Origin of the sequence: Kitasatospora sp. NPDC088351, from assembly GCF_040685575.1 — a bacterium.
In the GTDB taxonomy this organism is placed as follows: Bacteria; Actinomycetota; Actinomycetes; order Streptomycetales; family Streptomycetaceae; genus Kitasatospora.
The window spans coordinates 1-47,203 of the sequence record NZ_JBFBIL010000059.1 but is presented as its reverse complement, the minus strand read 5'-3'; the positions used below and the strand labels follow the sequence as shown (position 1 = coordinate 47,203).

Here is a 47,203-nt window from a genome sequence, read left to right as displayed (position 1 = left end):
CTCCCTCAAACCCGAAAGATCATCGCGTCCAACAGCCACGGCCCTCGCAACTCCCACAGATCGCGGGTGTTGCGAGGACCGTTAGAACCCAAGACCGCTCGCCGGGGCCGTTTCGTGTGCGGGCCGCTTCGGGCGGGGGTCCGTCAGGCCTGCGCGCCGCGGCGGCGGACCAGGACGGTGGCGCCGCCGCCGACCAGCAGCAGTCCGGCGGCGGTGGCCAGCAGCGGCACCACGGGGGTGCCGGAGCCGGTGGAGGCCAGCAGGCCGGCGCCGCCGGTGGTCAGCGTGGCACCACCGGCCGTACCCGCGCCGCCCGTACCGGAGTCGGCACCGCCGGTCGTGCCACCCGCCGTGCCACCGGTCGTGCCACCGGCCGGCGGGGTGGTCGGCAGCTGGGCGTTCCGGTCGAAGGCCAGCGAGACCGAGACCGGGTCCAGCGCCTCGCCCGCCTGGTAGTTGGCGAACGCGGGCACGCCCTCGGCGGTCAGCGTGGCGGGCACCGCGGAGAGCGTCACCACGCCGTCGACCGGGGCGAGGTCGGCCTTCGAGAGGTCCAGCTTGGCGATCCTGGCGGCGGAGAGCGAGGTGCTCTTCCCGTCCATGGACTTGGCGTTGACGTCGGCGGTCAGGTACGCGCCGTCCCGGTCGATCGTCAGGCCCGGCTTGGAGATGGTGGTGTCCAGCTTGTAGCCGCCGTTCTCCGGGTGGCCGAGGAAACGGACCGAGCCGTTGAAGCCGGCCGCCACCGAGTGGGTCGCGGTGTCGTACGTGCCGGTGGCGCCGGCGAAGCGGTAGTCGGCCGCGCCGCCGCCGAACTCGACCTTGCCGTTGGCGACCGGGCTCTCCAGGTACTTGCGGAAGCTCGCCTTGACCGACCAGTCCAGGGTGCCGTTGACGATGGCGAGTTCGCCGTTGCCGCTCGGCGCGGTGGTGGCCGAGGGGGTGCCGGTGGCGGACGGCGTACCCGTCGGCGAGGGGGTACCGGTGCCCGTCGCGCTCGCCGACGGCGAGCCGGTCGGCGAAGGAGTACCGGTCGTGGTGGCGGAGGCGGTCGGCGACGGGGTGCCGGTCGCGGACGGCGAACCGGTCGGCGCCGGGGTACCCGTGGCGGACGGCGACCGGGTGGGGCTCGGCGACTGGGTCGCGGACGGCGTGGCGGACGGCGTGGCGGTCGGCGAGGGCGTGGCCGGGCTCTGCTTCAGCAGCAGCGACAACGGGTCGAGGTCCGCGCCGGCCTGGTAGAAGCCCGCGAACGCCCTGGCGCCCTCCTCGGTGAGCTTGGCCGCCGTAGGCACGCCGGTGGTGGTGTCCCGGCCGACGGTGAACGTCGCCAGCGGCACGTCGTCCCGTCGGGTGATCTCGGCGCCGACCGTCTCCTTGGACGCGGTGTCGGCGGTGAGCGTGCCGGCCGTCCCCGAGGTGCTGATCTTCAGGTCGCTCAGCGCCACGTCCAGCGCGCCGTGGTGGGCGCTGAACCGGACGCCACCGGTGAAGGCCGAGCTGAGGACGTGCGTGGACAGGTCGTACGTGGCGCTCGCCAGGCCGAAGTGGAAGCTGCCGTCGGCGTTGGTGGTGGCGCCCCCGGTCAGCTCCACACCACCCTGGCCGATCGGCCCGGTGACGTAGCTACGGAAGCTGGCCTTCACCCCCCAGTCCAGCCCGCCGGTGTCGTACGTGACGCTGCCGGGGCCGCCTGCGGCGAGGGCCAGCGCGGGGGCGCCGAAGGCGGTCAGGCCGAGGCCGGCGGTGGCGGCCGCGAGGGCGGCGAGGCGGGTGCGGTTGCGGCGGCCCGGCCGCTGGGCGGTGCTGCGGGACATGGTGGTGCTCCGTTCGGTGGGCGGGAGAAGGTGGTGCGGCGTCAGACCGGGGCGGGGCCGGGTCAGGACGCGTCGCCGGGGGCGGACCGGCGGCTCCGGCGCCGGGCGAGCACGCCGCCGGCCGCGGCGAGCGCCGCCACCAGCAGGCCGCCGGCCACCGCCACCACCGGGACACCGCCCGAGGAGGAGGCGGAGGAGGCGACCGGCGCGGCGGAGGGCGTCGCGGTGGCGGCCGGGGCGCTGCCGATGTCGGGCAGCGGGGGCAGGGCGGCGGCCGGGTCGAGGGCGACCGCGAAGCTCAGCGGGTCCATGTCGGTGCCCGCCGGGTAGAGGTTGCCGAACGCCTTGGCCCCCTCCTCGGTGAGCTTCAGCGGCAGCTCGACGGCCTTCAGCAGACCGCCCTCGGGCGTGAGGCCGGCCGCGTCGAAGACGGCCAGCCGGACGCCGGTGAGCTGCTGCGAGCCGCCGTCCGGCGTCCGGCCGGAGACGTCCGCGACCAGCTGGCCCTGGCCGCCGGCCACCGTCACCCCCGGGTTGGCGAGGGTGAGGTCCAGCCCGTAGCCGTCGCCGCTCCGCATCCCGGTGAAGCGGACGCTGCCGGAGAAGGCGGCGGTGAGCTCTCCGGTGGCGGCGTCGTAGCCACCCCTGGCCGGGGTCCAGCGGTAGAACGCGCCGCCGTCCGCCGCGCCGCCGCCGAGTTCCCAGCGGCCCTTGGCGATCGAACCCGTGACGTAGTCGCGGAAGGTCCGCCGTACGCCCCAGTCGAGCGCGCCGTTGGCGAACTCGGTGCGGGCGGGGGCCTGCGGGGCGGCGCTCGACGGCTGACCGGTCGTCGGCTGCGCGGTCGGCGGCTCGGCGGCCGGCGTGGTGGCCGGCGGCGTGGTGGCGGCCGGGGAGGGCGTGCCCCGCGCGGTGGTGGGCTGCGTCGCGGGCAGGTTGACCGAGAGCGTGACCGGGTCCAGCGCCGTCCCGGCGGTGTAGAAGCTGCCGAAGGCCTTGGCCCCGGCGTCGGTCAGCGTCGCGGGCACATTGCTGAGCGTCAGGGTCCCGGCCGCGCCGCGCAGATCGACGCCGGCCAGCGAGAGATCGGCCAGTTTCGCCTGACTGGCACTGCTGACCTGTCCGGTCTCCCTGGACTTGCTGCTGACGTCCGCGTAGAGCCCGGCCGCGCCGCCCTGGACGGCCCGGAAGGTGATCCGTCCGACGCTCAGGTCGAGCGCGTTGACGCCGTTCTCCTGGTGCCCGGTGAACCGGACACCGCCGGAGAACCCGGCGCTCAGCGCCCCGCTCGCCGGGTCGTACGTGCCGGTGGCGGAGTGGAACCGGAAGGTGCTGCCACCGACCGTGGCCGCGCCTCCGGTCAGCCCCCAACTCCCCTTGGCGATGGGCCCGGTGACGTACGTCAGGAAGGACTGTTTGATCCCCCAGTCCAGCCTCCCGCCGGAGACCTTCCCCTCGGCGGCGGCCGCCTGGAAGGGCAGCAGCGCCGCGGTGAGGAGGGCTGCCAGAGCGGCCACCAGGGAGGCGGCCAGGCGACGGAGCCGTCTGGGCAGAGGCACGGGGGATCACTCCTCGGCACGACAGGGGACACGACGGGGGAAGGGGCCGGCACGACGCCGACCCCCTTGCGAAACTGAGGTAAGGCTAACCTAATATATGAGTCAAGAGTCCCCCCGCCGCCCCTCGCACCCGGCCGCCGGTGGTGACAACTCCCAGTGAAGGGCCGCATGTTGAGCAGCACGATCCGAACCCGGGCCACCCGCGGGCCCGCCCTCCTGCTGCTCGCCCTCGGCCTGCTGCTCGCCCTGACCGCCTGCGGCGCGGCCACCGGCGCGACCGGAGCGGCCGGCTCGGCTGGCACCTCGCGCGCCCCGGACGCGGTCGAGCCACTGCCCGTCGAGCCCGCCCCGCAGCTGCCGGCCACCGCCGCCTCCGCCGACGGCCGATCGGTCACCGTCACCAGCGCCGACCGGATCATCCCGCTGAACGGCAGCCTCGCCGAGATCGTGTTCAGCCTCGGCCTCGGCCCCAGGGTGGTCGCCCGGGACGTCTCCACCACCTTCCAGCAGGCCTCCGCGCTGCCGGTGATCACCCAGGCCCACGACGTCTCCGCCGAGGGCGTGCTCTCGCTGCACCCCACCGTCGTCCTCGCCGACCGCTCCACCGGCCCGGCCGAGGCCATCGCGCAGATCCGGGCGGCCGGCGTCCCGCTGATCGTCCTGGACGACGCCAAGCGGCTCGCCGACGCCGGCCCCCGGATCGACACCGTCGCGGCCGCCCTCGGCGTCCCGGACGCGGGACGGCAGCTGAAGGAGCGCACCGAGCAGCGGATCACCGAGGCCAGGGCCGCGCTCCCCGGCGCCGACCGCCGTCCCAGGGTCGCCTTCCTCTACCTGCGCGGCAGCGCCTCCGTCTTCCTGCTGGGTGGCCCCGCCTCCGGCGCCACCTCGCTGATCGAGGCCGTCGGCGGCGAGGACGCGGGCCAGGCCGCCGGGCTCACCGGCGACTTCACCCCGCTCACCAGCGAGGCCCTGGTCAAGGCCGCGCCCGACGCGATCCTGGTGATGAGCAAGGGCCTGGACTCGGTCGGCGGCGTCGACGGCCTGCTCAAGCTGCCCGGTGTCGCCCAGACCCCGGCCGGGCTGGACCGCCGGATCGTCTCGATCGAGGACGGCCAGCTGCTCAGCTACGGCCCGCGCACCCCGCAGGTGTTGCGCGAGATCGCCGAGCAGCTCTACCCGACGGCCGCCAAGTGAGCACCGCCGTACGGGAGAAGCCCGTCCCGCTGCCCAGGGCCCGCAGCCGCACCGCCCTGATCACCACCGCGCTCGCCGTCGCCCTGGTGCTCTGCGCCCTGCTCGCGGCCGGCATCGGCGCCTACCGGATCCCGCTCGGCGACATCCTCGCCTCCTTCGCCCACCGGCTCGGCCTCGGCGGGCACGCGCTGGACCGCGTCCCCGAGTCGGTGCTCTGGAACGTCCGCCTCCCCCGGGTGGTGCTGGCCCTGCTGGTCGGCGGCTCGCTGGGCTGCGCGGGCGCGCTGATGCAGGGCGTGTTCGGCAATCCGCTCGCCGAGCCGGCCGTGATCGGCGTCTCCTCCGGCGGCGCGGTCGGCGCGGTGGCCTGCATCGTGCTCGGCCTGGACGCCCTCGGCAACTGGACGGTGACCGTCTTCGCCTTCGCCGGCGGCCTGGTCACGGTCTTCGCGGTGTACGCGATGTCCCGCTCCGGCGGCCGCACCGAGGTGGTCACGCTGATCCTCACCGGGGTCGCCGTCAACGCCTTCTGCGGCGCCCTGATCGGCATCTTCCTGTTCACCGCCGACTCCGCGGCGATCAGCCAGGTCACCTTCTGGCAGCTCGGCTCGCTCTCCCAGGCCACCTGGGGCAAGGTGCTCGCCGTCCTCCCGTTCGCCGCCGTCGGCCTCGCCGTGGCACCGCTCCACGCGCGGAAGCTGGACCTGCTGGCGCTCGGCGAACGCCCGGCCCGCCACCTCGGGGTGGACGTCGAGCGGATGCGGCTGGTGCTGATCACCGTCGTCGCGCTGCTGACCGCCGCCGCCGTCGCCGTCAGCGGCATCATCGGCTTCGTCGGGCTGGTCGTCCCGCACCTGCTGCGGATGGCGGCCGGCCCGGGCCACCGCTTCCTGCTGCCCGCCTCCGCCCTCGGCGGCGCCCTGGTGCTGGTCACGGGCGACCTCGCCGCCCGCACCCTCGCCGAGCCCGCCGAACTGCCGCTCGGCGTGCTCACCGCGCTGATCGGCAGCCCGTTCTTCTTCTGGCTGCTGCGCCGGACCAGGACCAAGCAGGGAGGCTGGGCATGAGACTGCGCACCGACCGGTCGGTACCCCGACGCCCGCTGCCCGGGGACGAACTGTTCACCGCCGACGCCGTCCGGCTGACCGTCGGCGGGCGCGAACTGCTGGCCGGCGCCTCGGTCCGGGTCGCGGCGGGCGAGGTGCTGGCGCTGCTCGGCCCGAACGGCGCCGGCAAGTCCACCCTGCTCTCCGTCCTCGCCGGGGACCTCCCGCCGACCGCGGGCGAGGTCCGGCTGCACGGCCGCCCGCTGGCCGGGTACGGCACCGCCGAACTCGCCCGGCACCGGGCGCTGCTGCCGCAGTCCGCCGCGCTGTCCTTCCCGTTCCCGGCCGGCGAGGTGGTCCGGATGGGCCGCGCCCCCTGGTCCGGTACGGCGGCCGCCGCCGAGGACGAACCGGTGATCGCCGAGGCGATGGCCGCCACCGAGTCCACCGCCTTCGCCGAGCGCCCGTTCACCGCGCTCTCCGGCGGCGAACGGGCCCGGGTGGCGCTCGCCCGGGTCCTGGCGCAGCGCGCCCCACTGCTGCTCCTGGACGAGCCGACCGCCGCCCTCGACCTGCGCCACCAGGAGCTGGTGCTGCGGGTGGCCCGGGCGCGGGCCGCCGCCGGGGACGGCGTGGTCGTGGTGCTGCACGACCTCTCACTGGCGGCGGCCTACGCGGACCGGGTGGTGCTGCTGACCGCCGGTGCCACGGTCGCGGACGGGCCGGTGGCCGAGGTGCTGCGCGCGCCGCTGCTCAGCGAGGTGTACGGCCACCCGGTCGAGGTGCTGCCGCACCCGCGCACCGGCGTCCCGCTGGTGCTGCCGGAGCGGGACCGCTGACCACCCGGTGCGGGGGCGCGGTCAGCCCTCGTCGTCCAGCCGGAAACCGACCTTCAGACCGACCTGGTAGTGCTTGATCCGGCCGTCCGCGAGGTGGCCCCGGATCTGCGTCACCTCGAACCAGTCGAGGTTGCGCAGCGTCCGGGACGCCCGCTCGACGCCCTTGCGGATCGCGTCGTCGACGCTCTCGGTCGAGGACCCGACGATCTCGGTCACCCGGTACACGTGCTCGCTCATCACGGACTCCCTCAGCTGTGTGACGGCCCCCGGTCCACCGTGCACCGAGGGGGGTCCGCCCGCACGCCGACCGCCGTCCGGAGGCGTCCAAGCCGACCGGACCCCGCCGCCCCCCGTCCTCTGCCCGCCCTCTCCCGGGCCTAGAACGCCGCCCTGATCAGGCCCACCGGCACCCCGCCGCCGAGCAGCGGGGCCGCGCCGATCCGGTCGAGGGTGTCGTCCGCCGTCGTCACACCGAGCCGGCGCAGCGCGGCCGCCAGGACCGGCCCGCGGGCCCGCTCCGCGCCGTCCTCGATCTTGAAGGCGAGTGCCCGGCCGTCCGGCAGCGCCACGACCTGCACGGCCTCGGCGCCCATCTTGGACAGCAGGCCCGGGACCGCCCGCATCAGCCAGGTGTCGGCCCGGCGGGTGCCCGCCACGTACTCGGGGTGCGCGCGCATCGCGTCGGCCACCCGGCGCTCCGGAGTGCCGGGCTCCGCCAGCAGGAGGCCGCGGTAGCCGCGGGCCAGGCCGGTCAGGCTGACGGCCAGCAGAGGCGCGCCGCAGCCGTCCACCCCGAGGTGCCCGGCCGGCTCACCGGTGGCCTCCTCCAGCGCCTCGCGGGCGAGCAGCTGGAGAGGGTGCGCCGGGTCGAGGTAGCTCCCGGTGGACCAGCCGTTGGCGACGCAGGCGGCCAGCCAGCCGGCGTGCTTGCCCGAGCAGTCCATCAGGATCGGTGCCCGCCCGGCGCCGGCCCGCAGGAGGAGTTCGGCCTCGGTCTCGTCCAGCGGCAGGTCCGCCGGGGTCCGCAGGGCGGTCTCGTCCAGCCCAGCGTCGGCCAGGATCCGCCGTACGCCGTCGAGGTGAAACGTTTCTGCGGAGTGGCTGGAAGCCGCCAGTGCCAGCAGCTCGCCCCCGATCACCAGGCCGGCCCGCAGGGTGGCCACCGCCTGGAACGGCTTGGCGGTCGAGCGCGGGAAGACCGGCGCATCGGGGTCGCCCAGCGCGAACTCGACCGAACCGTCGGCGGCGAGCAGCACCAGGGAGCCGCGGTGCCCCCCTTCGGTGAAGCCCGAGCGGATGACCTCGGCGAGAACGGGCAGGGCGGCGGACTGGGACATGGCGGATGCCTTCCGGGGGCGAGGGTGGGCCGGGGGCGAGCCGGGCACCGCTCCCGCCCAGGGCGCCTCACCCGGTCAGAGCGGGCCACCCAGGAGCAGGTCGTCGACCCGTGCTTCCCCATCACGGTACCTGCGGGTGATCTCCGCGCTGCAGCCGTCCGCCGTCCGCAGCAGCAGCTGCCGCCGCCCGGACACCTCGCGCTCGTGCGCGCGCAGCCGCTCCAGCGCCGCCAGCAGTTCCTCGGCCGGGTGCGCGGCCAGATCGGCCAGCTGGACATCGCCCATCAGGGTGTCCGCCTCCAGCTGGGACTGCTCGCCGCGCGGCGGCCCGAGGGTGACGTGCCTGGCGGAGCGGCGCACCGTGGACGGCGCGTCCGTGAGGATGGCCGGCAGCCGGTCCAGCAGGGCCCCGGCCGGCTCCTCGCCCGCCGCCGGTTCCCGGACCGGGCCGTCGTCCGGCCGCCGGTCGAGCTCGGCCCGCAGGATGTCCATCCGCCCGTGCAGCAGCCGCCGCAGATAGGACAGGTCGGCCTCCTGCTCCAGGGTCTCCCGGCGCAGGGTCCGCAACCGGTCCAGGCCCAGCCGCTCTAGATCGGGCGCCGCCGCCGGCTCCGGGCCCTCGGGCACCCGCCCGGACCGCTGCTGCGCCGCGCTGCTCGCGTCCATCAACCAACCACCTGCCGTCGTCCCGATCCCGCCCGCTCGCGGCACCCCGTCGCCTGCCGCCGGTCCGGTCCCGTCCCCCCGGCGGGCTGTTGCTCCCCGCCCGACGGACAGCACGCCCGGACACCCCCGAAGGTTCCCGCCCCCGGCCGGTGCCACCCCTCGGGGACGGCACCGCCGGAACGCCTGACCCAGCGGTCCGGCCTCCCGACCGAACCGGGCCCGGCGCGGCGGACCTTGACGCCCCGGACCCCTTGTACGGTCCACCAGCGTGCCACCCCGCCCGGCGCCGGTGCACCGCCTGTGCACCCGAACGGCCCCCTGGCGAACCGGGGTGGCTGATATGACCGGGGCTTTCCGCAGCAAGAGTGGCGCCCTTCGTAGCGCAGGCGCACACTGCCCGGCGTGCACATAGTGGAGTGCGCCCTCAAACGAACCACCCGCCTCCGGCACAATGGCCGCATGCGAGCAGTGGTGCAGCGAGTGACCGAGGCCAGGGTGACGGTGGCCGGCGAGAGTGTCGGCGCGATCGACGGACCCGGGCTCTGCGTCCTGGTCGGCGTCACCCATGACGACACCCCCGCCAAGGCGGCCCAGCTGGCCCGCAAGCTCTGGACCCTGCGGCTGCTGGAGGCCGACTCCGACGGGGTCGAGCAGTCCTGTTCCGACCTGGCCGCCCCGCTGCTGGTGATCAGCCAGTTCACCCTCTACGGGGACGCCCGCAAGGGCCGCCGCCCCACCTGGAACGCCGCCGCCCCCGGCCCGGTCGCCGAACCGCTGGTGGACGAGGTGGTCGCCCAGCTGCGCGCGCTCGGCGCCAAGGTCGAGACCGGCCGCTTCGGCGCCGACATGCGGGTGGCGCTGGTGAACGACGGCCCCTTCACCGTCCTCGTCGAGGTCTGAGCCCCGCTGCCCGGGTCCGAGCGCTACTGCGGGACGATCACGTCCTGCGTGCCCGGGACCGTCCCGGCCAGCAGGACGGCGTCCACCGGGACGTTCCGCTTGACGATGGCCAGCGCGATCGGCCCCAGCTCGTAGTGGCGCGCCGAGGACGTGACGAAGCCCAGCGCCCGCCCGTCCGGGTCCGAGGCGAGATGCACCGGCGTCCCGTGCGGGGGCAGCGTCTCCTCGGTGCCGTCCAGGTGCAGGAAGACCAGCCGGCGCGGCGGCCGGCCCAGGTTGTGCACCCGGGCGACCGTCTCCTGCCCCCGGTAGCAGCCCTTCTGCAGATGGACGGCGGTGGTCAGCCAGTCCACCTCGTGCGGGATGGTCCGGTGGTCGGTCTCGAAGCCGAGCCGCGGCCGGTGGCCCTCGATCCGCAGCGCCTCGTACGCCCAGATCCCGGCCGCCGGTCCGTACCCCTCGACCAGCGTCTCCAGCTCGGCGCGCGGCAGGAAGAGGTCCCGCCCGTACGGCAGTTCGCGCACCGCGGCGGCGCCCTCGGCGGAGGCGGTGGAACCGGCCGGCAGATGGACCACCGCGTAGTCGGCGGTCGCGTCGGCGACCTCCACCCGGTAGAAGAACTTCATGCTCTCCAGGTAGCCGACCAGCTCCCGCTGGGTGCCCGGCTCGACGTGCGCCCAGGTGGTGGTTCCGTCGTCGACCAGGTAGAGGGCGTGCTCGACGTGCCCGTTCGGGGAGAGCACCAGCGCCTCGGTGGCCTGCTGCGCGGGCAGCGCGCTGACGTGCTGGGTCAGCAGCAGGTGCAGCCAGGCCAGCCGGTCCGCGCCGGTGACGGTGACCACGCCCCGGTGCGAGAGGTCCACGAAGCCCGTGCCCCGGGCCAACTCGCGTTGCTCGCGGAAGATGTCGCCGTAGTGGGCGGCCACGCCCTCGTCGGTTCCCTCGGCGGGGACGGCACCGGGCAGCGCAAGCAGCGGGCTCTTCATACCGGCCAGCTTACGACTGGGCCCGCCGGTGCTCGGCGGCGCAGTCGGCGCAGCGGCCGAAGATGGCGAAGTGCTTGAGATCGGTGTCGAAGCCGTGCTGGGCGCGCAGGCTGTCGATCAGCGGCTGGGCGATCTCGGTCCCGGTCTCGGTGACCTTCTGGCAGTCCCGGCAGACCAGGTGCAGATGGTGGTGCCGGCCGGCCAGGTGGTAGGTGGGGGCGCCGTGGCCGAGGTGCGCGTGCGAGACCAGGCCCAGCTCCTCCAACAGCTCCAGGGTGCGGTAGACGGTGGAGATGTTGACACCGCTGGCGGTCTGCCGGACATGGCAGAGGATGTCGTCCGGGGTGGCGTGGTCGAGCACGTCGACCGCCTCCAGGACGAGCTGCCGCTGGGGCGTGAGGCGGTAGCCGCGCTCGCGCAGGTCGGCCTTCCAGTCGCCGGAGAGCTGCCAGTCGGTGGTTCCGGTGTCCGCCACGGTGCTGTCCCTGCCAAGGTCGGGGAGTCCTGATGCAAGTGTAGGGACCGGCCCGCGGCCGGTCCCTACCTCAAGCGCTGACGAGTCGTGCTCAGCGGAAGAACGCGATGCCGTCGTCCGGCAGGTCGTTGATGTCCTTGACCAGTTGGGCCGGGCTGAGCACCTTCTTCAGCTGCGCCGACATGTACGGGCGCAGCGGCACCTCGGGCGCGGCCTTCTCGCCGACCCAGAGCAGCTCCTCGTTGACGAAGCCGTACAGACGCTTGCCGCCGGAGTACGGCGCCGAGCCCTCGATCCGGGCCACCGCGTCGGTGGAGACGTCGATCTGGGGCTTGCCGTCGGCCAGCTCGCCGTACCAGATCTCCACGGTGCCGTCGTCACGGACGGAGGAGATCTCGATCCCGCGGGCACCGCCGGTGCCGTGCTGGTTGCTGGTGATGCGCCAGAACGCGTGCTCGTTCTCCAGGGGGCGGACCTTCTCGCCCTCGTTGTCCAGCACCCAGGTGCGGGAACGGAACTCCAGGAAGGGCCGGCCGTCGTGCCGGATGACGATCTCCTGGCCGAAGTTGCACTTCTCGGTGCCGGCGCCCTCTTCACCGGGCAGCGGCGCGTACACGCCCGCGCCCTCCCAGGTGCCGAGGAGGAAGGCGAGCGGGACGACGTCCTTGTGGAGGTCAGAGGGGATCTCGATCATGTTCCTGGTCGCTGTCGTCGGTGTGGGGCTGCTTCAACCGTACGGCAGTCGACTCAGCGCTGGCCCTGGTACAGCTTCATCACCGAGAAGATGGCGAACCAGGTGATCAGCACGGCCATGAGGGCCAGCAGACCGTCGAAGAAGATTTCCAGACCGGACACGGGGGGCTCCCAGGGCGGCGACAGTGTGGTGGATTTTGCTGCCGCTCACTCTATCCGCCGGTCGTCGACGGGTCTCGGTGAGCCCCACCCCGTCGGAATTTCGCCGACACCCTAGGGTGTCGGCATGTCGTCGAACACGAAGCCGGGCCAGAAGAAGCTCGTCATCAAGGTCACCGCCGGGGCGGACGCGCCGGAGCGCTGTTCGCAGGCCTTCACGGTGGCCGCGGTGGCCGTCGCCAGCGGGATCGAGGTCTCGCTCTGGCTCACCGGGGAGTCCTCCTGGTTCGCCCTGCCCGGGCGGGCGGCCGAGTTCGAGCTGCCGCACGCGGCGCCGCTGCCGGACCTGCTGGAGTCGGTCCTGGCGGCCGGCACGGTCACCCTGTGCACCCAGTGCGCGGTGCGGCGCGGGATCGAGCAGAAGGACACCGTCGAGGGTGTCCGGATCGCGGGCGCGCAGGTCTTCGTCAGCGAGATCATGGCCGACGGCGTGCAGGCGCTCGTCTACTGACGTTCCTCGTGGTCGGGGCGGTCCCGGTCGTGGCCGGGGTCGTCCCACTTCGGGTCGTCCCAGCGCGGGTCGTTCCACCAGTCGTCCTCCGGGTCCCGCTTGTTGGCGAAGACCGCGGCGGCCGGTGGGATGACCATCGCGAAGACGCACATACCGATCGCGGCCGGGACGGACCAGAACCGCACCAGGCCCCAGGCCAGGACGAACAGCCCGAGGCAGACGCCCATCATGGCGAAGTAGTAGCGATGCCGCCGGCGTGCCTGCACACTTCCACGGTACGGCCGAGGGCCCCTGCCGGAGCAGGGGCCCTCACCGTCTTTCCGCGGCCGGATCAGACCGCGATCGCGACCTCGACCGGGACGCCCTGGGCGGCGACCACCTGGCGGTCCACGGTCTGGCCCGGGACGAGCGCGCGCAGCGTCCACTTGCCCGGGCGGGCGAAGAACCGGAACTGGCCGGTCGCCGAGGTGGGCACCTCAGCCGTGAACTCGCCGCCCTCGTCGAGCAGCCGGACGTAGCCGTTGACCGGCTCGCCGTCGCGGGTCACGGAACCCTGGATGATCGTCTCGTTAGCCACGTCAACTCCTGCCAGGTCCGGGCCGCCGGCCTTCGCACCGCACATGTTGGGTCTTCCCTTCTGACTTACGCGTGGAGCCGGTGGCTCAGTTACCGAGCTCGATCGGCACGCCGACCAGGCTGCCGTACTCGGTCCAGGAGCCGTCGTAGTTCTTCACGTTCTCCTGGCCGAGCAGCTCGTGCAGCACGAACCAGGTGAGCGCGGAGCGCTCGCCGATCCGGCAGTAGGCGATGGTGTCGACCGCCAGGTCGACGCCCGCGGCCTCGTACAGCGCCTTGAGCTCGTCGTCGCTCTTGAAGGTGCCGTCGTCGTTGGCGTTCTTCGCCCACGGGATGTTGCTGGCGGTCGGCACGTGGCCGGGACGCTGCGACTGCTCCTGCGGGAGGTGGGCCGGGGCGAGCAGCTTGCCGGAGAACTCGTCGGGCGAGCGGACGTCGACCAGGTTGAGGTTGCCGATGGCCTCGATGACCTCGTCGCGGAAGGCGCGGATCGAGGAGTCGGCGGCCTGCGCCCGGTACTCGGTGGCGGCGCGCTCCGGCACCTCGGCGACCAGGTCGCGGGAGTCCAGCTCCCACTTCTTGCGGCCGCCGTCCAGCAGGCGGACGTCACCGTGGCCGTACAGCTTGAAGTACCAGTAGGCGTACGAGGCGAACCAGTTGTTGTTGCCGCCGTACAGGACGACGGTGTCGTCGTTGGCGATGCCCTTGGCGCTGAGCAGCGCCTCGAAGCCGGCCTGGTCGATGAAGTCGCGGCGGACCGGGTCCTGCAGGTCCTTCTGCCAGTCGATCCGGACGGCGTTGCGGATGTGGTTCTTCTCGTACGCGGAGGTGTCCTCGTCGACCTCGACGATCACGACCTTCGGGTCGTCCAGGTGGGCCTGGACCCAGTCGGCGTCGACCAGGACGTCGCTGCGGCTCATGGTGATGTTCTCCATCCGGGGGCGGTTGGCGGAAGGTGCTGTTATCAGGATGCTGCGGGCTGCCCGGTGGCGGCGGTCCGAATTTCCGTCCGAATACTGGGACGGGGAGAGGTGTCCGGTACGGCCGGGCGCTGGTCTGCGGAGTGCAGGGGCGACGATCGGCCACACATACCGGGCCAGGTCACCGGGGGAATCGGCGGCGGGCGGCAACTGCCCTGCCAGGACGCCGAGTTAGCGCATTCGACACAGACAGGCGGCCACGCGGCACAGGTCTACCGCCCGCCGCTTCGTGAGGTCCGTCTGTCGCTTCATGCGGACGATGCTAGGGACATCGGACACCTGCTGTCATCAGCGTATCGAATGGTGAGACCAGATGCTTCGAATGTTGAGATTTGAGGATTTCACGGCCGGTGGGAACCGGCCACCGGCCGTGCCGGGCCCCTCACCGGGCGGGAACGACGCCGCTCCGCGGCCGACGATGGACAGCGCGTCTCGCGGAGCGGAACGGTGCGGAGACCGCGGGAGGGCCGGAGGAGGGGCCGGCGGCGGGAGGGGTCAGCCGATGACCTTGACGCCCTTGCCGTCGAAGGTCAGCCGGACGCCCTCCTCCTGCGGCGACACGCCGGCCAGGTGCAGCCCGGCCGGCATCGCGTCGAGGGTGAAACTCACCGGCTCGATCTTCTGGTTGGTGAGACCGGCCACCGCTCCGGCCACACCACTGAGCTGGAAGCCGTCCACCGTCACCGTGTTGCCCTGGCTGTGCAAGGAGCCTTCGCCGATCGGGAGCGGGCCCAGCGAGGCCTTGATCTTGCCCGGCCCGCCGTAGGAGAGGTTCAGCCGGGTGCTGGAGCCCCCCGAGAGCCGGGCCGCGTTCGGCACCATCTGGGCCGCCGGCGGCAGCAGCTGGGCCAGGTCCGCATAAGTGATCAGGCCGCTGCCGGTGCCGTTGTCCACCGTCGCGCTGGAGAGACTGCTGCTCACCGCGACGCCGGACAGCTCGGCCTTGAACGAGTGCAGCGCCACCTGGTGGCCGCCGTCCCCGACGGTCAGCCCCTCGGCGGAGACCCGGACGTCGTCCAGCTTCATCGACAGCACCTGGGTCAGGAAGGGGAAGCCCGCGATCGAGACGTCCGGGCGCTGGCTCATCCGGCCGCTCTTCACCATCTGGTCGGCGGCCTCGTCCTCGGCCACCCCGACCGCGATCCGGTCGGCGCCCACCAGCAGGCCGGAGAGCACCACCAGGCCGATCGTCGCCTTCAGCCAACCGCGCATCGCTCTCCCCCGTCGTGGCCTGTCGCCGTCGTCGTTCTCGTCGCCGCTGCTCGTCGTTCCGGTCCGGTGTCCGCCGGCCGCTCCGGTGCGACCGCCCTCGTACGACCGTACGACGTCCCGCCCCGGAGCATGGTTCCGGCGCGGGACGTCGTACGGCTGCCAGCGGATGTCAGCCGGCCAGCAGCCGGGTGGCGATCCAGATCAACGGCGAGGCCACCGCCAGCGGCAACGCCACACCCGCCGTCATGTGCACGAACCGGGACGGGAAGTCGTACCCCGCCACCCGGCGGCCGATCAGCGCGCCGAGGCCGGCCAGGGCGCCCAGCGCGAGCGGCGCGCCCACCACCAGGCCCAGCAGCACCGCCGCCAGCACACCGAGCACCGGGCCCAGCCGCTTCGGACCGGGCAGCGGCGCCGCCGCCAGCACGGTGGCCAGCGCGACCGCGCCGACCGCCGCCGGCACCCAGTCGGCCAGCAGCAGCGCGGTGCAGAGCACGGTCACCACGGTGGCCGAGCCGAGCACGGTGAGCGCGTAGAACCGCTCCTTCGGGTCCGAGGGCCGGAACGTCTGAAGGACCAGGACCAGCAGGAAGAACCCGCCGAGGGCGCCGACCACGGCCGCCGCGCCGCCGTCGGAGTCCGCCAGCAGCACCGCCGCGTCCGCGGTGAAGCCGGCCAGCGCGGCGAGGGCGATGCCCTGACGGGCCGGCCACATGCCGTTCAGCCGGAACCAGCCGGCCGCGGTCAGCGCCTGGAGCAGCGCGACCACCAGGGCCAGCGCCACCTGCCCGAGCGCCGCTCCGGCGGCCAGCAGCGCGGCCGCGCCGGCGGTGATCAGCGCGGGCTGCAGACCCGGGTCGATGATCGGCGAGCCGGTCCGGGCGCCGGGCGCGGCGGGTGCGGAAGCGGGGGCAGGGGCGGGAACGGACTGCGCCGGGACCCCGTGACGCGGCCCGGCGGCCGGCCGGCCGGCCGGGGGCTGACCCGCGAAGGCGCCCGGAGGTGCGGGGGCCTTCGGGAGCTTGAGCGTCATGGTCGGCGGGTCGAAGACCGGCGCCGGGGCCGGCGGGGGCACCGGGGCCTGCCCCGGCGTCGGCCCCGGGGCCGACGCGGTCACCGGCGGGATCAGCGCCGTCGGCGCGTCGTCCACCGGCGGGACCGGCGGCAGCAGGGTCGTCGCCGCGTCGCCGACGGGCGGCTGCGCGTACTGCGGCCGGCCGTACTGCGCTTGTCCGGGCTGTGGTTGTCCGGGCTGCGGCTGGCCGGGCTGCGGCTGGCCGTACTGCTGCCCGTACTCCTGCTGACCGTGCGGCTGCTGACCGTACTGCTCGTACGCCGGGTAACCGCCGTACGGAGCCTGCCCCCCGGGCGCGCCCGGTTGCGGGTAGCCAGGCGCGTGGCCCGTGCCGGGGGCGTACGGCTGCGCCTCACGCCCCTGCTGCGAGTACGGCTCCGGCGCGTACCCCTGCTGGGGGGCGTACGGGTGCTGCGCCTGCGGGTACGGCAGGCCGCCCGCTTGGGCGTCCTGCGGGCCGCCGGGCCGCCGCCGACGTCTGCCGCGGCCTTCGTTCGCGTCGCTCATGTCGGTCACGCCGCTCACCCTCCCGCGAACGGCGGGAGCACCTCGACCGTCCCGCCCTCGGTGAGGGCGACGGTCGCGTGGTCACGGCCACCGACGGGCGAGCCGTCGACCAGGTAGGAGCAGTGCCCGAGCAACTGGACGAGCTTCGGCCGGTCGGCGTGCCGCCGCCGGGCCGCCGTCAGCGCCTCCGCCAGGGTCGCCGCCTCGTACGGCTCCTCGGCCAGCCCGGCCTCGGACTTCGCCGCCGCCCAGTAGCGGATCGTCCCGCGCACCCGAGCGGCGCTCGCGGGCTCGGTGGTCGCGCCCATGGCAACCCCTTCTCGTCGTCCTCGCCCCGTCCCGGTACCCCGGTCCGGGTCCACACCGGGGCGGCCGCGCCACCACCCGAAAGAGGTACGCGCACGGTGCCGTCGATGCGCGTCCCATGATGGCGTGTCCGCCGCCGCGACCGGCAATCGCCCTGGCCCGGCGAGCGCCGACGGCCCGCTCGCACGGTGGCCGGGCACACCCGGAGCGCGCCCGGAACAGCCGGAGCGCCGCTTTCCGACCCTCCCGACGCGGGACCGGGTCGGCTATCCTCGATCCCTGAGGGATCCGGGCAGAGTCGCCCCCGGATCCTTTTGTGCTTTCAGGACGCCAGTACGGACGTTCGTGCGAATCGTCGGCCCACCCCCGGCGCGGAGCAGGAACCGCCCCGCCATTCGAGGCACAACGACGTGCCCGGGCCGGCCGGGGTGTCGGAAACCCGACGCCGGGCCGCCGCCCGACACGGGGACAGACCGGAAGGTTCGCGGGATGAGCAGGGCAGAAACGGTGCAGCAGGGGTTGCGGGACCTCTGTCGTACGCCCCGCTCCGCCGCGCACGCCGGCAAACCCTCCGGTCCCTGCCGGGCGCCCGCCCCCACCCCCTCCTCAGCACGAGCGCCATCCGGCTGTGGCGGCAGCCGTGACGCGACCGCGACGACCCGGAAAGGGGACTACCGGGTATGAGTTCTCTCCTCCTCCTCACCAATGCGCTGCAACCGTCCGCGGAGGTGCTGCCGGCCCTCGGCCTGCTGCTCCACAACGTCCGCGTGGCGCCAGCCGAGGGTTCCGCCCTGGTGACCACGCCCGGCGCCGACGTCATCCTGGTCGACGGCCGGCGCGACCTGCCGCAGATCCGCAGCCTCTGCCAGCTGCTGCGCTCGACCGGCATCGGCTGTCCGCTGATCCTGGTCGTCACCGAGGGCGGCCTGGCCGCCGTCACCGCCGAGTGGGGCATCGACGACGTCCTGCTGGACACCGCCGGCCCCGCCGAGGTCGAGGCCCGGCTGCGGCTCGCCCTGGGCCGGCTCAACGTGGCCACCGAGGACAGCCCGATGGAGATCCGCACCGGCGACCTCACGGTCGACGAGGCCACCTACTCCGCCAAGCTCAAGGGCCGGGCACTCGACCTCACCTTCAAGGAGTTCGAGCTGATCAAGTACCTCGCGCAGCACCCCGGCCGGGTCTTCACCCGGGCCCAGCTGCTGCAGGAGGTCTGGGGCTACGACTACTTCGGCGGCACCCGGACGGTCGACGTCCACGTCCGGCGGCTGCGCGCCAAGCTGGGCGTCGAGCACGAGCAGCTGATCGGCACCGTACGCAACGTCGGCTACCGCTTCGTCGTACCGGAGAAGCCCGACAAGGGCGAGCGCCCGGACCTCTCGCAGCGCTCCTCGGCGCCGCTGGAGGCCTGACCGGTCGGCCGGGCGAGGCTTCTCGCCCGGCTTGTCCGCATTCGCCCCGCCGCGTCCGCACCCCGCCCGCCGATAGCCCCAGGTGGCACTGCCCGGGCGGACACCACACGCGTAGACTCCCCTCCGTGGCCAAAGTGACGCGCGACGATGTAGCCCGACTGGCTGGTACCTCGACCGCGGTCGTCAGCTACGTCATCAACAACGGGCCGCGCCCGGTCGCGCCCGCGACCAAGGAGAAGGTCCTCGCCGCGATCGAGCAGCTCGGCTACCGGCCGAACAGCGTCGCCCAGGCGATGGCCTCCCGCCGTACCAACCTGATCGGCATGGTCGTCCCCGACGCCCGCCAGCCGTTCTTCGCCGAGATGGCGCACGCGGTGGAACGCGCCGCCTCCGAGCGCGGCAAGCTCGTGCTGATCGGCAACTCCGACTACGTGGACGACCGCGAGGTCCACTACGTCCGCGCCTTCCTCGGTATGCGGGTCTCCGGCCTGATCCTGGTCAGCCAGGGACCCTCGCAGCGGGCCGCCGAGGAGTTCGCCGCGATGGAGGGGGCGAAGGTGGTGCTGCTGCACCGCCGTCCCGAGGCGATCGACGATGTCGCGGTGGTCACCGACGACGTGGGCGGCGCCGAGGCCATCGTCCGCCACCTGCTGGAGGTGCACGGACACCCGTACGTGGCCTGCTTCGGCGGCCCGGTCGAATCCCCGGCCCCCGGTGACCCGGTCATCGACCACGTCGAGGGCTGGCAGCGTGCCATGGACGCCCACGGCCTGCCCACCGAGCCGCACCTGATCGACGCGCCCTTCCACCGCTACGGCGCCTATGACGTCGCGCTGGGGCTGCTGCGCTCGGCCGACCGCCCGCCCGCGATCTTCTGCTCCACCGACGACCAGGCGATCGGCGTGCTGCGGGCCGCCCGCGAACTCGGCCTGCGGGTGCCGGAGGACCTCGCGGTGGCCGGCTTCGACGACGTGCCCGAGGCCGCCCTCGCCGACCCGCCGCTGACCACCGTCGCCTCCGACCGCGACGCGATGGCCCGGGCCGCCGTGGACCTGGTGCTCGACGACTCGCTGATGGTGCCGGGCTCGGACACCGAACGGGTCCGGAAGTTCCCGTCCCGCCTGGTCATCCGCCGTTCCTGCGGCTGCGGCGGAACGGCCCCGGGCGCCACCGCCGAAGCGGAATAGCGCAATCCGGCCCGGCATCCGCCATCTACCGCCTGACCAGGCTTTATGAGAAGTCAACGGGCTTCTCGGGCCCTTCTGAGCCCGCTCTCATCCGATCCTCATCCAGCGGGCGGACGTTGGTCGACATGAGCGATCAGCAGCACGGCAGCGAGCAGTACGGACAGCGCGGGCAGGACGACCGGTACGACCCCTACGGCACGTACGACCCGGCCCGGCCCTCCCAGCCCCACGAGCCGTACGGCACGGACACCGCCCAAGGCGCCTACGCCGCCCACCCGGCTCCGCACGAGAACCGGATCATCCCGGGCACCGTCCTCGGGAGCACCGTCGCCGAGAGCACCGCCGGCCACGGCTACCGCGAGGACCACTCCCGCGGCGGCTTCGACAGCCCGCCGCCTCCCCCGCCCGCGGCGCCCCCCGTGCCGCCGGCCCCGCCCGCCGCCGGCGGACCGGGCACCCCCGGCGGCCACGGCGGCCGGGGCAGGCGCGGACTGCTGCGCGGCCGGGTCGCCCTGGTCACCGCCGTCGCGGCGGTCGCCGCCGTCCTCGGCGGGGTCACCGGCGGCGTCGTCGCCGCCGACGAGCACGGTTCCGGCACCCGCACCACCACCATCGCCAGCCCGGTCTCCGCCCGCTCGGACGGCAGCGCCGACGTCGCCGCCGTCGCGGCCGCCGTCGCACCGAGCGTCGTCCAGATCACCGTGCAGGGCGCGAGCGGCACCGCCACCGGCACCGGCGTGGTCCTCAACAAGGACGGCCAGATCCTCACCAACTACCACGTGATCTCCGGCGCGGTCGACGGCGGCCGGCTCACCGTCACCTTCAAGGACGGCTCCACCACCCAGGCCACCGTCACCGGCACCGACAAGGCCCTGGACGTCGCCGTGATCACCGCGAGCGGCGCCAGGAACCTCGCCCCCGCCGTCCTCGGCGACTCCTCCGCCGTCTCGGTCGGCGACCCGGTCGTCGCCATCGGCAACCCCGAGGGCCTCACCGGCACCGTCACCTCGGGCATCATCAGCGCCGAGAACCGCGAGGTCACCGTCCAGGTCGACGAGAGCAGCACCAGCGGCAACGGCGGCTTCGGCTTCCCCAACCTGCCCGGCCTGCGCGGCGGCACCCCGCAGAGCAGCGGCGACACCACCACCTACAAGGCCTTCCAGACCGACGCCGCGCTCAACCCCGGCAACTCCGGCGGGCCGCTGATCAACGCGAGCGGACAGGTCATCGGCATCAACTCGGCGATGTACTCGGCCAACGGCTCCAACTCCACCGCCGGTGGCAGCAGCGCCGGCAGCGTCGGCCTCGGCTTCGCCATCCCGATCAACGACATCAAGCAGGTACTCCCGAAGCTGCAGGCCGGCCAGAACATCTAGACGGACAATTGCAGTAATCCCGGCCCTCCGACCACGAGAAAGGGCAACCGCCCATGACCCCGTCCGCCGACGACCGCACCCCCGCCGAGTCCGGGCCCACCACCGCCCGGCTCCTCGTGGTCGACGACGAACCCGCCCTCCGGGACGCCCTGGAGAGCAGCCTCGCCTTCGAGGGCTACGAGGTCGCCACCGCCACCGACGGCTACGAGGCGCTGGAGTCCGTCGAACGCGAGAAGCCCGACCTCGTCCTGCTGGACATCATGATGCCCCGGATGGACGGCCTCACCGCCGTCCGCCGGATGCGCTCCCGCGGCGACAGCGTCCCGGTGCTGATGCTCACCGCCCGGGACGCCGTCGGCGACCGGGTCACCGGCCTCGACGTCGGCGCGGACGACTACCTCGCCAAGCCCTTCGAGCTCGACGAACTGCTCGCCCGGGTCCGCGCCCTGCTGCGGCGCAACGCCCTCGCCACCGAGGCCGCCGCCCGGGCCGCGGCCGTCGAGGAGGACAACGAGGTCATGGCCTTCGGGGACCTGCGCATGAACACCGCCACCCGGGAGGTGACCCGGGCCGGCAAGCCGGTCGAGCTGACCCGGACCGAGTTCATGCTGCTGGAGATGTTCCTCTCGCACCCCCGCCAGGTCCTCACCCGCGAACAGATCCTCAAGGCCGTCTGGGGCTTCGACTTCGAGCCCTCCTCCAACTCCCTGGACGTCTACGTGATGTACCTGCGCCGCAAGACCGAGCAGGGCGGCATGCCCCGCCTCATCCAGACCGTACGCGGCGTCGGCTACGCCCTGCGCCCGGCCGCCGGCACCGGCGCGTGAGCAGCACGGCCCCCCTCCCGCCCCCGCCGTCGGCGCCACCCCGGATCCCCCGCCGCCAGCGCCTCCTCCGCTGGTACCGCGCCCAGTCGCTGCGCAGCCGGCTGACCTTCCTGACGGCGGCGGCGGTGGCGGTCGCCATCGCCCTCTCGGCGCTGGCCTGCTGGTTCATCGTGGAGCAGAAGCTCTACGACCAGGTGCAGGAGAACCTGTCCCGCGCCAAAGTGCCACCCCTTGAGCTGGTCGACCCGATCCGGCGCACCTACAGTCTGGGATTCTGCAGCACCTCGGTCGCGAAGGCCGAGGCCGCGGCCGAAACCGCCGCCAAGGCGAAGGCCAGGGAGATTCGTCCCGATATGATCGGCGGCGGATCAGCGGGAGGGGCCGGTCAGTTCACCACCGAGCTCTACAGTCCGAACGGGCAGATCTGCATTCCGGATGTCTCGCCCCCGAAGGGCGTCGAGGTCAAGGCCTCCGACCTGCTTGCCATCTCCCAGGGCAAGTACACCTACCGTGACGGCCGCTACGTCGACGGCACTCCCGCCAGGGTTCGGCTGAACGGCGTCCACGACGACGCGGGCAACAGGTTCGTCCTCCTGACCGCGACTCCGACCGACGCGGTCGAGAAGTCCCTCAACCAACTCGCCCTCATCCTCGGCGGCGTGGCCCTCGGCGGCGTCATCCTCGCCGGAGCGGCCGGCCGCCTGGTCGCCCGCTCCGCGCTCAGGCCCGTGGACCACCTCACCGACGTCGTCGAGCACATCGCCCGCACCGAGGAGGTCGGAGCCACCATCCCGGTTCGCGGCAGCGACGAGATCGCCCGTCTCTCCACCTCGTTCAACTCCATGAGCACCGCCCTCGCCAACTCCCGCGACCGCCAGACCCGGCTGATCGCCGACGCCGGGCACGAGCTCCGCACCCCGCTCACCTCGCTCCGGACCAACGTCGATCTCCTCATCCGCAGTGACGACACCGGCCGTCCGCTCCCCGCCGCCACCAGGACCAAGCTGCTCGGCAACATGAAGGCACAGATGCAGGAGCTCACCGTCCTGATCGGCGACCTGCTCCAGCTCTCCCGCCCCGACTCCCCCAAACCGATCCGGAACCTCACCGTCGTCGCGCTGCACCAGATAGCTCAACGAGCGGTCGAGCGCGCCAAGTTGCGCGGGCCGGGACTGGTCTTCGAGACCGACACCGAGCCCTGGTTCGTCCACGGCGACGCCGCCGCCCTCGAACGCGCGGTGATCAACCTGCTGGACAACGCCGTCAAGTACAGCCCGCCCGGCGGCACCGTCGAAGTACGGCTCCACCAGGGCGTGCTGACCGTCCGCGACCACGGCCCCGGCATCCCGCCGGACGAGCTGCAGTACGTCTTCGACCGGTTCTGGCGCTCGCCCTCCTCCCGGCAGCTCCCCGGCTCCGGCCTCGGGCTGTCGATCGTCGCGCAGAGCGTCCGCGAGGCCGGTGGCGAGGTGTCGCTCGGCCCGGCCGGGGACGGTGGCCCGGGCGCGCTCGCGACCGTACGGCTGCCGGGCGGCCCGGCTCCCGAGTAACGCCCGCGGACGGCGAAAGGGCGGGCGGGGCGCCCCGACAGCGCCCCGCCCGCCCTTTCCGGCTCTCGGTCAGCCGATGCTGCCGCCCGGGCCGATGACCTTGATGCGGTCCTGTGCCGGGGCCTGCAGCGGCGCGGCGGCCGAGCTGTGGGCGCCGAGGTAGGCGGCGAAGACGTCCAGGTCCGAGGCGCCGACCAGCTTGTCGGTGCCGGCCGCGAAGGCCGGGAAGCCGTCGCCGCCGCCGGCCAGGAACTCATTGGCCGCGACCCGGTAGGAGGCGGCCGGGTCGATCGGCGCGCCGTTCAGCCGGACCGAGTCGACCAGCACCCGGTCCGCACCCTTCTTGCGCATGTCCAGGGTGTAGGCCAGGCCCCTGGACGGCTGCAGGATCTTCGGCGAGGCCTCGTTGCCGCCGCTCACCTGCTGCTGGAGCAGCTGGAGCAGCTGGGCGCCGGTCAGCGTCTTGACCTGCATCATGTTGGTGAACGGCTGGACGGTGAACGCCTCGCCGTAGGTCACCACCCCGTCGCCCTCGGCGCCGCTGGCCTTGTAGACCAGGTCGGAGCGGATGCCACCGGGGTTCATGAAGGCGATCTGCGCACCGCCCTTGTCGGCGGGGGCCAGACCCTCCTGCTGCGCGTCGGCGATCAGGTCGCCCAGCGGCTTCTCCGGGTCGCTGTTGCCGCGGCCGTTGATGTCCGAGGCGATGTAGCCGACCGGGCGGTCGGCGATCGGCGCGGCCAGCTTGGAGTAGCGCGAGATCAGCGCCGTCATGTCCGGGGCCTTCTCGACCGTGCGGCGCACGATGTGGTTCTCGGCCTTGACCGACGGACGGACGATGGTGCCCGTGGTCTTGTCGAGCTTCAGGTCGATCTCGGTGTAGAGCCGGCCGAAGGAGGCGGCACTGGTCACCGAACGCGGAACGCCCTGCGGGTCGGGGATGGTGCAGGCGTACGCGTTGTGGGTGTGGCCGGTGACGATGGCGCCGATCGCCGGGTCCAGGTTCTTGGCGATGTCGACGATCGGGCCGGAGATGCCCTGACCGGCGGTGCCGCAGTCGTAGTTGTAGGTGCTGCTGGCCGGCAGGCCGCCCTCGTGGATCAGCGCGACGACCGAGTTGACGCCCTGCTTCTTCAGCTCGGCGGCGTACTTGTTGATCGTGGCGACCTCGTTGCCGAACTTCAGGCCCTTGACGCCCTCGGCGGTCACGATGTTCGGCGTGCCCTCCAGGGTCGCGCCGATGAAGCCGATCTTCACGCCCTGCGACTTGGTCACCCAGTACGGGGCCAGGACCGGCTTGCCGGTCTTCTCGTCGGTGACGTTGGCGGCCAGGTAGTTGAAGTTGGCGCCCTTGAACTTGCGGCCCTTCTCGTAGCAGCCGTCGACCGGGTGGCAGCCGCCGTTCTGAAGGCGCAGCAGCTCCTTGGCGCCCTCGTCGAACTCGTGGTTGCCGACCGCGGTGACGTCCAGGCCGAGCTTGTCCATCGCCTCGATGGTCGGCTCGTCGTGGAAGAGCGCCGAGGTCAGCGGGCTGGCGCCGACGATGTCACCGGCGGCGACGGTGATCGAGTCGTCGGCGGGGATCCGGGCCTGGCGCAGCGCGGTGGCCAGGTACTCGATGCCACCGGCCGGGGTGCTGACCGGCCGGCCGGTCGCCGGGTCGATCTCCTGGATGGTGCCGGACGAACCGGCCGGGGGCTCCAGGTTGCCGTGGAAGTCGTTGATCGCCAGCACCTGGAGGTTGACGGTCTTCTGACGCTTGGCGTCCGCGGCCTGGGCGGCGGTCGGCACGACCACCGTGCCGAGCAGGCCGGCGGCGGCCGCGACGGCGAGCGCCGCGCGTCGGGATCTGACGGTGAGCATGAGGGTCCCCTGCACCTTGAGAGAGCGCCCAGCTGTGGACAGGTCCGGGTGGGCGAAGATGTCGTTGCGCGAATGCAGCCTAGAGTCAACGCGCGTAGCTGTCAGGACCCCGGACGTAACGACAGGGTTACCTACTGACGAATCGTCGCCGGACAATCGCCCCGGACGACCGGCTCACCCCGCCCGGACCGCCCGGCTCCCCGCCCTCTCCGGCACCCGCTCAGACGCCCGGCTCGGCCGCCAACTGGCGTTCGGCGCGGACCCGCTCGGCCACCGCGTCCTCGGTCATCGCCCGGTCGGTGTACACCAGCGGCCGTTCGGCCTCGGTGATGATGTGCTTGACCACCTGGACGTTGCCGTTGACATCCCAGACCGCGATACCCGGCGACAGGGTCGGGATGATCTCCACCGCCCAGCGCGGCAGACCCAGCACCCGGCCGGTGGCTCTCGCCTCCTCGGCCTTCTGCATGTAGATCGTCCGGGTGGAGGCCATCTTCAGGATCGCCGACGCCTCCTTGGCCGCCGCGCCGTCCACCACGTCCGAGAGGTGGTGGACCACCGCGACGAAGGAGAGGCCGAGCCGGCGCCCGAACTTCAGCAGCCGCTGGAACAGCTGGGCCACGAACGGGCTGTTGATGATGTGCCAGGCCTCCTCGACCAGGAAGATGCGCTTCTTCCGGTCCGGCCTGATCCAGGTGTGCTCCAGCCAGACCCCGACGATCGCCATCAGGATCGGCATCGCGATCGAGTTGCGGTCGATGTGCGACAGGTCGAAGACGATCAGCGGCGCGTCCAGGTCGATGCCGTCCGTGGTCGAGCCGTCGAACATACCGCGCAGGTCGCCGTCGACCAGCCGGTCCAGCACCAGCGCCACGTCCAGGCCCCAGGCCTGCACCTCGTTCACCGCCACGCCCAGCGACTCCACCGAGGAGAGCTCGGGGCTGCGCAGGGTGTCGATGATGTCGTTCAGCACCGGCTGACGGCCGGTCACCGTCGCCACCACATGGGCGTGCGCGGCCTTCAGCGCGAAGCCGGCCCGCTCGTCCAGACCGTGCCCCATCGCCACCTCGATGATGGTGCGCAGCAGCGACAGCTGGCCGGTCGTGGTGATCGCCGGGTCCAGCGGGTTGAGCTTCACCCCACCGTCCCGGGCCGCCATCGGGTCGAGCCGGATCGACTTTATGCCCAGCGCGTTGGCGATCAGGTTCCACTCGCCGACGCCGTCCTCGCCCTGCGCGTCCAGCACCACGACCTGCCGGTCCCGGAACCTCAGCTGGCGCAGCACATACGTCTTCTCCAGCGCCGACTTGCCGTTGCCGGACTCACCGAGCACCAGCCAGTGCGGGGCCGGCAGCTGCTGACCGTACAGCTGGAAGGGGTCGTACACATACCCCTTGCCGCTGTACACCTCACGACCGATGATCACGCCGGAGTCGCCCAGCCCCGGTGCGGCGGTCGGCAGGTAGACCGCCTGCGCCTGGCCGGTGGACGTACGCACCGGCAGACGGGTGGTCTCCACCTTGCCGAACATCAGGCTGGTGAACGCGTCGGTGAGGTTGCCGATCGCCATGGGCGGCCTCCTGGTGGATTGGTGCGCCGGTCAGCGGCGGATGCCGGTGGCGAACGGGAGGGTGTTGACGAAGGCCCGGTGGTGCTCGCGGTCGCACCACTCCAGCTTGAGGTAGCTCTTGCCGGCCGAGGCGCGGATGGTCCGCTTGTCGCGGGCCAGCGCCTCGGGGCTGCGCGAGGAGACCGTGATGTAACCGACCAGGTTGACCCCGGCCGCACCGGACGCCAGGTCGTCACCGCGCTGGTCCACCCGGCCGGTGTGGGCCAGGTCGCGCGGGTCGACCGTGCGGTTCATCTTGGCCGCGCGGCTGGCCTCCGCCTCGTCGTTGGTCTTCTCGGTGAGCATCCGCTCGATGGCCACGTCGGTGGGCTCCAGGTCCATCGTCACCGCCACCGTCCGGATCACGTCCGGGGTGTGGACCAGCAGCGGGGCCAGGAAGTTGACGCCGACCGGGGTCAGCGGCCACTCCTTGATCCAGGCGGTGGCGTGGCACCACGGGGCCCGGGTCGCCGACTCCCTGGTCTTCGCCTGCAGGTACTGCGGGTGCGTGGCGTCCAGCTCGGCCGGCCAGGCGTTGCGCTTCGACATCGCCTGGATGTGGTCGATCGGGTGGTCCGGGTCGTACATCGAGTGCAGCAGCGAGGAGAGCCGGGCCTGGCCGAGCGGCTGACGCACCCGGATGTCCGCCTCCGCGAGGCGCGCGCAGATGTCGGTCAGCTCGCGCGCCATCACCGCGGCCAGCCCCTCGTCGTCCCGGGCCCGCCGTCCGGTCGCGGTCCGGCCCATGGCGTGCGCCTCGGCCGCCAGGTCACGGGTGTAGTGCATGCAGGCCACCAGGTAGGCCCGGTGCTGCTCGGAGGAGGTCGAGACCATCGACTGCAACTGGTCGTACGAGTCCTGCAGCCACCGCGGCGCGTCGTGGTCCCCGCGCCGCTCCACGTCCTTGGCGTGTGCGTCCGGGTCGGCGGGCAGCGTCCGGGCGAGGATCTGCAGCCTGGTCACGAAGCCGTCCCCGTTGGCGACGTGCTTCAGCAGCGTGCCGAACCGGTCGACCAGGGCCTCCTGGTCCTCCGAGTCCCGCAGGCCGACACCCGGACCCTCGATCTCGATCGCCGCCGTCACCGTGCGCCGCTCCAGGTGCATCAGCACCCCGACCTCGTCCGGCCCGAACGGCGCGGCCAGCCAGCGCAGCCGGCCCACCCCGGGCGGCGGGCCGACCTCCACCTCGCGCCCGTCCAGCCGGGTGCCGGCGTCCATCGCGTCCGACTTCCACACCGCCCGGCCGCTGCGGACCGTCCGGCGGTAGGTGCGGTTGATCTCCACCCACTTGTAGAACGTCCGGCGGCGGTACGGCACGTAGACCGCGGCGATCGCCAGCAGCGGCAGCCCGATCAGACCCGCGATACGCAGCGGCAGCACGGGCATCATCAGGCCCCAGAGCATGCCGAGGAACGCCCCGAAGATGATCAGGATGATCTCGCCGGACTCCCGGTTCCGGCCGATCGGCGCGTTCGGGCGGGCCTTGCCGATCAGGTAGGTGCGGCGCTGGTGCACGTACGGCTGGGCGTACTGGGCGCCGTACTGGCCGAGTGGTTCGCTGCTCACTTACCCGTCACCCTCCCTTCGCTGGATTGCTGTCGCGGATCGCTGCCGAGGCCGGCGGCCCGCCCTGCGGCGGCGGGGCCGGGGTGCGGCCGGCGTGCGCGGCGATGCCCGGCGCGACCGAACCGCCGCCGGCCCCACCGCCGCCGCCCGCCCCCTGCGGGCCGCGGTCGCCGTGGGTGCTGATGCCCTGCTTCATCAGGTTCGCGGTGCCGTTGATCATCGCCGAGCCGGCCGAGACCGCGCTCGCCCGGGCCGAGCGCATGTTCATGATCTCGTCGCCGAAGCCCGGCACGAAACGGTAGACGGCGGTGCTCGCGAAGATCGACAGGAACAGGATCGCCAGACCCGACAGCACCCGCGCGAAGTCGTCGTTCGCCCCGGCACCGGTCGCCACCGCACCGGCCAGCCCGAGGATGATGACGATGATCGGCTTGGCCAGGTCCACCGCCACCATCACCCCCGCCCAGCGGCGCACGTGCTTCCACAGCTGCTTGTCCACCAGCCCGGCGTACACCGCGGTCCCCAGCAGCGCACCCACGTACAGCATCGCCGCCCGGATCAGCAGCTCGATCCAGAGCACCGCCGCGGCCAGCACGGCCACCAGCGACACGATGATCAGGATCAGCGGCCCACCGCCCATGTCACCCTTCTCCAGGGTGTCGGCGAACCCGCCCAGATACGTCCCGGTGTCCGACTTCGTCCCCACCGCGACGGCCTTGGTCAGCCCGTCCGTCGCGCTCACCACCGTGTACAGGATCAGCGGCGTGAACGCCGACGCCACCACGGTCAGCCAGAGGAAGCCGATCGCCTCCGAGATCGCCGTCGTCAGCGGCGCCCCGCGCACCGCCCGCTTCGTCACCGCCAGCAGCCAGAGCACCAACGTGATGATCGTCGAGGCGGCGAACACCACCGCGTACTGCTGCAGGAACGACGCATTGGTGAAGTCCACCTGCGTCGTCCCGTCGATCGCACTCGACAGCTTCCGCACCACCCACGCCGCCGCCTGCGCACACCCCTTCGCCAACGACCCGAGCGGATCGGCCACACTCCCGACGGTCCCGCTGCCGGGAAGGGAGCCGTTGCCACCAGGAGCGCAGTAGACATCGTTCCCCGGAAGCGGAACCCCAGGGCAGCTTGTGTTGGTCGCGCCGGGGCTCGGTGCGGCCGACGGCTCGGCGAACGCACGTGAGGCTGTCAGCACGACGGAGATGAGGCCTGCCGCCGTCCCTCCGGCCAATCGACCCGCACGTCGCCTTGCCCGAGCCGAACCACCGTCAGCGTGCATAGCGGAAGCCTCCGAACTGCTCGACAGCACCAGTGATTTCCTCAGAGGTCGCAGCCTGCTGGTCCGGCGGGACAGGTGCGGGGCCGGCTACCCGACTGAAGTCAGTGAGCTTCCAGTCCGTTCCGGTCCACCGCAGGTTGAGCGTCAGGGTGAACCATTCCTCCGAGACCGGCCGGATCGATCGCTCGCCGGCGAGGCCGAAGAGTCCCGTGCACCAGACCTCGACCTTGACACTCTCTTCGCTGTAGGCACTGCTCTTCGCACCGACCGGGATGGTCCGGCTGACGAACGTCTGCCCCTTGGGCGGTCGCCCTTGCGCATCGACTCCGAACCTGGCTGCGGTCTCGGGCGAGAACCCCTGGTCCAGGCGGGCCTGGAGGGCTGCGGCGGCGCCCGGGTCGGCGATGGTGGCGACGATGGTGTGCCGGCTCTCGGTGCGGAACATGTCGGCGGAGCCGATGGCCACCGCGTAGTTGACGGCGGCCGACTGCGCGCCCTGGTCGGTGTGCGGGAAGCCGCCGGCGATGCCGTTGGTGGTGGTGCTGACCGGCTGCTCGCCGCTGGGGCCGGGACCCGCGCCGGCGGTGGCGGTGGCGCCGTCGGCGGAGCGGCCGGCGGTACCGGAGGCGCCGGGGTCGGCCTTGCCCCGGTTGGCGATGGAGATCGCCACCACCAGCAGGGTGACGACCACCAGGACGGTCAGCAGCGTTCGCAACGGCCTCGGTTGACGAGCGCTCACCTGTGAGGAGGGCTGTTCGCCGACCGGCAGCCGCGTACGGGTGTGCGGCTGGTCGTCGGACAACGGCACGGCGGCCCTCCTGGTGCGGGGAGCCTGGGCGGCTCCGGGGGCCCCTCCGCCCGTGGACGGGCGGGAAGGGAGGTGAGGTGGGTGGACCCCCGGCGGGGGCTCCGGAAGGTCCTGACGGGACGGACGTCAGGCGGGGGCACCGCCTGACGTCCGATCGTCAGATGGCCATGCCGTACACAATGGTGAACAGAGTGCCAAGTGATCCAATGATGAACACGCCGGTCAGCCCGGCGATGATCAGCCCCTTGCCCTGCTCGGCGCCGAAGCTGTCACGCATGGCGGTGGCGCCGATCCGCTGCTTGGCCGCGCCCCAGACGGCGAGGCCGAGGCAGGCCAGGATGGCCACGGCCATGACGACCTCGACCATCACCCGGGCCTCCGACCCGAGGCTCGCGAACGGGCCCCAGTCCGGGGCGATCCCGCCGATGATGGTGTCGATATTCGGCTTCTTAGGAGGGTCTTCGGCCAGGTGGCCGATCGCGATACTGTCCACGCTGCTCAGGTTCATTTCCATCTCACCGCCCGATCAGGCAAATTCAAGGGCCCAGACCCCGTCCGCGCGAAGGGTCGGTACCTATTCTTGGCCAGATCTGACGTCGACTTGGCTGCTTCTCGCGGATTGGTCGTGAGGCATCGGACACGTGCGCGAGGATGTCCACCGTACGAAGGATAGCGCTCACTCTTTGTATCTCTGATGATTGCGGTGAGCAACGCCTTCCGGGACACTTCGACTGACGATTCGTCGGGATGGTGCTGATGGTACTCCGCAAGGCCGGGATGGCCGCCGCAGCAGCGGGAGTTGTCGCATTCGGCTTCGTCGGTCTGGTGACCGTCGGGACGTATGCGGCAAGTGGGACACCGCAACCGTCCGCCAATCGCGCCAACCTCTCGGCGGGAACCGTGCCGGCCGCCTACCAGGGGCTGATCCAGCAGTGGGGAACGCTCTGCCCGGAGATCTCCCCGCCGATGCTCGCGGCACAGCTGTACCAGGAAAGCGGTTTCGACCCGGGCGCCCGATCGCCCGCGAAGGCGTACGGAATGGCGCAGTTCCTGGAGAGCACCTGGGCGATCTACGGCACCGACGCGAACGGCGACGGCAAGAAGGACATCTGGGACCCCGCGGACGCGATCGCCTCGGCGGCGACGTACGACTGCGCGCTCGCCCGTGACGTGGCGAAGGTGCCGGGCGACCGGCAGGACAACATGCTGGCCGCCTACAACGCGGGCCCGTACGCGGTGGAGAAGTACGACGGCGTGCCGCCGTACCGGGAGACCCAGGGGTACGTGCGGAGCATCAAGGCGCTGGCCCGCAGCTTCACCGCGCCCACCGCGCCGGTGGAGGTGGTCCAGCAGTCGGCCGGCGCGATCTACTTCGCCCAGGGCAAGCTCGGCACGCCGTACCTGTGGGGCGGCGAGGGCCTGCCGTCGCAGAACGGGCGGTTCGACTGCTCCGGGCTCACCTGGGCCGCGTTCGCCAGTGTGGGCATCACGCTCCCCCGGGTCGCCAACGACCAGTGGTACGCCGGGCCGCACCCCTCGCGCGACCAACTGCGCCCGGGTGACCTGGTCTTCTGGGCGACGGATCTGAACGACCCGCGCAGCATCCACCACGTCGGCATCTACGTGGGCGGCGGGTACATGATCAACGCGCCGCACACCGGCGCGGTGATCCGCTACGACAAGATCGACACCAGGGAGTACATCGGCGCCACCCGGATCACCTCGGACGGCGCCGAGGCCCTGCCCGTGCGCAACGCGGACGGCACCATCACCGGCAAGGGCGGTCCGGGCGCGGCCACCCAGGATCCGGCCACACCTCCGAGCGGCACCAGCAGCCCACTGGCCAACCCGTCGGCCGGCCAGGCCGCTGCGGCCGCACCCGCGGGGCCGGCCGGCCCCGACCCCACAGGTCCCGGTCCGACAGGTCCGGGTCAACCCGCCGTAAAAAGCTGAACCCCCGGGCCGCACGGTGTGAGCGCACTGTGGACGCTGAGTCAATTTTCGATAACAGCGCGTTTCCGTGGAACGCCGCGCCCCGGTTATGACGTTGTGTCCGATGGTCCACCGTCAGCCCCCTGGGCCGGGCGGACCTCGGCCGGAACGAACAGGTGCAGCGGACCAGAAGGAGGTGCGGCGTGTCGACGCCGCTTGCCGACACGACCAACCCCGACCTCGGTCTGCTCTACGCCGTCAACGGCCTGGCCAAACGCTCTCCGGAGTGGCTGGACCACCTGGTCTCGTGGATCGGCGAGTACGGCATCCTGCTCGGCCTGGCCCTGCTGGGCCTGGTCGGCTGGCTGCAGGCCAGACGCCGTCCGGACGCCCCGGTGGCGGTCGCCGGGCTGCTCTGGGCACCGCTCTCGGTCGCCATCGCCGAGCTGGCCAACCTGCCGATCGCCGCCATCGTGAACCGCCCGCGCCCCTTCGTCGATCACACCGGCCTGGACGTGCTGGTGGACGGCAAGGCGGGCACGCACTCCTTCGTCAGCGACCACTCGACGATGTCGATGGGCATCGCGGTGGCGCTGTTCCTGGTGAACCGGCGACTGGGCTGGATCGCCGGCGGCCTCGCCCTGCTGCAGGGCTTCTGCCGGATGTTCATGGGCGTCCACTACCCCACCGACGTGATCGGCGGGTTCGCGCTCGCCACCGCGGTCGTCCTGCTGCTGGCGCCGATCGCGATGGCCGTGCTGGTCCCGCTCTGCCACGCGCTGAGCCGGACCGTCGTCGCCCCGCTGATCAGGGCACCCCGGAGCGGCCCGCGTCCGCGCGGCCGGCGGCGCAGCGGCGAGCGCGGCACCGTCCGGGCCGACGAGCAGCCGCCGGAGTCCGATCTGGCGGCCTAGCGGCCGCTACGGGGACTCCCCGCCGTGCTCGGTGAGGTGGTCGGCGGCCTCCCGCCGGCTGAGGTCGCGGGACCGGCGGGCCGGGGAGAACCAGCCACAGGCGCAGGTCGCGAAGGAGAAGGAACCGCGCTCGTCGATCTCGACGCGGTGCTCGGGCATCCGGGTGGTGCCGGGGGCCGCCGGCAGCTCACTGTGCACGTGGTTCACGGTAACGCCCCGGGGCCCCGGCGCGCGATGCCTCCGGCGCGCCGGGTTTCGCGTAACCCGGCGCGCCTCAACTCGTTTGCCCGGAAAGAGCTCTGCCCACCTGGTGGTGGTCGGCGGGGCAGTCGGGCCCAAGGGGGTTGTCGCGAGGATGAAGATGACCGACCAGCAGCGCAGCGGCCGGCAGCGGCGCCGTCCGCTGCCGCACCTGCGCGCGGCGGCCGGGGCCGCCGTGCTCGCCGCCGCCCTGACCGGGCTGGCCGGCTGCTCGGACGGCCCCGGCGGCTCGTCCGACCAGCGGTCGAGCACCCCCGACCAGCTCTCCGGCGACCCGGTGACGGCCGTCCGCAGCGCCGCCGACATCACCGGCCGGACGGGCTCCGCGCACACCGCCACCGAGCTGGTGACGGAGTCGGCCGAGAAGAAGGCCGTCTTCACCGGCACCGGCGGCTACGACTACGTGAAGCGGATCGGCCGGCTGGAGGTGGCGGTGCCGCCGGGCGCGGCGACCACCGGGAAGATCGTCGAGGTGGTCCTGCCCGGCACCGTCTATCTGCAGAACAGCGGGGCCAAGGTGCCCGAGGGCAAGTGGGTCAAGCTGGACGTGCGCCAGCTGCCCGACGGCAACCTCGTCAGCAGCGGTGCCACCGACCCGGCCTCCGCCGCGGGCGCGCTGCGCGGGGCGCAGAAGGCGGACCTGGTCGGTACCGAGACGGTCGGCGGGGTGGCGCTCAAGCACTACCGCGGCGTTCTCGACCTGTCGAAGGCGGCCGACGCGACCGGTGGCCGGGGCGGGGACGGCCTGCGGATGGCGGCCCAGACCTTCACCGTCCGGGACGTCCCGTACGACGCCTGGCTGGACGACCAGGGCCGGCTGCACAAGGTGGTCGAGGTGTTCACCTTCGCCGGGGTCGCGGGTTCCAAGGAGGCGAAGGACCAGGTGAAGGTGACCTCGACGACCTCCCTGACGGACTTCGGCAAGCCGGTGGAGGCGGCCGAGCCGCCCACCGCGGACATCTTCGCGACGAAGCCCACGGAGAGCCCGAAGTAGCGGCCGGGGGCGAGGAGGGCTCGGGGAGGGGCGCCGCCGGACCGGGTGGGTGTCCGGCGCCTGGCGCCCACCCGTTTCGGCGGCGCCGAGATGGCCCGTCCGTGCCATGTGGACGGGCTCCGAAGTGCCTAGGCTGGATGTCGGGTGGCTGCCGCCCGGGCTGGCGAGGCGCTGAAGGGGTGGTGCAGGTGGTGTCGTCCACGGGCGGCCGCAGCGGCGGCCACGACGACGCGGCCCTCGACGAGATCGAGCTGGCCGGCGAGCTGATGATCGCCGCGACGGCCAGCGCCGGCGAGCGGCTGCCGACCGAGCGGATCGACGAGGTGCTGCTCGACCGGCCCGACGGCGGTTCGGCCGCCGGGCCCCCGGCCGAGCGGGACGACTAGAGACGGCTGAAAACGGCCAGGGCCGACCGCAACGGGACGGCCGGAGCGACCGGCGCTCGGCCCGGTGTCAGCTGCGCAGCAGCCGGGCGATCGCGGCGGTGGCCTCCGCCACCTTGGCGTCCAGCTCCGCCCCGCCCTCCTCGGCGGCCGCGGCGACGCAGTGCCGCAGGTGCTCCTCCAGCAGCGAGAGCGCGAAGGACTGCAGCGCCTTGGTGCCGGCCGAGACCTGGGTGAGCACGTCGATGCAGTAGACGTCCTCGTCGACCATGCGCTGCAGACCGCGGATCTGGCCCTCGATCCGGCGCAGACGCTTGAGGTGGGCGTCCTTCTGCGCGCTGTACCCGTGCGGCCCGTGGTGACCGGCCGCCGCGGGGGCCGCGGCCTCGGCGGTGTGGTCGGCCGGCGGCTCGCTCCCGTGCGCGTGGTCCGGCTCGGTTCGCGCTTGCGTCGTGGTCATCGGCCCGCCTTCTCCTGAGTGCCTGGGTGGCTGCGTCGGCCTCCAGTGTCCAACACCCGGGCCGGTCACGGTGTTCCTCCGGCGGGCCCGACGGGCCCGGAGCGGCAGGCCGGACGGTTCCCCCGTACGGGCGGCGCCCCGGTTCTTCCGCGCGCACGACGGGGGCAATCCGGGCGAGGTTCCGTCAGACTGGGGGCTCACGTCCGCACATGGCTGTGCGGGCCGGTTCCACTGGTGCGGCAGCCAAACGGAAGGGGAGGTTCCGCCTCCCCCACCACCACCCCGTTTGCGCAATTGCGCCTGGTTGCACCTAGCATCGTTCAGTCCCTACCCCGCACATCGGAGATTTCCGTGCGTTTTAGCCTGACCCCGAAGGAGACGAGCTTCTACGACATGTTCGCCGCCGCAGCGGAGAACCTCGTCGTCGGATCAAAGCTTCTGCTGGAACTGCTGGGAGCAGACGTGTCGGCTCGTGCGGAGATCGTCGAGCGCATGCGCGCCGCCGAACACGCCGGGGACGACACCACCCATGCGGTCTTCCACCAGCTGAACTCGTCCTTCATCACGCCCTTCGACCGCGAGGACATCTACAGCCTCGCCTCGTCGCTGGACGACATCATGGACTTCATGGAGGAGGCCGTCGACCTGGTCGTGCTGTACGACATCCAGACCCTCCCCAAGGGCATCGAGCAGCAGATCGAGGTCCTGGCCCGCGCCGCCGAGCTCACCGCCGAGGCGATGCCGAACCTGCGCAGCATGTCCAACCTGACCGAGTACTGGATCGAGGTCAACCGGCTCGAGAACCAGGCCGACCAGATCCACCGCAAGCTGCTCGCCCACCTCTTCTCCGGTCAGTACGACGCCATCGAGGTGCTCAAGCTGAAGCAGGTCGTGGACGTCCTTGAGGAGGCGGCGGACGCGTTCGAGCACGTCGCCAACACGGTGGAGACCATCGCCGTCAAGGAGTCCTGACCCTCGTGGACACGGCAGCACTCATCGCCGTCATCGGCGTTGCGTTCTTCTTCACCTACACCAACGGCTTCCACGACTCGGCGAACGCCATCGCCACGTCGGTCTCCACCCGGGCGCTGACCCCGCGGGCCGCGCTCGCGATGGCCGCCGTCATGAACCTGGCCGGCGCCTTCCTCGGCAGCGGCGTGGCGCACACCGTCTCGCAGGGCATCATCGCGACCCCGGTCGGCAACCAGGGGATGGCGATCCTGTTCGCCGCCCTGGTCGGCGCGATCGCCTGGAACCTCGTCACCTGGTACTTCGGTCTCCCCTCCTCCTCCTCGCACGCGCTGTTCGGCGGCATGGTGGGCGCGGCGATGGCCGGCGGGACCGAGGTGATCTGGAACGGCGTCCTGGAGAAGATCGTCATCCCGATGATCGTCTCCCCGATCGTCGGCCTGATCGGCGGCTTCCTGGTGATGCTGGCGATCCTCTGGATCTTCCGGCGGGCCAACCCGCACAAGGCCAAGCGCAACTTCCGGGTCGCCCAGACCGCGTCGGCCGCCGCCATGGCCCTCGCGCACGGCCTCCAGGACGCCCAGAAGACCATGGGCATCGTGGTGATGGCCCTCACCATCTCGGGCCACCACGACTCCGACGGCATCCCGGTCTGGGTCAAGATCTCCTGCGCCACCATGCTCTCGCTGGGCACCTACGCGGGTGGCTGGCGGATCATGCGGACCCTCGGCCGCAAGATCATCGAGCTGGACCCGCCGCAGGGCTTCGCGGCCGAGGCCACCGCCGCGACCGTCATGTACGTCACCTCGTTCGTCTTCAAGGCGCCGATCTCCACCACGCACGTGATCACCTCGGCGATCATGGGCGCGGGGGCCACCAAGCGGATCCGCGCGGTGCGCTGGGGCGTGGCGAAGAACATCGTGCTCGGCTGGTTCATCACGATGCCGGCGGCCGCCGTCGTCGCGGCGCTGATGTACTGGTTCGTCCACCTGTTCTGGGGCTGACGCCCCGCAGAACCGACAGGGCCCGCCCCCACATCTCGGGGGCGGGCCCTGTCCCGTACTTCGCGGCGGCACCGCCATGCAGCACCGCGAAGCAGTCGCTGCTCCTAGCCGAAGCGGCCGGAGATGTAGTCCTCGGTCGCCTGGGCCGACGGGTTGGAGAAGATCCGCTGGGTGTCGTCCAGCTCGACCAGCTTGCCCGGCTGGCCGACGCCGGCCAGGTTGAAGAAGGCGGTGCGGTCGCTGACGCGGGCCGCCTGCTGCATGTTGTGGGTCACGATGACGATGGTGAACTCCGACTTCAGCTCGCCGATCAGGTCCTCGATGGCGAGGGTGGAGATCGGGTCGAGCGCGGAGCAGGGCTCGTCCATCAGCAGGACCTGCGGCTCGACCGCGATGGCGCGGGCGATGCAGAGGCGCTGCTGCTGGCCGCCGGAGAGGCCGGCGCCCGGCTTGTTCAGCCGGTCCTTGACCTCGTTCCACAGGTTGGCACCCTTGAGGGACTTCTCCACCACGCCGTCCAGGGTGGACTTCTTGCGCACACCCGCGAGCTTCAGCCCGGCGACCACGTTGTCGTAGATCGACATGGTCGGGAACGGGTTCGGGCGCTGGAAGACCATCCCGACCGAACGGCGGACGGCTACCGGGTCGACGCTGGCGCCGTACAGGTTCTCGTCGTCCAGGAGCACCTTGCCCTCGACGCGGGCGCCGGGGATCACCTCGTGCATCCGGTTGAGGGTGCGCAGGAAGGTCGACTTGCCGCAGCCGGAGGGGCCGATGAAGGCCGTCACCGAGCGGGGCTCGATGCTCATCGAGATGTCCTCGATGGCCTTGGTGGTGCCGTAGTAGGCGGACAGTCCGCTGACGTCGATGCGCTTGGCCATGATCGTTGCTTCTCTCGTCTGTCTTCGTACGTCAGTCGGTCGCTCAGTGTCCGCCCTTGGGCGAGCGCCAGCGTGCGATGCCCCGGGCGATGAGGTTGAGCCCCATCACGAAGGCGATCAGCACCAGCGCGGCGCCCCAGGCGCGGGCGTAGCCGAAGTCGTTGTTGACCATCGAGTACTGCTGCCAGATGTACATCGGCAGGGACTGCTGCGGTCCGTCGAACGGGTTGCTGTTGATGTAGTCGGCGCCGAAGACCAGCATCATCACCGGGGCGGTCTCGCCCGTGATGCGGGCGACCGAGAGCATCACGCCGGTGGTGATGCCGCCGATCGCGGTGGGGAGGACGATCCGCAGGATGGTCTTCCACTTCGGCACGCCGAGCGCGTACGAGGCCTCGCGCAGCTCGTTCGGGACGAGCTTGAGCATCTCCTCGGTGGAGCGGACCACGACCGGCATCATCAGGATCGCCAGCGCGAGGCTGCCCGAGAAGCCCGAGTAGTTGAAGCCGAGGGCGAGGTTCCAGAGCGAGAGGATGAACAGACCGGCGACGATCGACGGGATGCCCGTCATGACGTCGACGAAGAAGGTGACCACCTTGGCGAGCCTGCCGCGGCCGTACTCGACCAGGTAGACGGCGGTCAGCAGACCCACCGGGGCGGCCATCGCGGTGGCCAGGCCGACCTGCTCCAGCGTGCCGATCAGCGCGTGGTAGATACCACCGCCGGCGCCGGCGGAGCGGACGCCCTTCATCGAGTGGCTCAGGAAGTTGCCGTTCACCACGCCGACGCCCTGCTGGACCGTGTAGACGGTCAGGGCGACGAGCGGGACGACAGCCAGGATGAAGGCGACCCAGATCACCGAGGTGGCGAACCGGTCCTTGGCCTGGCGGCGGCCCTCGATCCGGGCCGAGAGCCCGTAGCTGATCAGCAGGAACAGCGTGGCCGAGATCAGGCCCCACTGCAGGTGGCTGGCCAGGCCGCCGAGCGCGCCGATCGCGCAGCCGAGCGCGATGGAGCCGCCGGCGACGGCGGCCGGGGTCCACTTGGGCAGCCGGTTGGCGGTCAGCGGCCGGCTGACCGGCCGGGTGTCCGCCGGGACGGACGTGGTCGCGGCACTCATGCGTTGGCCCCCGAGTACTCCTTGCGGCGGGCGACGATCAGCCGCGCGGCACCGTTCACCAGCAGGGTGATGACGAACAGGACAAGGCCGGAGGCCATCAGCGCGTCGCGGCCGGTATCGCCGGCCTCGTTGAACTTCAGCGCGATGTTCTGGGCGAAGGTGCCGCCGCCCGGGTCGAGCAGGTGCAGCGACAGCACGCTGTTGGACGAGAGCACGATCGCCACCGCGATGGTCTCGCCGAGCGCGCGGCCGAGGCCGAGCATCGAGGCCGAGATGATGCCGGGGCGGCCGAACGGCAGCACCGCGGTGCGGATCATCTCCCAGCGGGTCGCGCCGAGCGCGAGCGCCGCCTCCTCGTGCATCCGCGGCACCTGCCGGAAGACCTCGCGGCTGACCGCAGTGATGATCGGAAGAATCATGATGGCCAGCAGGATGCCGACGGTGAACAGGTTGCGCGGGGTGGTGCCGGCCCTGGACTGGTCGAAGATGTACGTCCAGCCGAGGTAGTCGTTCAGCCAGCTGGTCAGCCCGTCCAGGTGCGGCACCAGGAACAGCGTGCCCCAGAGGCCGTACACGATGCTGGGGACGGCGGCGAGCAGGTCCACCAGGTAGGCGAACGGCTGGGCGATCCGGCGCGGCGCGTAGTGCGAGATGAACAGCGCGATCCCGATGGCCACCGGAACGGCGATCGCCATGGCGATGACCGCGCTGACGATGGTGCCGAACGCGAGGACGGCGATGCCGAAGACGGGCTTCGGGGCGTCCGGCGTCCACTCGAAGGTGGTGAGGAAGTTGCCCTCGTTCTTGCTCAGGGCGATGCCCGAGCGCCAGGCCAGGAAGCCCGCGATGGCGGCCATGATGACCAGCAGCAGGATGCCCGACCCACGAGCGGCGTTCATGAAGATCTTGTCGCCGACCCGGCTGTCACGCTTGCGGCGTTCCCTGCCTCGTGGGGCGGCAGGGGAGGATGAAGTCATTGGTCTACTCCGGTCTGGTGGTGCTGCCCCGAGGGGGCGGCACCCTGGCGGCGGTGCCCCGGACGTGCTTCTTCGTCAGTGCTTCCCGGTGGGCGGCCCCGGCCCCCCTCGTTCACGGGGCCGCCCCACCGGGAGGTCCTACTGGATCAGGCCAGCGTCGGGATGACGGCGTTGACCTTGTCCGTCAGCTCCTTGGGGAGCGGCACGTAGCCCGTGTCGCCGATGGCCTTCTGGCCCGCGTCGCTGGCGGCGTAGGTCAGGAAGGCCTTGACGGTGTCGAGGGTGTCGGCCTTGTTGCCCTTGTCGCAGACGATCTCGTAGGTGACCAGGACCAGCGGGTACGAGCCCTCGTCCTTGGTCGCGTAGTCGAGGGTCAGCGCCAGGTCGCTGCCGGTTCCGGCGACCTTCGCCTTGGCGAAGGTGTTGGCGGCGTTGGCGGCGGTGGCCTCGACCGGCTTGGAGGCGCCGGTGGCGATGGAGGCGCTCTTCAGGTTGTTGGTCTGCGCGTAGGAGAGCTCGGCGTAGCTGATCGAGTTCTTGACCTGCTTCACCTGCGCCGAGACACCGGCGGACTCCTTGGCCGACTGGCCGCCCTTGCCCGCCCAGGCCTTGGCGGGCGGGTACGACCAGGCGCCACCGGAGGTCTTGGCGAAGTACTTGGTCAGGTTCTCCGTGGTGCCGGAGTCGTCCGCGCGGTGGAAGGCCTGGATGTCGGCGTCCGGCAGCTTGGCGCCCGGGTTCAGGGCGACGATCGCCGGGTCGTTCCACTTGGTGATCTGCGAGTCGAAGATCTTGGCGGCGGTCGGACCGTCCAGGACCAGGTTGTCGACGCCATCGATGTTGTAGACGAGCGAGATCAGGCCACCGACCAGCGGCAGGTCGATGCCCTGGCCACCGGTGCAGACCGCCTTGGTGGCGTCGACCTCGGCCGGCTTCAGGGCCGAGTCCGAACCGGCGAACTGGACCTTGCCCTGGGTGAACTGCTGGACACCCGTGCCCGAGCCGCCGCCGCCGTAGTTGATGGTGGTGCCGGAGCAGGCGGCGCCGAAGTTGGTCTTCCAGACGTCCATCGCGTTGCCCTGGGCGGTGGAGCCCGAGGCGAGCAGCGCACCCGGCTTGCCACAGTTGATCGCCGCAGCCGACGAGGCGCCGCTGGAGCCACCGGACGCCTTGGTGTCGTTGTTGTTGTCCGAGCCGCAGGCGGCGAGCGACAGCGAGCTGACGAGCGCCATGGCACCGATGGCGAGGGCCTTGGAGCGGCCGTTCCGCTGGAGCTTCACTGGGGTGTCCCTTTCTGTGGCATTGCCCGTCGCGCGGGCCGTCCGAGGACGGGGGAGCGCGGGTTTTGCTGTGGTCCGGGGCCCGTTCGGCCCTCCGGTAAACCCGAAGTTAGGCCGGGTAGGTGACACGACAGCCGGTCAGAAGTGAACGGGGAGTGAACCTCGAACGGATGACAGGAAACTACGTCAGGTAGTAACGGTTGCGTCACGGCAAGGGCGCGGAGAGATCACTTCCACCGTTCCTTCACCGCGCCCGGGTCGGCCGCCCGCACCGGCTTCTCCGTCAGGATCTCCAACAGCGCGTCGACCAGCAACCGGTCGCGCTCGTGGGTCAGCCGGGTACGTGCCTTGCCCGCCGGCAGCCACTCCAGCCGGTCCACCTCGCGGTTCGGGCGGAACGCCCCGGCGGACGGTACCGCCGCCCAGTACCGGACCTCCTTGGGCCGGCCCTGCGCCAGATAGTGCTGGGCCGGCAGCTCCGGCCCCAGCAGGCAGTCGAACCCGGTCTCCTCCCGCACCTCGCGCAGCGCCGCCTCGACCACCCCCTCACCGGGGTCGAGCTTCCCCTTCGGCAGGCTCCAGTCGTCGTACTTGGGCCGGTGGATCACCGCGATCCGCGGCCGCCCGAGCCGGCCGCTCTTCTTCGGCCGGCCCGGCAGCCACAGCACCGCGCCCGCCGCCAGGACGACCCTCCCCCGCGCGGCACCGGACCCGTTCGCGCCCGGGCCGCGCCCGGCGGGGGCGCTCGTACGGGTTCCGCCCGTGCCGGGGCCGTCGGCCTGCTCGGTGCTCAGGCGGTTGCGCAATTCAGGCCATCCGTGGTGCGGGGGTCTGCCCCCAGCCCTCGGCAGGGGGGATCTCCAGCCAGCCGTCCGGGCCGGGTGGGAGCTCGGGCCACCGGCGGCCGAAGGCGTACCGCGCCGCCTCCACCTCCAGTCGCTGATCAGCATGCACCACGCCGAGCACATAGGCGGTCGCCGGGGTGATCCGCGGTGTCCGCGCCGCGGTGGCCGCGGTGACCGCCGCGTCCGCCGCCTCCTGGTGCCGGCCGAGCACCTCGTCCAGCTCGTCCAGCTCGACGGACGGCCGACCGCACACCTCCAGCGCGTACCGGGCCCGTTTCACCAGGATCCGCACCCGGAGCCACGGCGCGTCGTCCGCCGCCAGCGCCGCGTCCGCGTCGACCGCGCCCCTGACCGCCGGCGCTTCCGGTCCTGCGCCGGGGAGCGCGGGCTGCACCGTGCCGAGCCGGCGCAGTCCGTCCCCGCCGTACGGCCTCGCGGCCCGCCGCAGCGGCAGCTGCTGGGCGCCGACCGTCAGCGCCGTGAACGCGGCCGCGGCCTGCGGCAGCAGCACCGTCCCCGCCCGGCCGCCCGCCGACTCCAGCAGCGGGGCCTCGCCGACCAGCAGCGTCATCCGGTCCGCCAGCGCGTGCAGCCGGGCCGACCGCAGCTCCTGCAGCACCGTCGAGTGCGCCCTGGTCCGGGCCAGGGTCAGCTGGCGGTCCAGCAGCGCCCGGGCCTTCGGCGCCCCGGCGTGTCCGGCGAGCATCCCGGGCCCGTCCGGCTCCGTCCCGTTCAGTGAGTCCAGCGCGCCCAGCAGCCGGGCCGAGCGGCGGACGTACCCCGGTTCCAGCGCCAGCAGATTGAGCAGCCAGCGCAGCTCGGTGCGCGACTCGTGCGCCCAGGCCTGCTCGAAGCTCCCGCCGAAGGTGTGCAGCAGCCCCCCGATCCGCCGCACCGCCCGCAGCAGGTCGGCCGTACCGGCGGACGGGACGGCGACCGCCCCCGGTCTGGCGCCGACCTCGCCCACCGCGAGCGGCAGCGCGCGCAGGAACGCGCCGGCCTGGGCGGTGAGATGGCTGGAGAGGATGTCCCCGGCGGTCGCGGTGGAGGCCGCCTGGGCCGTCATCGGCGCATCGGTCATGACTAGGTAGATCCCCGTTCCCCCGGGGCCGTCCCCCGGGGCTGGTGGCCGACCGCTGCGGCGGGTCCCGACCGCTCAGCGGCTCGCGTCAGTGGGTCGTCGCGTCAGTGGGTCATCGCGTCGTCGGGTCGTGGGCGGGGACCCGCGGTCAGCGGGCGGCAGCGGCCCGGCGGCGCTGGCGGGAGTCGATCAGCAGGTCCTGGACGTGCCGCAGCGGCTTCCCGTCGGCGGCCTGGGAGCGTCTGGTCCAGGTGCCGTCCGGCCCGAGGTGCCAGGACTCCGTCTCGTCCGACACCCCGAGGTCGATCAGCCCGGACAGCTCGGCCCGGTGCGCCGGATCGGTGATCCGCAGCAGGGCCTCGATCCGGCGGTCCAGATTGCGGTGCATCATGTCGGCGCTGCCGATCCACACCTCCGGATCGCCGCTGTTGCCGAACACGAAGATCCGCGAGTGCTCCAGGAAGCGGCCCAGGATGCTGCGCACCCGGATGTTCTCGCTCAGCCCCGGCACCCCCGGGCGGATCGCGCAGATCCCGCGCACCCAGACGTCCACCGGCACTCCGGCCTGCGAGGCCCGGTACAGCGCGTCGATCACGGCCTCGTCGACGATCGAGTTGACCTTGAGCTTCACGTACGCCGGGCGGCCGTCCCGGTGGTGGGCGATCTCGTTGTGGATCCGCGCGACCAGCCCGTCGCGCAGGCCGCGCGGCGCCGTCAGCAGCCGCCGGTACGACTCGCGGCGCGAGTAGCCGGAGAGCCGGTTGAAGAGGTCCGAGAGGTCCGCGCCGACCTGCGGGTCCGAGGTCAGCAGCCCGATGTCCTCGTACAGCCGGGCCGTCTTCGGGTGGTAGTTGCCGGTGCCCACGTGCGAGTAGCGGCGCAGGGTGTCGCCCTCCTGGCGGACCACCAGCGACAGCTTGCAGTGCGTCTTCAGCCCGACCAGGCCGTAGACGACGTGGCAGCCGGCCTCCTCCAGCTTGCGGGCCCACTTGATGTTGGCCTGCTCGTCGAAGCGCGCCTTGATCTCGACCAGCACGAGGACCTGCTTGCCGGACTCCGCCGCGTCGATCAGCGCGTCCACGATCGGCGAGTCACCGGAGGTCCGGTACAGCGTCTGCTTGATCGCCAGGACGTCCGGGTCGCCGGCCGCCTGCTCCAGGAACGCCTGCACCGAGGTGGAGAAGCTGTCGTACGGGTGGTGCAGCAGCACGTCCCGCTCGCGCATCGCGGCGAAGATGTCCGGCTGGGAGGCCGACTCCACGTCGGTCAGGCCACGGGCGGTGCCCGCCACGAACTTCGGGTACTTCAGCTCGGGCCGGTCCAGGTCGGCGATGCCGAACAGGCCGGTCAGGTCGAGCGGGCCGGGCAGCGGGAAGACCTCGGCCTCGGTGATGTTCAGCTCCCGCACCAGCAGGTCCAGGATGTAGGGGTCGATCGACTCCTCGACCTCCAGCCGCACCGGCGGGCCGAAGCGCCGCCGCATCAGCTCCTTCTCCAGGGCCTTGAGGATGTTCTCGGTGTCGTCCTCCTCGACCTCGAGGTCCTCGTTGCGGGTCACCCGGAAGGCGTGGTGCGCGAGCACCTCCATGCCGGGGAAGAGCTCCTCCAGGTGCGCCCCCATGACGTCCTCCAGCGGGACGTACCGCTGCGGGGAGGCCTCCAGGAAGCGGGCGAGGGACTGCGGCACCTTCACCCGGGCGAAGTGCTTGTGCCCGGAGACCGGGTTGCGCACGACGACCGCGAGGTTGAGCGAGAGCCCCGATATGTACGGGAAGGGGTGCGCCGGGTCCACCGCCAGCGGGGTGAGCACGGGGAAGATCTTCTGCCGGAAGAGGGTGTGCAGGCGGGCCTGCTCCTTCTCCGCCAGCTCGGCCCAGCGGACCAGCTCGATGCCCTCGGCGGCGAGGTCCGGCAGGACCTCCTGCTGGAAGGCGGCGGCGTGCCGCGCCATCAGCTCACGGGAGCGGGTCCAGATCAGGTCCAGCACCTCGCGCGGCTGAAGGCCGGACGCGCTGCGCTGGGCGACGCCGGTGGCGATCCGGCGCTTCAGGCCGGCCACCCGGACCATGAAGAACTCGTCCAGGTTGCTCGCGAATATCGCGAGGAACTTGGTCCGCTCCAGCAGCGGGATCTCCGGGTCCTCGGCCAGCTCCAGGACGCGCTCGTTGAAGGCCAGCCAACTGCGCTCGCGGTCCAGGAAGCGGCCCTGCGGCAGTTCGTCGAAGTCCTGCTCGTCCGCGGCCGGCAACTCCGGCGGTATCGCGAGCGCGCTGGACATCCGGGCCGGCGGGGGCAGCGGTGCAGAGACAGGGCGGGGGATGCTCATGGGCTCCAGCTCCTCCAGCAGGACGGCGTCCGGACGCGAGTTGCTCTGCGGGCCGTCGTCCTCGCCCAGCGCCAACGCCCACCCGCCCGGCGCGGTCCGTACAGGACCGGCCAGCGGATGTCGGCCGACGCTGCACGAGCGAGACACCACGGACTTCATCCTGTGATCTTCGCGGCAGCAATTGAATCCACGGTAAACACCGCATGGCCAGGAGGAAAGCTGAGTCGGTCGGGGCCGGTCCGACGGTGCCGAACCGTTGCCCCGGGCCCATCCCTCCGCTATGCCGTCCTGTCCTCGCGGTACTGGGCGCGGTACATCAGGTCCACCTCGTGAACGGTGAACCCCAGTCGTTCATATACCCGCACAGCGGCCGGATTGTCCGCGTCGACGTACAGCAGTACGGTTTCCAGCCCCCGCTCGGCCGGGCCGCCGCCGGTCAGATGACGCAGACCGGCCGCGGTCAGCGCCCGGCCGAGACCGCTGCCCTGCTCCGTCGGGTCCACCCCGACCACGTACACCTCGCCGAGGGCCGGCTCGGTGGCGGTCGCCGGGTGCACCTTGGTCCAGTGGAAACCCACCGCCCTGCCGTCCCGGGTGGCGAGGAAGAAGCCCGCCGGGTCGAACCACGACTCGGCCAGCCGGTCGGCGAGGTCCTGCCCGGTCCAGGCGCCCTGCTCCGGGTGGTGGGCGAAGGCCAGCGCGTTCAGCCGCAGCCACTCGGCGTCGTCCTCGCCGGGCCGGAACGTACGGAGCTCGATGCCGTCCGGGAGCGGCACGGCCTCGGTCTGTGGACCGGTCCGGCGCATCTGCCGCAGCTCGCGGACCAGCTCGGCACCGTAGCGCTCGGCGAGATGGCGGGCCGCCGGATGGCCGCCGTGCACCCAGAAGTCGACGAAGTCACGGCCGGCGCCATGGGCCTCGGCGAGCACGGCGTCCACCAGGTGACGGCCGAAGCCGTTCCCCCGGGCAGCCGGAGCCACCACCAGCTCGGCCGACGGATTGGCGTCCGCGCCCTGCCCCTGCGGAACCTCCAGTTGCCCGTACCCGACGACGGCCCGGCCGCCGGCGTCCGGACCGCTCGCGTGCTGGACGAGGTGGACCACCCCCGGCCGGGCCGTCTCCGAGGAGCGCAACCGCAGCCGTCCCTGCTCGGACACCGCCGCCCGGCCGTCCGCCGACTGCGCGTCCGCCAGGACGCCGAGCGCGCCGTCGCGCCGGTCCGGTCGCAGCACCTCGTGCGCGACGACCACACCCTCGCCGGCCGCCGACGTTCCGCTTCCGTTTCCGCTGTAGAGCCGTTCCTGCCGAGCGTCCTGATCGTCCATGGCTCTGACCATACGTCAAGGGGTAAACGCAAAGAACCCCCACCCGGAATCGGGTGGGGGTTCTCTGGAATAATTGTTCGGCGGCGTCCTACTCTCCCACAGGGTCCCCCCTGCAGTACCATCGGCG

47 protein-coding genes are annotated in these 47,203 nt (G+C 72.3%); 16 read left to right on the top strand and 31 right to left on the bottom strand.

All coding sequences use genetic code 11. The annotated features are described in order from the left end of the window. Nucleotides 1–143 precede the first annotated feature (143 nt). Together AB0P06_RS30345 and AB0P06_RS30340 are read right to left on the bottom strand one after the other, a co-directional pair. Complete coding sequence (locus AB0P06_RS30345) at nt 144–1,817, bottom strand: HtaA domain-containing protein (RefSeq protein WP_363612932.1); 1,674 nt, start codon at nt 1,815–1,817, stop codon at nt 144–146. A 62-nt stretch (nt 1,818–1,879) separates the two neighbouring features. Further along, nucleotides 1,880–3,376, bottom strand: a complete 1,497-nt coding sequence (locus AB0P06_RS30340) for an HtaA domain-containing protein (protein WP_363612930.1) — start codon at nt 3,374–3,376, stop codon at nt 1,880–1,882. 168 nt (nt 3,377–3,544) lie between these two features. Between AB0P06_RS30340 and AB0P06_RS30335 the strand changes: the two genes are divergently transcribed. From AB0P06_RS30335 to AB0P06_RS30325, 3 genes are read left to right on the top strand one after another with little or no spacing between them, the layout of a single operon-like run. Continuing rightward, nucleotides 3,545–4,573 carry an ABC transporter substrate-binding protein gene (locus AB0P06_RS30335; protein WP_363612928.1) on the top strand — a complete coding sequence of 343 codons (1,029 nt, stop codon included), beginning with the start codon at nt 3,545–3,547 and terminating at the stop codon, nt 4,571–4,573. Beyond that, complete coding sequence (locus AB0P06_RS30330; RefSeq protein WP_363612926.1) at nt 4,570–5,640, top strand: iron ABC transporter permease; 1,071 nt, start codon at nt 4,570–4,572, stop codon at nt 5,638–5,640. The genes AB0P06_RS30335 and AB0P06_RS30330 overlap by 4 nt, the downstream gene beginning before the upstream one ends. Beyond that, the gene (locus AB0P06_RS30325) at nt 5,637–6,458 is read left to right on the top strand and encodes a heme ABC transporter ATP-binding protein (RefSeq protein ID WP_363612924.1); all 822 of its coding nucleotides are present in this window, start codon (nt 5,637–5,639) and stop codon (nt 6,456–6,458) included. The genes AB0P06_RS30330 and AB0P06_RS30325 overlap by 4 nt, the downstream gene beginning before the upstream one ends. A 21-nt stretch (nt 6,459–6,479) precedes the next feature. Here AB0P06_RS30325 and AB0P06_RS30320 read toward each other — a convergent pair whose 3' ends face one another. The 3 genes from AB0P06_RS30320 to AB0P06_RS30310 all read right to left on the bottom strand — a co-directional run bounded on the left by AB0P06_RS30320 (nt 6,480) and on the right by AB0P06_RS30310 (nt 8,461). Continuing rightward, entirely contained in the window at nt 6,480–6,695 is a 216-nt protein-coding gene (locus tag AB0P06_RS30320; RefSeq protein ID WP_363612922.1) for a dodecin, read from the bottom strand. A 140-nt stretch (nt 6,696–6,835) separates the two neighbouring features. Next, nucleotides 6,836–7,795: an asparaginase gene (locus AB0P06_RS30315; protein ID WP_363612920.1), complete on the bottom strand. Its 960-nt coding sequence runs from the start codon at nt 7,793–7,795 to the stop codon at nt 6,836–6,838. Between the two features lie 75 nt (nt 7,796–7,870). Continuing rightward, nucleotides 7,871–8,461, bottom strand: coding sequence for an ABC transporter substrate-binding protein (locus tag AB0P06_RS30310; RefSeq protein ID WP_363612918.1), 591 nt, complete (start codon nt 8,459–8,461; stop codon nt 7,871–7,873). Nucleotides 8,462–8,920: 459 nt separating this feature from the next. Between AB0P06_RS30310 and dtd the strand changes: the two genes are divergently transcribed. Continuing rightward, nucleotides 8,921–9,361, top strand: coding sequence for a D-aminoacyl-tRNA deacylase (dtd, locus tag AB0P06_RS30305; RefSeq protein WP_363612916.1), 441 nt, complete (start codon nt 8,921–8,923; stop codon nt 9,359–9,361). A 23-nt stretch (nt 9,362–9,384) separates the two neighbouring features. Here the strand turns inward: dtd and AB0P06_RS30300 are convergent, their stop codons facing one another. From AB0P06_RS30300 to AB0P06_RS30290, 3 genes are all read right to left on the bottom strand, one after another. Further along, a complete protein-coding gene (locus AB0P06_RS30300) occupies nt 9,385–10,347 on the bottom strand; it encodes a folate-binding protein (protein WP_363612914.1) in 963 nt (320 codons plus the stop codon). A 10-nt stretch (nt 10,348–10,357) separates the two neighbouring features. After that, nucleotides 10,358–10,822: a Fur family transcriptional regulator gene (locus tag AB0P06_RS30295; protein ID WP_363612912.1), complete on the bottom strand. Its 465-nt coding sequence runs from the start codon at nt 10,820–10,822 to the stop codon at nt 10,358–10,360. Between the two features lie 91 nt (nt 10,823–10,913). Continuing rightward, nucleotides 10,914–11,516 (bottom strand): FABP family protein, encoded by a 603-nt coding sequence (locus AB0P06_RS30290; protein WP_363612910.1) that lies wholly within the window; start codon nt 11,514–11,516, stop codon nt 10,914–10,916. Nucleotides 11,517–11,801: 285 nt separating this feature from the next. Between AB0P06_RS30290 and AB0P06_RS30285 the strand changes: the two genes are divergently transcribed. Beyond that, complete coding sequence (locus AB0P06_RS30285) at nt 11,802–12,185, top strand: DsrE family protein (protein ID WP_363612908.1); 384 nt, start codon at nt 11,802–11,804, stop codon at nt 12,183–12,185. Here the strand turns inward: AB0P06_RS30285 and AB0P06_RS30280 are convergent. From AB0P06_RS30280 to AB0P06_RS30250, 7 genes are all read right to left on the bottom strand, one after another. Then, nucleotides 12,179–12,451 carry a DUF3099 domain-containing protein gene (locus tag AB0P06_RS30280; protein WP_363612906.1) on the bottom strand — a complete coding sequence of 91 codons (273 nt, stop codon included), beginning with the start codon at nt 12,449–12,451 and terminating at the stop codon, nt 12,179–12,181. The genes AB0P06_RS30285 and AB0P06_RS30280 overlap by 7 nt on opposite strands. Before the next feature lie 65 nt (nt 12,452–12,516). Then, entirely contained in the window at nt 12,517–12,807 is a 291-nt protein-coding gene (locus AB0P06_RS30275) for a DUF1416 domain-containing protein (RefSeq protein ID WP_363612904.1), read from the bottom strand. A gap of 40 nt (nt 12,808–12,847) precedes the next feature. Further along, complete coding sequence (locus tag AB0P06_RS30270; RefSeq protein ID WP_363612902.1) at nt 12,848–13,681, bottom strand: sulfurtransferase; 834 nt, start codon at nt 13,679–13,681, stop codon at nt 12,848–12,850. 231 nt (nt 13,682–13,912) lie between these two features. Continuing rightward, entirely contained in the window at nt 13,913–13,993 is an 81-nt protein-coding gene (locus AB0P06_RS30265) for an Ms5788A family Cys-rich leader peptide (protein WP_350517234.1), read from the bottom strand. A 243-nt stretch (nt 13,994–14,236) separates the two neighbouring features. Next, on the bottom strand, nt 14,237–14,953 hold the full coding sequence (locus AB0P06_RS30260) for a DUF2993 domain-containing protein (RefSeq protein ID WP_363612900.1): 717 nt from the start codon (nt 14,951–14,953) through the stop codon (nt 14,237–14,239). Nucleotides 14,954–15,122: 169 nt separating this feature from the next. Next, a complete protein-coding gene (locus tag AB0P06_RS30255; RefSeq protein ID WP_363612940.1) occupies nt 15,123–16,535 on the bottom strand; it encodes a hypothetical protein in 1,413 nt (470 codons plus the stop codon). Nucleotides 16,536–16,549: 14 nt separating this feature from the next. After that, complete coding sequence (locus AB0P06_RS30250) at nt 16,550–16,843, bottom strand: MoaD/ThiS family protein (RefSeq protein ID WP_363612898.1); 294 nt, start codon at nt 16,841–16,843, stop codon at nt 16,550–16,552. 678 nt (nt 16,844–17,521) lie between these two features. On the opposite strand from AB0P06_RS30250, the gene AB0P06_RS30245 reads away from it, so the two are divergent. The 5 genes from AB0P06_RS30245 to AB0P06_RS30225 all read left to right on the top strand — a co-directional run bounded on the left by AB0P06_RS30245 (nt 17,522) and on the right by AB0P06_RS30225 (nt 23,193). Beyond that, nucleotides 17,522–18,253: a response regulator transcription factor gene (locus AB0P06_RS30245; protein ID WP_363612896.1), complete on the top strand. Its 732-nt coding sequence runs from the start codon at nt 17,522–17,524 to the stop codon at nt 18,251–18,253. Nucleotides 18,254–18,378: 125 nt separating this feature from the next. Continuing rightward, nucleotides 18,379–19,440 (top strand): LacI family DNA-binding transcriptional regulator, encoded by a 1,062-nt coding sequence (locus AB0P06_RS30240; protein WP_363612894.1) that lies wholly within the window; start codon nt 18,379–18,381, stop codon nt 19,438–19,440. 125 nt (nt 19,441–19,565) lie between these two features. After that, nucleotides 19,566–20,816 carry a trypsin-like peptidase domain-containing protein gene (locus AB0P06_RS30235; RefSeq protein WP_363612892.1) on the top strand — a complete coding sequence of 417 codons (1,251 nt, stop codon included), beginning with the start codon at nt 19,566–19,568 and terminating at the stop codon, nt 20,814–20,816. 53 nt (nt 20,817–20,869) lie between these two features. Then, on the top strand, nt 20,870–21,643 hold the full coding sequence (locus AB0P06_RS30230) for a response regulator transcription factor (RefSeq protein WP_363612890.1): 774 nt from the start codon (nt 20,870–20,872) through the stop codon (nt 21,641–21,643). Beyond that, the gene (locus AB0P06_RS30225; protein ID WP_363612888.1) at nt 21,640–23,193 is read left to right on the top strand and encodes a HAMP domain-containing sensor histidine kinase; all 1,554 of its coding nucleotides are present in this window, start codon (nt 21,640–21,642) and stop codon (nt 23,191–23,193) included. The genes AB0P06_RS30230 and AB0P06_RS30225 overlap by 4 nt, the downstream gene beginning before the upstream one ends. A 69-nt stretch (nt 23,194–23,262) precedes the next feature. Here the strand turns inward: AB0P06_RS30225 and AB0P06_RS30220 are convergent, their stop codons facing one another. From AB0P06_RS30220 to AB0P06_RS30195, 6 genes are all read right to left on the bottom strand, one after another. Further along, nucleotides 23,263–25,056 carry a bifunctional metallophosphatase/5'-nucleotidase gene (locus AB0P06_RS30220; protein WP_363612886.1) on the bottom strand — a complete coding sequence of 598 codons (1,794 nt, stop codon included), beginning with the start codon at nt 25,054–25,056 and terminating at the stop codon, nt 23,263–23,265. Nucleotides 25,057–25,276: 220 nt separating this feature from the next. Then, a complete protein-coding gene (locus AB0P06_RS30215) occupies nt 25,277–26,626 on the bottom strand; it encodes an ATP-binding protein (protein ID WP_363612884.1) in 1,350 nt (449 codons plus the stop codon). A gap of 30 nt (nt 26,627–26,656) precedes the next feature. Continuing rightward, nucleotides 26,657–28,231, bottom strand: a complete 1,575-nt coding sequence (locus AB0P06_RS30210; RefSeq protein ID WP_363612882.1) for an SCO6880 family protein — start codon at nt 28,229–28,231, stop codon at nt 26,657–26,659. A 7-nt stretch (nt 28,232–28,238) separates the two neighbouring features. After that, entirely contained in the window at nt 28,239–29,276 is a 1,038-nt protein-coding gene (locus tag AB0P06_RS30205) for a hypothetical protein (RefSeq protein WP_363612880.1), read from the bottom strand. A 229-nt stretch (nt 29,277–29,505) separates the two neighbouring features. Beyond that, on the bottom strand, nt 29,506–30,324 hold the full coding sequence (locus AB0P06_RS30200; protein ID WP_363612878.1) for a hypothetical protein: 819 nt from the start codon (nt 30,322–30,324) through the stop codon (nt 29,506–29,508). A gap of 157 nt (nt 30,325–30,481) precedes the next feature. Then, nucleotides 30,482–30,832 carry a hypothetical protein gene (locus tag AB0P06_RS30195; protein WP_363612876.1) on the bottom strand — a complete coding sequence of 117 codons (351 nt, stop codon included), beginning with the start codon at nt 30,830–30,832 and terminating at the stop codon, nt 30,482–30,484. A gap of 248 nt (nt 30,833–31,080) precedes the next feature. Between AB0P06_RS30195 and AB0P06_RS30190 the strand changes: the two genes are divergently transcribed. Together AB0P06_RS30190 and AB0P06_RS30185 are read left to right on the top strand one after the other, a co-directional pair. Beyond that, nucleotides 31,081–32,277 (top strand): bifunctional lytic transglycosylase/C40 family peptidase, encoded by a 1,197-nt coding sequence (locus tag AB0P06_RS30190; RefSeq protein WP_363612938.1) that lies wholly within the window; start codon nt 31,081–31,083, stop codon nt 32,275–32,277. Between the two features lie 182 nt (nt 32,278–32,459). Further along, nucleotides 32,460–33,170 carry a phosphatase PAP2 family protein gene (locus AB0P06_RS30185; protein WP_363612874.1) on the top strand — a complete coding sequence of 237 codons (711 nt, stop codon included), beginning with the start codon at nt 32,460–32,462 and terminating at the stop codon, nt 33,168–33,170. A gap of 6 nt (nt 33,171–33,176) precedes the next feature. Here the strand turns inward: AB0P06_RS30185 and AB0P06_RS30180 are convergent, their stop codons facing one another. Further along, nucleotides 33,177–33,368, bottom strand: coding sequence for a hypothetical protein (locus AB0P06_RS30180; RefSeq protein ID WP_363612942.1), 192 nt, complete (start codon nt 33,366–33,368; stop codon nt 33,177–33,179). A 163-nt stretch (nt 33,369–33,531) separates the two neighbouring features. Here AB0P06_RS30180 and AB0P06_RS30175 point away from each other — a divergent pair, with 163 nt between their 5' ends. Then, nucleotides 33,532–34,425: a hypothetical protein gene (locus AB0P06_RS30175; protein WP_363612872.1), complete on the top strand. Its 894-nt coding sequence runs from the start codon at nt 33,532–33,534 to the stop codon at nt 34,423–34,425. Nucleotides 34,426–34,613: 188 nt separating this feature from the next. Beyond that, a complete protein-coding gene (locus AB0P06_RS30170; protein WP_363612870.1) occupies nt 34,614–34,811 on the top strand; it encodes a hypothetical protein in 198 nt (65 codons plus the stop codon). A gap of 67 nt (nt 34,812–34,878) precedes the next feature. Here AB0P06_RS30170 and AB0P06_RS30165 read toward each other — a convergent pair whose 3' ends face one another. After that, complete coding sequence (locus AB0P06_RS30165; RefSeq protein WP_363612868.1) at nt 34,879–35,268, bottom strand: metal-sensitive transcriptional regulator; 390 nt, start codon at nt 35,266–35,268, stop codon at nt 34,879–34,881. 351 nt (nt 35,269–35,619) lie between these two features. On the opposite strand from AB0P06_RS30165, the gene AB0P06_RS30160 reads away from it, so the two are divergent. Both AB0P06_RS30160 and AB0P06_RS30155 read left to right on the top strand, forming a co-directional pair. Beyond that, nucleotides 35,620–36,240: a DUF47 family protein gene (locus tag AB0P06_RS30160; RefSeq protein WP_363612866.1), complete on the top strand. Its 621-nt coding sequence runs from the start codon at nt 35,620–35,622 to the stop codon at nt 36,238–36,240. Nucleotides 36,241–36,245: 5 nt separating this feature from the next. Beyond that, nucleotides 36,246–37,241, top strand: coding sequence for an inorganic phosphate transporter (locus tag AB0P06_RS30155; protein WP_363612864.1), 996 nt, complete (start codon nt 36,246–36,248; stop codon nt 37,239–37,241). A gap of 104 nt (nt 37,242–37,345) precedes the next feature. Here the strand turns inward: AB0P06_RS30155 and pstB are convergent, their stop codons facing one another. The 8 genes from pstB to mshD form a co-directional block, all read right to left on the bottom strand. Further along, the gene (gene pstB / locus AB0P06_RS30150; protein ID WP_363612862.1) at nt 37,346–38,122 is read right to left on the bottom strand and encodes a phosphate ABC transporter ATP-binding protein PstB; all 777 of its coding nucleotides are present in this window, start codon (nt 38,120–38,122) and stop codon (nt 37,346–37,348) included. A gap of 43 nt (nt 38,123–38,165) precedes the next feature. Further along, complete coding sequence (pstA, locus tag AB0P06_RS30145; protein WP_363612860.1) at nt 38,166–39,242, bottom strand: phosphate ABC transporter permease PstA; 1,077 nt, start codon at nt 39,240–39,242, stop codon at nt 38,166–38,168. Further along, entirely contained in the window at nt 39,239–40,219 is a 981-nt protein-coding gene (gene pstC / locus AB0P06_RS30140) for a phosphate ABC transporter permease subunit PstC (protein WP_363612858.1), read from the bottom strand. Before pstC ends, pstA begins: the two co-directional genes overlap by 4 nt. 146 nt (nt 40,220–40,365) lie before the next feature. Beyond that, nucleotides 40,366–41,499 (bottom strand): phosphate ABC transporter substrate-binding protein PstS, encoded by a 1,134-nt coding sequence (gene pstS / locus AB0P06_RS30135; RefSeq protein WP_363612856.1) that lies wholly within the window; start codon nt 41,497–41,499, stop codon nt 40,366–40,368. Nucleotides 41,500–41,726: 227 nt separating this feature from the next. Then, nucleotides 41,727–42,167: an NUDIX hydrolase gene (locus AB0P06_RS30130; protein WP_363612936.1), complete on the bottom strand. Its 441-nt coding sequence runs from the start codon at nt 42,165–42,167 to the stop codon at nt 41,727–41,729. A gap of 139 nt (nt 42,168–42,306) precedes the next feature. Beyond that, on the bottom strand, nt 42,307–43,425 hold the full coding sequence (locus tag AB0P06_RS30125) for a CHAD domain-containing protein (protein WP_363612854.1): 1,119 nt from the start codon (nt 43,423–43,425) through the stop codon (nt 42,307–42,309). Between the two features lie 148 nt (nt 43,426–43,573). After that, the gene (locus tag AB0P06_RS30120; RefSeq protein WP_363612934.1) at nt 43,574–45,751 is read right to left on the bottom strand and encodes an RNA degradosome polyphosphate kinase; all 2,178 of its coding nucleotides are present in this window, start codon (nt 45,749–45,751) and stop codon (nt 43,574–43,576) included. 278 nt (nt 45,752–46,029) lie between these two features. Continuing rightward, nucleotides 46,030–47,076: a mycothiol synthase gene (gene mshD, locus AB0P06_RS30115; protein ID WP_363612852.1), complete on the bottom strand. Its 1,047-nt coding sequence runs from the start codon at nt 47,074–47,076 to the stop codon at nt 46,030–46,032. Nucleotides 47,077–47,203: the final 127 nt, after the last annotated feature.

What these genes read in the sequence shown, in the direction of transcription:
- AB0P06_RS30120 (WP_363612934.1), bottom strand. Translation starts at nt 45,751, where the DNA reads ATGAGCATCCCCCGCCCTGTCTCTGCACCGCTGCCCCCGCCGGCCCGG.
- AB0P06_RS30285 (WP_363612908.1), top strand. Translation starts at nt 11,802, where the DNA reads ATGTCGTCGAACACGAAGCCGGGCCAGAAGAAGCTCGTCATCAAGGTC.
- pstC (WP_363612858.1), bottom strand. Translation starts at nt 40,219, where the DNA reads ATGACTTCATCCTCCCCTGCCGCCCCACGAGGCAGGGAACGCCGCAAG.
- AB0P06_RS30270 (WP_363612902.1), bottom strand. Translation starts at nt 13,681, where the DNA reads ATGAGCCGCAGCGACGTCCTGGTCGACGCCGACTGGGTCCAGGCCCAC.
- AB0P06_RS30275 (WP_363612904.1), bottom strand. Translation starts at nt 12,807, where the DNA reads ATGTGCGGTGCGAAGGCCGGCGGCCCGGACCTGGCAGGAGTTGACGTG.
- AB0P06_RS30320 (WP_363612922.1), bottom strand. Translation starts at nt 6,695, where the DNA reads ATGAGCGAGCACGTGTACCGGGTGACCGAGATCGTCGGGTCCTCGACC.
- AB0P06_RS30290 (WP_363612910.1), bottom strand. Translation starts at nt 11,516, where the DNA reads ATGATCGAGATCCCCTCTGACCTCCACAAGGACGTCGTCCCGCTCGCC.
- AB0P06_RS30325 (WP_363612924.1), top strand. Translation starts at nt 5,637, where the DNA reads ATGAGACTGCGCACCGACCGGTCGGTACCCCGACGCCCGCTGCCCGGG.
- AB0P06_RS30230 (WP_363612890.1), top strand. Translation starts at nt 20,870, where the DNA reads ATGACCCCGTCCGCCGACGACCGCACCCCCGCCGAGTCCGGGCCCACC.
- AB0P06_RS30235 (WP_363612892.1), top strand. Translation starts at nt 19,566, where the DNA reads ATGAGCGATCAGCAGCACGGCAGCGAGCAGTACGGACAGCGCGGGCAG.
- AB0P06_RS30345 (WP_363612932.1), bottom strand. Translation starts at nt 1,817, where the DNA reads ATGTCCCGCAGCACCGCCCAGCGGCCGGGCCGCCGCAACCGCACCCGC.
- AB0P06_RS30260 (WP_363612900.1), bottom strand. Translation starts at nt 14,953, where the DNA reads ATGCGCGGTTGGCTGAAGGCGACGATCGGCCTGGTGGTGCTCTCCGGC.
- AB0P06_RS30195 (WP_363612876.1), bottom strand. Translation starts at nt 30,832, where the DNA reads ATGAACCTGAGCAGCGTGGACAGTATCGCGATCGGCCACCTGGCCGAA.
- AB0P06_RS30190 (WP_363612938.1), top strand. Translation starts at nt 31,081, where the DNA reads ATGGTACTCCGCAAGGCCGGGATGGCCGCCGCAGCAGCGGGAGTTGTC.
- AB0P06_RS30245 (WP_363612896.1), top strand. Translation starts at nt 17,522, where the DNA reads ATGAGTTCTCTCCTCCTCCTCACCAATGCGCTGCAACCGTCCGCGGAG.
- dtd (WP_363612916.1), top strand. Translation starts at nt 8,921, where the DNA reads ATGCGAGCAGTGGTGCAGCGAGTGACCGAGGCCAGGGTGACGGTGGCC.
- pstA (WP_363612860.1), bottom strand. Translation starts at nt 39,242, where the DNA reads ATGAGTGCCGCGACCACGTCCGTCCCGGCGGACACCCGGCCGGTCAGC.
- pstB (WP_363612862.1), bottom strand. Translation starts at nt 38,122, where the DNA reads ATGGCCAAGCGCATCGACGTCAGCGGACTGTCCGCCTACTACGGCACC.
- AB0P06_RS30215 (WP_363612884.1), bottom strand. Translation starts at nt 26,626, where the DNA reads ATGGCGATCGGCAACCTCACCGACGCGTTCACCAGCCTGATGTTCGGC.
- AB0P06_RS30175 (WP_363612872.1), top strand. Translation starts at nt 33,532, where the DNA reads ATGACCGACCAGCAGCGCAGCGGCCGGCAGCGGCGCCGTCCGCTGCCG.
- AB0P06_RS30265 (WP_350517234.1), bottom strand. Translation starts at nt 13,993, where the DNA reads ATGAAGCGACAGACGGACCTCACGAAGCGGCGGGCGGTAGACCTGTGC.
- AB0P06_RS30125 (WP_363612854.1), bottom strand. Translation starts at nt 43,425, where the DNA reads ATGACCGATGCGCCGATGACGGCCCAGGCGGCCTCCACCGCGACCGCC.
- AB0P06_RS30220 (WP_363612886.1), bottom strand. Translation starts at nt 25,056, where the DNA reads ATGCTCACCGTCAGATCCCGACGCGCGGCGCTCGCCGTCGCGGCCGCC.
- AB0P06_RS30315 (WP_363612920.1), bottom strand. Translation starts at nt 7,795, where the DNA reads ATGTCCCAGTCCGCCGCCCTGCCCGTTCTCGCCGAGGTCATCCGCTCG.
- AB0P06_RS30310 (WP_363612918.1), bottom strand. Translation starts at nt 8,461, where the DNA reads ATGGACGCGAGCAGCGCGGCGCAGCAGCGGTCCGGGCGGGTGCCCGAG.
- AB0P06_RS30335 (WP_363612928.1), top strand. Translation starts at nt 3,545, where the DNA reads ATGTTGAGCAGCACGATCCGAACCCGGGCCACCCGCGGGCCCGCCCTC.
- AB0P06_RS30255 (WP_363612940.1), bottom strand. Translation starts at nt 16,535, where the DNA reads ATGAGCGACGCGAACGAAGGCCGCGGCAGACGTCGGCGGCGGCCCGGC.
- AB0P06_RS30250 (WP_363612898.1), bottom strand. Translation starts at nt 16,843, where the DNA reads ATGGGCGCGACCACCGAGCCCGCGAGCGCCGCTCGGGTGCGCGGGACG.
- mshD (WP_363612852.1), bottom strand. Translation starts at nt 47,076, where the DNA reads ATGGACGATCAGGACGCTCGGCAGGAACGGCTCTACAGCGGAAACGGA.
- AB0P06_RS30300 (WP_363612914.1), bottom strand. Translation starts at nt 10,347, where the DNA reads ATGAAGAGCCCGCTGCTTGCGCTGCCCGGTGCCGTCCCCGCCGAGGGA.
- AB0P06_RS30165 (WP_363612868.1), bottom strand. Translation starts at nt 35,268, where the DNA reads ATGACCACGACGCAAGCGCGAACCGAGCCGGACCACGCGCACGGGAGC.